The sequence below is a fragment of the Maricaulis sp. genome, assembly GCF_034670125.1.
In the GTDB taxonomy this organism is placed as follows: Bacteria; Pseudomonadota; Alphaproteobacteria; order Caulobacterales; family Maricaulaceae; genus Maricaulis.
Genome location: NZ_JAXMOC010000003.1, coordinates 283,600 through 340,691 on the forward strand (window position 1 = coordinate 283,600; position 57,092 = coordinate 340,691).

Annotated in this window: 49 protein-coding genes, 1 tRNA gene and 1 riboswitch (1 of these 51 running past the window's edge); of the genes, 25 read left to right on the top strand and 25 right to left on the bottom strand. The window is 63.8% G+C overall.

Annotated elements, in window-relative coordinates; all coding sequences use genetic code 11:
- Positions 1-1,303 carry the 5' portion of a glutamine--fructose-6-phosphate transaminase (isomerizing) gene (gene glmS / locus VOI18_RS07580; RefSeq protein WP_323761795.1) on the bottom strand. Its footprint begins 518 nt before the window's first position, so 1,303 of the gene's 1,821 nt are visible here — the first part of the coding sequence; the start codon lies at positions 1,301-1,303; the stop codon falls past the left edge of the window.
- A gap of 165 nt (positions 1,304-1,468) precedes the next feature.
- On the opposite strand from glmS, the gene glmM reads away from it, so the two are divergent.
- The 8 genes from glmM (at position 1,469) to rfbD (ending at position 10,363) form a co-directional block, all read left to right on the top strand.
- Positions 1,469-2,824 carry a phosphoglucosamine mutase gene (gene glmM / locus VOI18_RS07585; RefSeq protein WP_323761796.1) on the top strand — a complete coding sequence of 452 codons (1,356 nt, stop codon included), beginning with the start codon at positions 1,469-1,471 and terminating at the stop codon, positions 2,822-2,824.
- A gap of 86 nt (positions 2,825-2,910) precedes the next feature.
- On the top strand, positions 2,911-3,789 hold the full coding sequence (gene galU, locus VOI18_RS07590; protein ID WP_323761797.1) for a UTP--glucose-1-phosphate uridylyltransferase GalU: 879 nt from the start codon (positions 2,911-2,913) through the stop codon (positions 3,787-3,789).
- A 119-nt stretch (positions 3,790-3,908) separates the two neighbouring features.
- Positions 3,909-5,219, top strand: a complete 1,311-nt coding sequence (locus VOI18_RS07595) for a UDP-glucose/GDP-mannose dehydrogenase family protein (RefSeq protein WP_323761798.1) — start codon at positions 3,909-3,911, stop codon at positions 5,217-5,219.
- Between the two features lie 82 nt (positions 5,220-5,301).
- Complete coding sequence (locus tag VOI18_RS07600; RefSeq protein WP_323761799.1) at positions 5,302-6,822, top strand: phosphomannomutase/phosphoglucomutase; 1,521 nt, start codon at positions 5,302-5,304, stop codon at positions 6,820-6,822.
- A 51-nt stretch (positions 6,823-6,873) separates the two neighbouring features.
- Positions 6,874-7,749: a glucose-1-phosphate thymidylyltransferase RfbA gene (gene rfbA / locus VOI18_RS07605; protein ID WP_323761800.1), complete on the top strand. Its 876-nt coding sequence runs from the start codon at positions 6,874-6,876 to the stop codon at positions 7,747-7,749.
- A gap of 45 nt (positions 7,750-7,794) precedes the next feature.
- The gene (rfbC, locus tag VOI18_RS07610) at positions 7,795-8,400 is read left to right on the top strand and encodes a dTDP-4-dehydrorhamnose 3,5-epimerase (protein WP_323761801.1); all 606 of its coding nucleotides are present in this window, start codon (positions 7,795-7,797) and stop codon (positions 8,398-8,400) included.
- Positions 8,397-9,458 (top strand): dTDP-glucose 4,6-dehydratase, encoded by a 1,062-nt coding sequence (gene rfbB, locus VOI18_RS07615; RefSeq protein ID WP_323761802.1) that lies wholly within the window; start codon positions 8,397-8,399, stop codon positions 9,456-9,458. Before rfbC ends, rfbB begins: the two co-directional genes overlap by 4 nt.
- Positions 9,455-10,363: a dTDP-4-dehydrorhamnose reductase gene (gene rfbD, locus VOI18_RS07620; RefSeq protein WP_323761803.1), complete on the top strand. Its 909-nt coding sequence runs from the start codon at positions 9,455-9,457 to the stop codon at positions 10,361-10,363. The genes rfbB and rfbD overlap by 4 nt, the downstream gene beginning before the upstream one ends.
- On the opposite strand, the gene VOI18_RS07625 is transcribed toward rfbD, so the two are convergent.
- The 6 genes from VOI18_RS07625 to VOI18_RS07650 all read right to left on the bottom strand — a co-directional run bounded on the left by VOI18_RS07625 (position 10,317) and on the right by VOI18_RS07650 (position 22,136).
- Complete coding sequence (locus tag VOI18_RS07625) at positions 10,317-11,309, bottom strand: NAD-dependent epimerase/dehydratase family protein (protein WP_323761804.1); 993 nt, start codon at positions 11,307-11,309, stop codon at positions 10,317-10,319. The two genes, rfbD and VOI18_RS07625, sit on opposite strands and share 47 nt — an antisense overlap.
- Before the next feature lie 203 nt (positions 11,310-11,512).
- Positions 11,513-16,411, bottom strand: a complete 4,899-nt coding sequence (locus VOI18_RS07630; RefSeq protein ID WP_323761805.1) for a cadherin domain-containing protein — start codon at positions 16,409-16,411, stop codon at positions 11,513-11,515.
- 258 nt (positions 16,412-16,669) lie between these two features.
- Entirely contained in the window at positions 16,670-18,016 is a 1,347-nt protein-coding gene (locus VOI18_RS07635) for a TolC family protein (RefSeq protein WP_323761806.1), read from the bottom strand.
- Positions 18,017-18,021: 5 nt separating this feature from the next.
- Positions 18,022-19,332: an HlyD family type I secretion periplasmic adaptor subunit gene (locus VOI18_RS07640; RefSeq protein WP_323761807.1), complete on the bottom strand. Its 1,311-nt coding sequence runs from the start codon at positions 19,330-19,332 to the stop codon at positions 18,022-18,024.
- A complete protein-coding gene (locus tag VOI18_RS07645) occupies positions 19,332-21,026 on the bottom strand; it encodes a type I secretion system permease/ATPase (protein WP_323761808.1) in 1,695 nt (564 codons plus the stop codon). The genes VOI18_RS07640 and VOI18_RS07645 overlap by 1 nt, the downstream gene beginning before the upstream one ends.
- 141 nt (positions 21,027-21,167) lie before the next feature.
- The gene (locus tag VOI18_RS07650; RefSeq protein WP_323761809.1) at positions 21,168-22,136 is read right to left on the bottom strand and encodes a KpsF/GutQ family sugar-phosphate isomerase; all 969 of its coding nucleotides are present in this window, start codon (positions 22,134-22,136) and stop codon (positions 21,168-21,170) included.
- Positions 22,137-22,498: 362 nt separating this feature from the next.
- On the opposite strand from VOI18_RS07650, the gene gpmA reads away from it, so the two are divergent.
- From gpmA to VOI18_RS07665, 3 genes are all read left to right on the top strand, one after another.
- Positions 22,499-23,230, top strand: a complete 732-nt coding sequence (gpmA, locus tag VOI18_RS07655; RefSeq protein ID WP_323761810.1) for a 2,3-diphosphoglycerate-dependent phosphoglycerate mutase — start codon at positions 22,499-22,501, stop codon at positions 23,228-23,230.
- Positions 23,227-23,850, top strand: coding sequence for a bifunctional diaminohydroxyphosphoribosylaminopyrimidine deaminase/5-amino-6-(5-phosphoribosylamino)uracil reductase RibD (gene ribD, locus VOI18_RS07660; RefSeq protein WP_323761811.1), 624 nt, complete (start codon positions 23,227-23,229; stop codon positions 23,848-23,850). The genes gpmA and ribD overlap by 4 nt, the downstream gene beginning before the upstream one ends.
- A 71-nt stretch (positions 23,851-23,921) precedes the next feature.
- The gene (locus VOI18_RS07665) at positions 23,922-25,223 is read left to right on the top strand and encodes a pentapeptide repeat-containing protein (RefSeq protein ID WP_323761812.1); all 1,302 of its coding nucleotides are present in this window, start codon (positions 23,922-23,924) and stop codon (positions 25,221-25,223) included.
- Between the two features lie 81 nt (positions 25,224-25,304).
- On the opposite strand, the gene VOI18_RS07670 is transcribed toward VOI18_RS07665, so the two are convergent.
- The gene (locus tag VOI18_RS07670; protein WP_323761813.1) at positions 25,305-25,781 is read right to left on the bottom strand and encodes an Hsp20 family protein; all 477 of its coding nucleotides are present in this window, start codon (positions 25,779-25,781) and stop codon (positions 25,305-25,307) included.
- A gap of 221 nt (positions 25,782-26,002) precedes the next feature.
- Between VOI18_RS07670 and VOI18_RS07675 the strand changes: the two genes are divergently transcribed.
- On the top strand, positions 26,003-26,935 hold the full coding sequence (locus VOI18_RS07675; RefSeq protein ID WP_323761814.1) for a class I SAM-dependent methyltransferase: 933 nt from the start codon (positions 26,003-26,005) through the stop codon (positions 26,933-26,935).
- Positions 26,932-27,600 carry a hypothetical protein gene (locus VOI18_RS07680; protein ID WP_323761815.1) on the top strand — a complete coding sequence of 223 codons (669 nt, stop codon included), beginning with the start codon at positions 26,932-26,934 and terminating at the stop codon, positions 27,598-27,600. Before VOI18_RS07675 ends, VOI18_RS07680 begins: the two co-directional genes overlap by 4 nt.
- Here the strand turns inward: VOI18_RS07680 and hisN are convergent.
- The 3 genes from hisN to VOI18_RS07695 form a co-directional block, all read right to left on the bottom strand.
- Positions 27,597-28,400, bottom strand: a complete 804-nt coding sequence (gene hisN / locus VOI18_RS07685) for a histidinol-phosphatase (protein WP_323761816.1) — start codon at positions 28,398-28,400, stop codon at positions 27,597-27,599. The two genes, VOI18_RS07680 and hisN, sit on opposite strands and share 4 nt — an antisense overlap.
- 64 nt (positions 28,401-28,464) lie before the next feature.
- Entirely contained in the window at positions 28,465-28,851 is a 387-nt protein-coding gene (locus VOI18_RS07690; RefSeq protein WP_011644435.1) for a helix-turn-helix domain-containing protein, read from the bottom strand.
- Positions 28,852-28,978: 127 nt separating this feature from the next.
- A complete protein-coding gene (locus VOI18_RS07695; RefSeq protein WP_323761817.1) occupies positions 28,979-29,827 on the bottom strand; it encodes an N-formylglutamate amidohydrolase in 849 nt (282 codons plus the stop codon).
- A 174-nt stretch (positions 29,828-30,001) separates the two neighbouring features.
- Between VOI18_RS07695 and cpdR the strand changes: the two genes are divergently transcribed.
- Complete coding sequence (cpdR, locus tag VOI18_RS07700; RefSeq protein ID WP_075188630.1) at positions 30,002-30,367, top strand: cell cycle two-component system response regulator CpdR; 366 nt, start codon at positions 30,002-30,004, stop codon at positions 30,365-30,367.
- A 130-nt stretch (positions 30,368-30,497) separates the two neighbouring features.
- Here the strand turns inward: cpdR and VOI18_RS07705 are convergent, their stop codons facing one another.
- The gene (locus tag VOI18_RS07705) at positions 30,498-33,545 is read right to left on the bottom strand and encodes a TonB-dependent receptor plug domain-containing protein (protein WP_323761818.1); all 3,048 of its coding nucleotides are present in this window, start codon (positions 33,543-33,545) and stop codon (positions 30,498-30,500) included.
- A 321-nt stretch (positions 33,546-33,866) separates the two neighbouring features.
- On the opposite strand from VOI18_RS07705, the gene VOI18_RS07710 reads away from it, so the two are divergent.
- From VOI18_RS07710 to VOI18_RS07720, 3 genes are all read left to right on the top strand, one after another.
- A tRNA-Val gene (locus VOI18_RS07710) sits at positions 33,867-33,941 on the top strand.
- A gap of 17 nt (positions 33,942-33,958) precedes the next feature.
- Positions 33,959-34,870, top strand: a complete 912-nt coding sequence (locus VOI18_RS07715; RefSeq protein ID WP_323761819.1) for a Stf0 family sulfotransferase — start codon at positions 33,959-33,961, stop codon at positions 34,868-34,870.
- A gap of 82 nt (positions 34,871-34,952) precedes the next feature.
- Entirely contained in the window at positions 34,953-36,038 is a 1,086-nt protein-coding gene (locus VOI18_RS07720; RefSeq protein ID WP_323761820.1) for an Mrp/NBP35 family ATP-binding protein, read from the top strand.
- Here VOI18_RS07720 and VOI18_RS07725 read toward each other — a convergent pair.
- The 5 genes from VOI18_RS07725 to VOI18_RS07745 form a co-directional block, all read right to left on the bottom strand.
- The gene (locus tag VOI18_RS07725; RefSeq protein WP_323761821.1) at positions 36,031-36,792 is read right to left on the bottom strand and encodes an ABC transporter ATP-binding protein; all 762 of its coding nucleotides are present in this window, start codon (positions 36,790-36,792) and stop codon (positions 36,031-36,033) included. The two genes, VOI18_RS07720 and VOI18_RS07725, sit on opposite strands and share 8 nt — an antisense overlap.
- Positions 36,789-37,769 carry an iron ABC transporter permease gene (locus tag VOI18_RS07730; RefSeq protein ID WP_323761822.1) on the bottom strand — a complete coding sequence of 327 codons (981 nt, stop codon included), beginning with the start codon at positions 37,767-37,769 and terminating at the stop codon, positions 36,789-36,791. Before VOI18_RS07730 ends, VOI18_RS07725 begins: the two co-directional genes overlap by 4 nt.
- Positions 37,766-38,647: an ABC transporter substrate-binding protein gene (locus tag VOI18_RS07735; protein WP_323761823.1), complete on the bottom strand. Its 882-nt coding sequence runs from the start codon at positions 38,645-38,647 to the stop codon at positions 37,766-37,768. Before VOI18_RS07735 ends, VOI18_RS07730 begins: the two co-directional genes overlap by 4 nt.
- Complete coding sequence (locus VOI18_RS07740; RefSeq protein ID WP_323761824.1) at positions 38,583-40,481, bottom strand: TonB-dependent receptor plug domain-containing protein; 1,899 nt, start codon at positions 40,479-40,481, stop codon at positions 38,583-38,585. The genes VOI18_RS07735 and VOI18_RS07740 overlap by 65 nt, the downstream gene beginning before the upstream one ends.
- 112 nt (positions 40,482-40,593) lie before the next feature.
- A riboswitch (cobalamin riboswitch) is annotated at positions 40,594-40,790 on the bottom strand.
- 33 nt (positions 40,791-40,823) lie between these two features.
- Entirely contained in the window at positions 40,824-41,708 is an 885-nt protein-coding gene (locus tag VOI18_RS07745; protein WP_323761825.1) for a WecB/TagA/CpsF family glycosyltransferase, read from the bottom strand.
- 162 nt (positions 41,709-41,870) lie between these two features.
- On the opposite strand from VOI18_RS07745, the gene VOI18_RS07750 reads away from it, so the two are divergent.
- A complete protein-coding gene (locus tag VOI18_RS07750; RefSeq protein WP_323761826.1) occupies positions 41,871-42,110 on the top strand; it encodes a hypothetical protein in 240 nt (79 codons plus the stop codon).
- Here VOI18_RS07750 and mnmD read toward each other — a convergent pair.
- The 3 genes from mnmD to motA all read right to left on the bottom strand — a co-directional run bounded on the left by mnmD (position 42,092) and on the right by motA (position 45,405).
- Positions 42,092-43,849, bottom strand: a complete 1,758-nt coding sequence (gene mnmD, locus VOI18_RS07755) for a tRNA (5-methylaminomethyl-2-thiouridine)(34)-methyltransferase MnmD (RefSeq protein WP_323761827.1) — start codon at positions 43,847-43,849, stop codon at positions 42,092-42,094. The genes VOI18_RS07750 and mnmD overlap by 19 nt on opposite strands.
- Positions 43,846-44,412, bottom strand: a complete 567-nt coding sequence (locus VOI18_RS07760) for an alpha/beta hydrolase (RefSeq protein WP_323761828.1) — start codon at positions 44,410-44,412, stop codon at positions 43,846-43,848. Before VOI18_RS07760 ends, mnmD begins: the two co-directional genes overlap by 4 nt.
- Before the next feature lie 120 nt (positions 44,413-44,532).
- On the bottom strand, positions 44,533-45,405 hold the full coding sequence (motA, locus tag VOI18_RS07765) for a flagellar motor stator protein MotA (protein ID WP_323761829.1): 873 nt from the start codon (positions 45,403-45,405) through the stop codon (positions 44,533-44,535).
- Between the two features lie 188 nt (positions 45,406-45,593).
- Here motA and VOI18_RS07770 point away from each other — a divergent pair, with 188 nt between their 5' ends.
- The gene (locus VOI18_RS07770; protein ID WP_323761830.1) at positions 45,594-46,868 is read left to right on the top strand and encodes an MFS transporter; all 1,275 of its coding nucleotides are present in this window, start codon (positions 45,594-45,596) and stop codon (positions 46,866-46,868) included.
- A 3-nt stretch (positions 46,869-46,871) separates the two neighbouring features.
- Here the strand turns inward: VOI18_RS07770 and VOI18_RS07775 are convergent, their stop codons facing one another.
- From VOI18_RS07775 to yghX, 5 genes are all read right to left on the bottom strand, one after another.
- Positions 46,872-48,080 carry a lytic murein transglycosylase gene (locus tag VOI18_RS07775; RefSeq protein ID WP_323761831.1) on the bottom strand — a complete coding sequence of 403 codons (1,209 nt, stop codon included), beginning with the start codon at positions 48,078-48,080 and terminating at the stop codon, positions 46,872-46,874.
- A complete protein-coding gene (locus tag VOI18_RS07780; RefSeq protein WP_323761832.1) occupies positions 48,077-48,889 on the bottom strand; it encodes a DUF1194 domain-containing protein in 813 nt (270 codons plus the stop codon). The genes VOI18_RS07775 and VOI18_RS07780 overlap by 4 nt, the downstream gene beginning before the upstream one ends.
- Positions 48,886-49,662, bottom strand: coding sequence for a DUF1194 domain-containing protein (locus VOI18_RS07785; protein WP_323761833.1), 777 nt, complete (start codon positions 49,660-49,662; stop codon positions 48,886-48,888). The genes VOI18_RS07780 and VOI18_RS07785 overlap by 4 nt, the downstream gene beginning before the upstream one ends.
- A gap of 74 nt (positions 49,663-49,736) precedes the next feature.
- The gene (locus tag VOI18_RS07790; RefSeq protein WP_323761834.1) at positions 49,737-50,909 is read right to left on the bottom strand and encodes an iron-containing alcohol dehydrogenase; all 1,173 of its coding nucleotides are present in this window, start codon (positions 50,907-50,909) and stop codon (positions 49,737-49,739) included.
- Positions 50,910-50,930: 21 nt separating this feature from the next.
- Complete coding sequence (yghX, locus tag VOI18_RS07795; RefSeq protein ID WP_323761835.1) at positions 50,931-51,815, bottom strand: YghX family hydrolase; 885 nt, start codon at positions 51,813-51,815, stop codon at positions 50,931-50,933.
- Positions 51,816-51,992: 177 nt separating this feature from the next.
- Here yghX and ykgO point away from each other — a divergent pair, with 177 nt between their 5' ends.
- The 6 genes from ykgO (at position 51,993) to VOI18_RS07825 (ending at position 57,045) form a co-directional block, all read left to right on the top strand.
- On the top strand, positions 51,993-52,118 hold the full coding sequence (gene ykgO, locus VOI18_RS07800) for a type B 50S ribosomal protein L36 (RefSeq protein ID WP_011644457.1): 126 nt from the start codon (positions 51,993-51,995) through the stop codon (positions 52,116-52,118).
- A gap of 107 nt (positions 52,119-52,225) precedes the next feature.
- Positions 52,226-52,840 carry an HAD family phosphatase gene (locus VOI18_RS07805; RefSeq protein ID WP_323761836.1) on the top strand — a complete coding sequence of 205 codons (615 nt, stop codon included), beginning with the start codon at positions 52,226-52,228 and terminating at the stop codon, positions 52,838-52,840.
- A gap of 218 nt (positions 52,841-53,058) precedes the next feature.
- Complete coding sequence (locus VOI18_RS07810) at positions 53,059-54,240, top strand: acyl-CoA dehydrogenase family protein (protein WP_323761837.1); 1,182 nt, start codon at positions 53,059-53,061, stop codon at positions 54,238-54,240.
- Positions 54,241-54,242: 2 nt separating this feature from the next.
- The gene (locus tag VOI18_RS07815) at positions 54,243-55,331 is read left to right on the top strand and encodes an acyl-CoA dehydrogenase (protein ID WP_323761838.1); all 1,089 of its coding nucleotides are present in this window, start codon (positions 54,243-54,245) and stop codon (positions 55,329-55,331) included.
- A gap of 139 nt (positions 55,332-55,470) precedes the next feature.
- Entirely contained in the window at positions 55,471-56,049 is a 579-nt protein-coding gene (locus VOI18_RS07820; RefSeq protein ID WP_323761839.1) for a tetratricopeptide repeat protein, read from the top strand.
- 3 nt (positions 56,050-56,052) lie between these two features.
- On the top strand, positions 56,053-57,045 hold the full coding sequence (locus VOI18_RS07825) for an alpha/beta hydrolase (RefSeq protein WP_323761840.1): 993 nt from the start codon (positions 56,053-56,055) through the stop codon (positions 57,043-57,045).
- Positions 57,046-57,092 lie beyond the last annotated feature (47 nt).

The window sequence follows — 57,092 nt, forward strand, 5'->3', positions numbered from 1 at the left end:
GCAACGCCTCCACGAGTTCGGCCTCGGCTTCATCGGTCAGTTGCCCGCGCGCGCGGGCGGCCACGCCGGCGATGCAGGCAAGCGCCGAGAGCTGGGCCGTGAAAGCTTTGGTCGACGCAACCCCGATCTCGGTGCCGGCATGGGTGTAGAGGGGCAGGCCACAGTCACGGGCGATCGAGGACTCCGGGACATTCACAACGGCTGCGGTCTGCACACTTCGCTCGTTGCAATACCGCAGCGCCGCCAGCGTGTCGGCGGTTTCGCCGGATTGGGAGACGAAAATCGCCCGGTCACCCGGTGACATCACCGGAGACCGGTAACGGAACTCCGACGCAATATCGATTTCCACGGGAATTCGGGCATAGCGCTCAAACCAGTATTTGGCGGTCGCAGCCGCATAGTAAGCGGTTCCGCAGGCCGAACCGATCAGGCGGCCGGAGGTATCCCAGAACGCTCCCATCTCACAGGAAAAGCGCCGGTTCACCGCGTCGATATAATTGGACAGGGTCCGGCTGACCGCTTCCGGCTGCTCATGGATTTCCTTGTCCATGAAGTGCCGGAACTCGCCCTTGTCCGCGAATCCCGGCGTGGCGTTCGACACCTGCTCGGGTCGCTCAACCTGCTGACCGTCAAAATCAAAGACCGCAACAGACCGCGGCGTCAGTTCACACCAATCGTCTTCGTCCAGGTAAATGACCCGACGGGTCCAATCGGCCAGGGCGATGGCATCCGAGCCCAGATAGTTTTCACCGTCCGCCAGGCCAACCACAAGCGGGCTGCCTCGGCGTGCGCCATAAAGCCGGTCGGGATCGTCACGGCAGATCGCCGCGACCGCATAGGCGCCCCGCAAGCGCTTGATCGCCGAATGAAAGGCGTCGCGCATCGAATGGCCGGCCTCACGGTAACTGGCGATGACATGGGCAATCACCTCGGAGTCCGTTTCACTGGCGAAGATGTGGCCCTTGGCCTCCAGCTCCTCGCGCAGCTCCCGAAAATTCTCGATAATCCCGTTGTGGACGATCGCGACCGTGCTGCGGACATGCGGGTGGGCATTCCGCTCACCGGGTTTGCCATGCGTTGCCCAGCGCGTATGCGCGATGCCGAGGGGACCATCGCACGGGTCTTCACGCAGCACCGCTTCCAGATTTGCGATCTTGCCGCCCGCCCGGCGGCGCTGCAGGCCGCTCTCTGCGAGGACGGCGACGCCTGCCGAATCATACCCGCGATACTCGAGGCGCCGAAGCCCTTGGACCAAGCGGTCCGACGTCGTCGTCGACCCTGCAATACCCAGAATACCACACATTTTATCAAGCCCCGCGCGCACCTTGTAACACTCAGTTGTAGACGTGGTTGAACCTGCGTTGTAAAGACCCTTTCCACATTGACACAGCAAGTTTCTTGGGCGCGCATCGGCTGCGAATACCGGTCGATCGCCCGTCCCGAATTCGTGTTTTGAAAAGAAAAGCCGATGAAGAAGTATTTTGGTACCGATGGCGTCCGAGGACGCGCGAATTCCTTTCCGATGACACCGGAAGTCGCGCTTCTGCTTGGCAAGGCCGCTGGCGCCTATTTCCGCAACGGTAATCACCGCCACATGGTCGTCGTCGGCAAGGACACCCGCCTCTCCGGCTACATGCTGGAATACGCCCTGATCGCCGGTTTCACGTCAGCCGGCATGGATGTCAGAAGCGTCGGCCCCCTGCCGACCCCCGCGATCGGCATGCTGACCCGGGCCTTGCGCGCGGATCTGGGCGTCATGATCACGGCGTCACACAACGCCTATACCGACAACGGCATCAAACTGTTCGGCCCCGATGGATTCAAGCTGGCGGACGAGGCCGAGCTTGAAATCGAAGATCTGATGGGCAATCCGGAAAACCACCTGTCGGCAGCGCCCGTGGATATCGGCCAGGTCGCCGTCTATCAGGACGCCAAGGGTCGGTATGTCGAGGCTGCGAAAGCGTCATTTCCCCGTGAGCTGACCCTGGCGGGTGTCAAGATCGTCCTCGATTGCGCCAATGGTGCCGGATATCGAGTCGCCCCCCAGGCCTTGTGGGAGCTGGGCGCCGAAGTCGACTCCATCGGCATCACACCGAATGGCGAGAACATCAATCACGATTGCGGCTCTACCCGTCCGGAAGCCATGGCCCGCCGCGTGGTCGAGACCGGTGCCGACATCGGCATTGCCCTTGATGGTGACGCCGATCGCCTGATTGTCTGCGACGAGAACGGCACCGTTGTCGATGGCGACCAGATCATGGCCCGGATCGCCACGGACCGCATGAAGGCGGGAACGCTCATGGGCGGTGGAGCGGTCACGACCGTGATGTCCAATTTCGCGATGGACCGCTATTTCGAAGCCGAGGGCATGAAGCTGCTCCGGACCGGGGTCGGCGACCGCTATGTGGTCGAGCGCATGCGACAGGACGGGTATACGCTCGGTGGCGAACAGTCGGGCCATATTGTCCTGACGGACTACGCCACGACCGGCGACGGGTTGATTGCCGCGCTGCAGATCCTGGCGGCCTGCGTCCAGCAACAACGGCCGGTCAGCGAGTTGTGCCGCCTGTTTGAGCCGGCTCCGCAAATCAAGAAGAACATCGCATTCACCGGTCGCAGCCCGCTCGAGCAAACTGCGGTGCAGGCGGTGATCCGGGACGTGACCGAACGCCTCGGCGCGTCCGGCAGATTGCTGGTCCGGCCATCCGGCACGGAACCCCTCGTCCGGGTCCTGGTCGAGGGCGAATGCCCGGACACGATCGGGAAGGCGGCCGACGAAGTCGTCCACGCCCTGCAGAGCGCCTCGGTCAAGGTGGGTGTCTGACCGGGCGGCATCGCCACCGGCAGCCGCGGAATGGACCCTGACTGTAGATTGGTCTAGTCGTGCTTCTCAGGCAATTTTGAGGTCCCATGCGCAAGATCAGGAAAGCCGTTCTGCCCGTCGCGGGTCTGGGCACCCGTGTCCTTCCCGCAACCAAGGCCATGCCCAAGGAGATGCTGCCGGTTTTTGACCGCCCAGCCATTCAGTACGTGGTCGACGAAGCCTTTGCTGCCGGGATCGAGCATGTTGTGTTCGTCACCGGACGGAACAAGGGGGCCATCGAAGACTATTTCGACACGGCCTATGAGCTTGAAATCACGCTCCGCGAAAAGGGCAAGACCGATATCCTCGAGGCCCTCGAGTCATCGCGCCCGACCCCGGGCTCGATGAGCTTTGTCCGGCAACAGGCCCCACTTGGCCTGGGACATGCGATCTGGTGTGCCCGCGACATTGTCGGCGACGAACCCTTCGCGGTCCTGTTGCCCGATGTTCTTGTCCAGGCAAAGTCCGGATGCCTGTCGCAAATGGTGGACGTCTATGCCGAGACCGGCGGCAATATCATTGCTGTCGAGCAGGTCCCGCCCTCAGAGGTGGACAAGTATGGCGTCATTTCGCCATCCAGCCGCAACGGAAACCGCATTTTGATGAATGGCATGGTCGAAAAACCGGCTGTCGGCGCGGCGCCGTCAAACCTGGCAATCACCGGCCGCTACATCCTGCAAGCGTCGGTATTCGGTTACCTCGCCGACCAGGCTTCGGGGGCGGGGGGCGAAATCCAGCTCACCGACGCCATGGCGCGACAGATGGCCAGCGAAGACTTCCATGCCGTGGAGTATGACGGACAGTCCTATGACTGCGGCAGCAAGCTGGGATATTTGCGGGCGACCATCGCCTATGCCCTCCAACACGAGCAACTGGGCGGTGACGCCGCCCGGATACTGGCTGAATTCACCCGCCCGCCGGAGTGACCCGGCGACACCGGCCCGGGCCAAAGCCATAACGGCCCGCTGATTGCCAGGCACAGAAACATACCTTGCGCCACAGCGCCCGCTCGGCGATACCACACGTCAGCCTTGGAGAGTTTAGCATGCGCGTTGCAATGATCGGCACCGGTTATGTGGGCCTGGTTTCAGGAGCCTGTTTTGCTGACTTCGGACACGAAGTGATCTGTGTCGACAAGGACGCCAGCAAGGTCGAGACCCTCAATTCCGGCGGCATTCCGATCTATGAGCCCGGTCTGGACATGCTGGTCACCCGCAACGCGCGCGAGGGCCGCCTCTCCTTCACCCAGGACCTGGCCGAGGCCGTAAAGTCGGCAGACGCCGTCTTTATTGCGGTCGGCACGCCGTCGCGGCGCGGCGACGGCTTTGCGGATCTCAGCTATGTCTATGCGGCGGCAAAGGAAATTGCTGGCGTCATGGACGGCTACACGGTGGTCGTGACCAAGTCGACCGTTCCGGTCGGAACCGGCGATGAAGTCGAACGCATCATTCGCGAAACGCGGCCGGACGCCGATTTCTCTGTCGTCTCGAACCCGGAATTCCTGCGCGAAGGCGCAGCGATCGACGATTTCAAGCGGCCAGACCGTGTCGTCGTCGGGACCGATGATGACCGGGCCCGCGCGGCGATGAACGAGCTTTACCGCCCGCTCTTCCTCAACGAGACACCAATCGTGTTTACCTCGCGTCGGACGTCCGAGCTGATCAAGTACGCGGCCAACGCCTTCCTGGCGATGAAGATCACCTTCATCAACGAGATCGCCGACCTGTGCGAAAAGGTTGGCGCGAATGTCCAGGAAGTGGCCAAGGGTGTCGGCCTCGACCAGCGTATCGGTGGCAAATTCCTGCATGCCGGTCCCGGCTATGGCGGGTCCTGTTTCCCGAAAGATACGCTGGCCCTGACCCGGACCGCCCAGGAAAACGATGCGCCGCTGCGTCTGATCGAGACCGTGGTCGAGGTCAATGACGCGCGCAAGCGGGCCATGGCAGACAAGGTCATCGCCGCCTGTGACGGCGACGTCAAAGGCAAGACGGTCGCCGTATTGGGTGTCACCTTCAAGCCGAATACCGACGACATGCGCGACGCCCCGAGCCTGGAAATCATCCCGGCGCTCCAGAAAGCCGGGGCCACCGTTCGTGCGTTTGACCCGGCCGGGACGGTGGAAGCGGAAAAACTGCTCGACAATGTCGAATTCGTATCCGGCCCCTATTTCTGTGCCGAGGGCGCCGATGTGCTGGTGATCATCACCGAATGGAACGAATTCCGGGCGCTCGACCTGCAGCGCCTGAAAGCAACAATGAAAGCGCCGGTCCTCGTCGACCTGCGCAATATCTATACGCTGGAAGAAGCCACCAATGCCGGCTTCGCCTATACCAGTGTCGGACGGCCCAACGGCTGACGACCAGCCCGCCGGGTGCCGCCCGACGGGCCATGCGCGTCGCGAGATCCACCCGGCCTGTCAAACGAGAAGCGGTGTTCCCATGACGACCAAGCCCCATGCCAGCCTGAAGCCCAATTCCTGGGAGTTCGAGACCGAGGCCCTGATCAAGCCGACCGGCTTTCGCGAATACGATGCGCGCTGGTGGTTCGGTCACCCCGGTTCCGACAAGGCCCCGGATCTCAATCTTTACGGCGTGCAGGCGCTGGGAGCCGGGTTGGGCACGCTGATCCACGAACTGGGTGTGGCACCAAAGATTGTCGTCGGCCACGACTTCCGCAGTTATTCGCTGAGCGTGAAGCAGGCGCTCGAAGTGGGACTGATGTCCGCTGGCATCGAAGTGCATGACATCGGTCTGGCGCTCTCGCCCACCGCCTACTACGCACAGTTCGATCTCGACATTCCCTGCGTCGCGATGGTCACGGCAAGTCACAACTCGAATGGCTGGACCGGCGTCAAGATGGGCGCCAACCGCCCGTTGACCTTCGGCCCGGACGAAATGAGCCGACTCAAGGAAATCGTTCTGTCCGGCTCGGCGAAAACCCGCTCCGGTGGCGGCTATGTCCGCCAGGCCGGCATTGCCGAACGCTATTTGGATGACGTCGCGGCGGATGTCGCCATCAACCGCCCCCTCAAGGTCGTCGCCGCCTGTGGCAATGGCACGGCCGGAGCTTTTGCCCCGCAGGCACTCAAGGCCATGGGCGTTGAAGTCATCGAGATGGATTGTGAGCTCGACCACAGCTTCCCGCGCTATAATCCCAACCCTGAAGACATGAAGATGCTGCACGCCATGCGCGACGCAGTGCTCGAACATGGCGCGGATGTCGGCCTCGGCTTTGACGGCGATGGTGACCGCTGCGGTGTAATCGACAATGAAGGCGAAGAAATTTTCGCCGACAAGATCGGCCTGATGCTGGCCCGTGATCTGGCGCCGCTTCATCCCGGAGCGAGCTTTGTCGTCGACGTGAAATCCACGGGCCTGTTCGCGATCGACCCGGTTCTGGCCGAACATGGCTGCAAGACCGATTATTACAAGACCGGGCATTCCTACATCAAACGCCGCTCGAAAGAGTTGGGAGCCTTGGCCGGCTTTGAAAAGTCCGGACACTTCTTCCTGCAGCCGCCGATCGGCCGCGGCTATGATGACGGCCTCGTCGCCGCGCGCGCCGTGCTGCAGATGCTCGAACGCAATCCGGACAGGACAATGGCCGACCTGCGCCGGGCCCTGCCGACGAGTTACGGGTCTCCAACCATGTCACCGGCCTGCGCCGATGAGGACAAATACGCGGTTGTCGGGCAGATCGTCGCGAAAGTTGAACAACTCAAGGCCAAGGGCACAACCATCTCGGGTCGCCCCATCATCGACGTCAATACCATCAACGGTGTTCGCTTCACGCTCGAGGGAGGCGCCTGGGGACTTGTGCGGGCGAGCTCCAATACGCCCAACCTGGTTGTGGTCGTCGAGAGCCCCGATTCATCAGACGATGTGAAGGCGATTTTCGGTGAGATCGCCGAAATGCTGAGCGGTTTCCCGGAGATTGGCGAGTTTGACCAAAAGATCTGATCGGGTAAAGCCGGGGTCCACCCTCGTACGGAAACGGAAGGAGCACCCCGCGTGAAAGGCATCATACTCGCCGGCGGAAGCGGTTCACGCCTGGGTCCCCTGACCCGGTCCACGTCGAAGCAGCTCCTCCCCGTATTTGACAAGCCGATGATTTACTATCCGCTTTCCGTCCTCATGCTGGCCGGGATCCGGGAGATTGAAATCATCACCACGCCGCGTGACCGGGAAGCATTCATCGCCTTGCTGGGCGATGGTGCCCGGTTCGGCGTGACCCTCAACTATGTGACCCAGGACCAACCGCGCGGTATTTCCGAGGCTTTCATTCTCTGCGCGGACTTCATCGGAGACCAACCGGTTACCCTCATCCTGGGCGACAATCTCTTTTACGGGCACGGGCTGTCAGGGCTGGTCCGCGAGTCGATTGCCGCGCCCATTTCAGGGGCGACAGTGTTCTCGTGCAGCGTGAACGATCCGAGCCGCTATGGGGTCGCCACGATCGATGCCGACGGTCGCGCCATCAAGATCGAGGAAAAGCCGTCCAACCCGACCTCGAACCTCGCGATCACCGGCCTCTACATCTATGATAATTCGGTTGTCGAGCGGGCCCGCTCCCTGGCTCCGTCCGACCGGGGCGAACTGGAAATCACCGATCTCAACCGGACCTATCTGGATGAGGGCATCCTGAAGGTGACACCACTCGGGCGCGGCGTCGCATGGATGGATACCGGGACGCCGGAAGCCTTGCTTGAATCGTCGGAATTTGTCCGGTCACTCCAGCGTCGCCAGGGTCTCCACATCGCGTGCCTCGAGGAAATCGGCTTCCGCCAGGGCTGGATTTCACGGGACACGCTGGACGAGGCGGTCGCCATGCTCGGCGCCAGCGATTACGGCCGCTATCTGGCCAATATCGCAAACGCCGGCAGGTGACTCAATCGCCTTGAACACAGCCTCCAGAAAGGCGACACACTCTTGATGTCCGTCTCCGCTTTCGACATAACGCCGCTGGATCTTCAGGGCGCTGCCCGCGTTCAACAACCGCGGTTTGCCGACGGTCGCGGCAGCTTTGCCGTCCTCGCCAATCACGACCTGTTTGCGTCGCTCGGCATGCAGACCGCTTTCCTTCAGCAGAACATTTCGGTTTCAAGAGAGGCCGGCACGGTTCGCGGTCTTCATTATCAGGCGCCGCCCGCCGCTCAGGCCAAGCTGGTGAATGTCGTGGCCGGTCGAATTTTCGATGTGCTTGTTGATGCCCGTCCGCACTCGTCCAGCTTTGGTCGTCATTGCGCCGTGACGCTGGAGGCCGGGACATCGGCGGGCGTGTTTGTACCGCGCGGGTTCCTGCATGGTTTCATGACACTGGAGCCGGACACGACGGTCCTATACACCGTCGACAACCCCTACGCGCCCGCGCTCGATTTCAGCATTATGTGGAATGATCCGGACCTGGGAATCAATTGGCCGGTCGCACCCTCGAAGGTGACGCTGTCGGGCAAGGATTCCGCCGCCGCGCCGTGGACTTCGGTCGGAGATACCTTCGCTGCAGACGCCGCCAGCACTGGTCAGGAAACCCGCTCATGAAACTGCTTGTGACAGGAGGGTGCGGCTTTATCGGATCGGCCGTGGTCCGGATGGCGATCTCGCGCGGGCACGAAGTGACCAATCTCGACGCCCTGACCTACGCCGCCAACCCGGCAAACCTGGCCAGCGTCGAGTCCGATCGACGCTACCACTTCATCCGGGCCGATTTGCGCAACCTCGACGCAACCCAGGCCGCCGTCGATGCCGCCAGGCCGGACGCCATCCTGCATCTGGCTGCGGAGACCCATGTGGACCGGTCCATCGACGCGCCATCGGTGTTTGTGGAAACCAATGTCAATGGAACCGCGAACCTGTTGCAGGCAGCGCGTGCATTTCGCGACCGCCTTCCTGCCGACGACCGCGACGAATTTCGGTTCCTCCATGTCTCGACAGATGAGGTCTATGGCTCGCTGGGTGAAACCGGCCTGTTCTCGGAGACATCGCCCTACCAGCCAAACTCGCCCTACGCGGCGTCCAAGGCTGCTGCCGACATGCTGGTGCGGTCCTGGGGCAAGACCTATGGCCTGCCCGTCCTGATCACGAATTGCTCAAACAATTACGGACCCTGCCAATTCCCTGAAAAGCTGGTGCCCATGGTCATCCTGTCGGCGATCCGCGGCCGACCCATCCCGGTGTACGGGTCTGGCACCAATGTCCGGGACTGGCTTTACGTCGATGACCATGCCGACGCCTTGCTGCGGGTTCTCGAGTCCGGTCGTTGTGGCGAGATCTACAATATTGGCGGTGATGCCGAAATGCGGAATATCGATCTGGTCCGTCAGCTCTGCACCCTGCTGGACGAAGCCCGACCGACGACACAGTCCTATTCCGACCTCATCACTTTCGTGGACGACCGACCGGGGCATGATCATCGCTACGCGATCGATGCCGGGAAAATCGACCGCGAACTCGGCTGGCGACCTCGAACCGATCCCCGGACCGGATTGAGAAACACGGTGAAGTGGTATCTCGACCATGAGAGCTGGTGGCAGGGCATACTGGACAATCGCTACGACCAGGAACGGCTCGGCGCCGGCCCGTCGGCCGCGCCGCAGTGACACGCCGGCTTCTGGTCCTGGGCCGCAGCGGGCAGCTGGCGACGTCCCTGGCCAGGCTGGCAGAGCCTGCCGGGTGGCGTGCCGAATGCCTCGACCGAAGCGAGGCGGATTTCACAGCGCCCGACCAGCTTGTCGGGGCCATAGCCGGACGCGAGGGCGTCGACGCCATCATCAACGCGGTCGCCTGCAATGATGTTGATGGGGCAGAGAACGATGACAGGCCGGCACAGGCAATCAACGCCCTTGCCCCGGCGAGGCTTGCCCAGGCCTGCGCCGCGCGCGACATCCCGCTCCTGCACGTGTCCACCGATTATGTGTTTCCGGGTCGGTCCGGCGGTGCCTATCGCGAAACCGACGAGGCACGCCCCCTGAATGCCTATGGCCGAAGCAAGCTGGATGGCGAAACCGCGGTACTGTCGGCCTCACACCGTCACGCCGTGTTCCGAACCGCCTGGGTGTTCAATGGCACACACAACAATTTCGTGACCACGATGCTGCGGCAGATCGGGGTTCGCGAGGAGGTGCGCGTCGTGGCTGACCAGATCGGCAATCCAACTCACGCCGATACACTGGCATCAGGGCTCTTGCAGGCGGCAGGATGCCTGGCAGCGGGGTCGGCGCAGGGCGGCCTGTTCCACCTGTGCAGTCCAGGTCCTGTCAGTCGATCCGACTTCGCGGCGCATATTTACAGGGCCGCCAGCCACCACACGACTGACTGCCCCCGCGTCATACCCATCCCATCCGCGGACTGGCCATCACCCGCGCAACGACCGGCAAATTCGAGCCTTGATTGCAAGCTGTTCGAGACACATTTCCAACACACCCTGCCCCACTGGCGCGCGGGTGTGGAGCAGGCGGTCAGTCAGTGGGCGGAAGGTTGGGCCGGGACGCCGTCCAGTCCCTGAACCAATCCGCGAATGTCGCCAGTCCAGTCGCCAGATCGACAGACGGCCTGTAGCCATAATCTGCTTCCAACCGGCTGGTATCCGCATAGGTGCGCGTGACGTCACCGGGCTGCATCGGCAGCATCTCTTTCCGGGCCGCGACACCCAATTCGGTCTCAAGCGTCTTGATCATGTCCATCAGCCGCACCGGCGATGACCCGCCGATATTGTAGACCGCGTGGCGACCACGTTCGGGGGAATCAACCAGGATGCGGCCCAACGCCTCGACGATATCGTCGATATAGGTGAAGTCGCGCTCCATATCACCGTTGTTGAAGACCTTGATGGGCCGCCCCGACAACATGGCATCAGCGAACAGCCAATAGGCCATGTCGGGTCGACCCCAGGGCCCGTAAACCGTGAAGAAACGCAGTCCCGTGGCCGGAATTCCGTAGAGACTGCAATAGGAGGCCGACATCAGCTCGTCTGATCGTTTGGTCGCGGCATAGAGCGAGGCCGGCGTCTCTGCGGCATCGCTTTCCTTGAACGGAACCGCAGACCGCTCGCCATAAACCGAGCTCGAAGAGGCGTAGACCAGATGATCGAGCCGGTCGCCCAGAGCACGCGCGGCCTCGAGCACCGACAGGTGACCGAGCAAATTGGAGCGGGCATAGGCGAAAGGCGCCTCGAGCGAGTATCTCACCCCTGCCTGGGCGGCCAGATGCAGCAGGCGCTGCGGTCGCACATCGGCCACCAAACGGGCGACACCTTCGTGATCGGCCAGATCCAACGGCTCGAACCGGAATCCCGGGTATCGTGCCAACACGTCGAGCCGCGCCTGCTTCAGCGCCGGGTCGTAGTAGGGATTGAGATTGTCGATACCGACGACGTCTTCGCCGGCTTCAAGCTGCGCTTTCGCCGCATGAAACCCGATGAAGCCGGCCGCTCCTGTAACGAAAATCGTCAAACCCTGGCCTCCCCGACCCGACCGTACAGGCCGCCGATCATTTCGCTCATTGGCGCAACGTTTCGCCGACACGGGCGAGGACGCCGCGTGCCGAAAGGTTTTGCCTCAAGGCCACGAGACGCAACAGCCCCCCGTTGCACATCAAATGCTGGAATTCCCGGACACCAGAAATGGCGGGGAGGGATTACCCCTCCCCGTCACAATCAGGCCCAGCCGTCAGCTGCGTCATCCGACAGCGTCATCATCTGGGCATCACGCGGATCGAACACGTTGGTGAAGGCATCAGCCGGGAAGAAATCCAGGCCATGCGCACCGTCGATCGACGCCTGGCTGACCGGAAGCCCGGCCGCGGACGGAACGGTCAACGGTTCGAAGACCGGGTGTCCCTTGTCGGCCTGGAAGGCCGCCTCGGCCTCGACAGGCCACTCCAGAATCGCTTCGCGGAAGTCGCCGCGCGCGTCTTCGCCATCGCGCCAGAACAGCGGGCCAACATCGCCGCGGAAGTTCCCGATGGTGTCCGACAGGTTCAGCAACAGGGCCAGGTCAGCATCGCTGAGATGCGGGTAGACATGGTCGTGATGACCACCCTTCTCGCCATCTTCCAGGCCGCCCATGACCGGATGGCCGGAGTCGTGGCCGATCGCGTCCGGATCAAAGGGCGCCAGCGTCGGCATGTCATCCGGGTCAAGCCCTTCGCGCCCGGCAAAGTCCGGATCGCCGAAATACTCCGGATTGCTGGTGCCACCATCATAAACGATGGTCTCGACGCTGATCAGCTCGACCACACCGTCCGGTGCACCGACCCGGTTATCCGTGACGACAGTGTTGCCGGACCCGTTGGTTGACAGGCTGTAGTCGGTAGAGGCGCCCGAGAACACCGCCGTGTCGTTGCCGCTGCCACCATTGAAGGTGTCCGTGCCACCGGAGGCGTAGAAACGGTCTGCACCGCCGGCGCCCGTCAGCACATTGTTGGCATCATTGCCGATGAAGATGTCATCGCCAGCGCCGCCGATCGCGTTTTCGATCACCGTTCCGCGGGCGATGCCGACATTGCCATCCCGGCCCATGACGCTCGAATAGGCCTGCTCGCGCAAGTCGAGAGTCTGGTCAGACGCCGAACCGGAATAGTCCATCGTGTCGGTGCCACCCGTGTCAAAGATCGTGAAGCTGACAGAGTTGGTGTGCGCCGTCGCGTCGAAGATCACATTGCCGGCTGTGGAGTTGTAGCCGTATGTCGTGTCGCCACCGCGCGTTGACGTGGAGCCGCCATACATGTCCAGCACCGCGATGATGTCTGCGACCTGCGGTCCGATCACATAGCCGAAATCGGCATCGATGAAGGTGTTCTCGTTCTGCGAGAAGTACGACATCACCGAAGCCTGCCATGAATCGTTCAGATAGATGGCGTCGACGGCGTAATCGGCCGAGCCGTCATAGGGACCACCATGGCCCAGGCCAAGCGCGTGACCGATCTCGTGGATATATGTCTGGAAGGAGTATCCATCGATATTGGTGCCGTATGTAGAGAGCCAGTCGGTGCCCACATTGACACTGGCTGAAGTGATGAACCCGCCCGAAGTCGAGTCAGGACCGGCGAAGGCCCCGTCCTCGTCATCATCGAAGGTGATATCGCCGTTCGTGGCGACTTCGGTGAAATTGATCCCCGTAATGTCTTCCCACAACTGGAGCGCGGCACGTGCGAGCGTCTGCCCGCCCACGGTCAGTGCGGTAATGTTCACGGTGATCGTGTCACCGGCCGACCGGTCCCACTGCAGGCCGCCAAAACCGTTGGAATCGAGATAGTCCGCGATTTCCTGATAATTCCAGGCTGTCAGCGGATCTGTATGCCGGACCTGCAGCGTGTACTGCCCGGAGAGGGTCGGGCCACTGTCCGGTTCCCAGGCCCCGACCGAAACATAATAGGTGCCGGAGGTGGTCGCCGTGAAGCCCAGGCGCGAATCCGTGTTCACACCCAGGGTGATGTCGTCATTCTCGGCAATCAGGGTGCCCGACGCGTCATACAGCCGGATATAGGTGTCATCCAGTTCGACACCGGCCCCGCCGGACCCGAACGCATCGAACTGGTAGCGCTGCCCGGCCTCAAGCGTGATGGCCACCCAGTCGCGGTCTCCCGCCACTTCGAGGGTACCGGTGTAATCGCCACCGGAGACCATCTGGATCTGGGTGGTGTCGCCTTCCGGGACATCGGCCGCTTCACTGCCAACATCACCGACCGTGATCGCCACCGCCTGGTCGTTCGAATTGCTGCCATCGGACGCCGTAACGACAATGTCGTAGACATTGTTGCCACCGCTGTCGCTCGGGCTCTCGAAGTCAGGGGTCGCCAGGAAGCGGACTTCACCGCTCGACGAGTCGATCGTGAACAGAGCCGAGTCGGCACCGGAGATCGAGTAGCTGACCGTGTCGCCGTCGGGATCAACTGCCCGCGCGACATAGGCCGAGGTCTGGTTCTCCGAAACCGTCTGGCTGGCACCGGACGAGAACACCGGCGCGCTGCCACCGCTCTCATCGACATCGGTGACCGTCACCGCAACCGCCTGGGTATCGGTGAGGGTGCCGTCAGACGCCGTTACCGTGAAGTCATAGACATTGTCGCCGCCGGCATCACCCGGGTTCTCGAAGTCCGCCGGGGTGATGAAGGTCACCACACCCGTCGAGCTGCTGATCTGGAACAATGCGGCATCGGTACCGGACAGCGAATAGGTCACGCTGGCACTGTCTGCATCGGTCGCGGTCGCCGTGTACACCGTGCCGGCGCTGTTTTCGGCAATCGTTGCCGTCGAGCCGGACGTGATCACGGGGGCCACATCGTTTTCGTTTTCGACCGTGATGCTCACAGCCTGCGTCGTGGTCAGCACGCCATCGGATGCCCGAACGGTGATTTCATAGACGTTGTCGCCATTCGCGTCGGTGGGCGTTTCGAAATCAGGGGGCGCCACAAAGCTGACCGCGCCGGTGACCGCGTTCACCGTGAACAGGGCCGCGTCCGCGCCGGTGATCGAATAGACCACCGCGTCACCATCACCATCGGTCGCCGCGATGGTATAGGCCACGCTCGCATCATTCTCTGTGAATGTCGCCGAGCCCGCCGATGTGATCACCGGGGCCGAGTTCACATTGTTGACCGTGACGGTGAGCGCCTGGGTGACATTGGTCGAGCCGTCACTGACCTGAAGGACAAGGTCATAGACATTGTCGGTATCCGCATCGGCGGGGTTTTCGAAGTCCGGCGAGGTGATGAAGCTCAACTCACCGGTGGCGCTGTCGATCTGGAACAGGGCTCCGTCACCGCCTGCCGCGATCGAGTAGGTCAGCGTGTCACCATCACCATCCGTAGCGGTGGCGGTGTAGAAGCTGCCGGTCGAATCCTCGTCGACCGCGTCGACGGTTGCCGAGGTGAAGACCGGAGCAAACTCATTTTGGTTGGTGACCGTGATCGACACGGCCTGGGCGTCGACATTGCTGCCGTCGGAGGCCGTGACTGTGACTTCGTAGACATTGTCGCCATTGCCATCGAGCGGCGCTTCAAAGTCAGGCGGCGCGAGGAAACTCACCGCACCTGTTCCGGCATCAATCGTGAACAGGGCCGAGTCGGTCCCCGACAGGGAATAGGTCAGGGCCGCGCCTTCCGGGTCGGTCGCGGTCGCAGTGTAGACAACGCCGGCGTTGTTTTCCGGCGTGCTGGCCGTCGCCGCGGATGTGACGACCGGCGCTTCATTGACGTCATTGACCGTCACCTGGACCGTTTGGGTCGTAACGGTTGTTCCGTCACTGGCCCGGACGGCAACCTCATAGACATTGTTGCCATCGCCGTCGGTCGGTGCCTCGAAGTCCGGCGACGCGATGAATGTCAGCGCCCCGGTTGCGCTGTCGATCGCGAACAGCGCGCTGTCCCCGGTTGTTCCGAGCGAGTAGGTGATCGTCGAATTGTCCGGGTCGGCGGCGACAGCGGTATAAACTGTCCCGGTGCCGTTTTCGTCGAAACTGGCGGTGGTGCCGGATGAGAAAGTCGCGGGTCCCTCATCGACGGGATCGACGGTGATGGATACGGCCTGGTCGACCGAATTGGTCCCGTCCGAAGCCGTCACGGTGATCTCGTAAACATTGTCGCCGTCAGAATCGGCCGGGCTCTCATGATCCGGAGCCGCGATGAAGCTGATGGCGCCCGTCACCGGGTCGATGCTGAACAGTGCGGCATCGGCACCCGACAGCGAGTAGGTCAGCGCTGCCCCTTCCGGATCGGTGGCCGCCGCCGTGTACACGGTCCCCGCAGTGTTCTCGTCCACCGACGCCGTTGAGGCCGATGTGAAGGCGGGAGCCTCGTCCACATCATCAACCGTGATCGTCACGGTCTGATCGGTGGTGTTGACGCCATCTGACGCCCGGATCGTGACCTCGTAGACATTGTTGCCATCCGCATCCACGGGGGCTTCGAAATCCGGCGTGGCGGTGAACGTCAGGGCGCCGGTCGAGCTGTTGATCGAGAACGCGCCGGCATCAGCGCCACCGCTGATCGAGAATGAAATGGCATTGCCGTCAGCGTCTGTCGCGGTCGCGGTATAGACGCTGCCGGTCGTGTTCTCGTCGACACTCGCAGAGGTCGCCGAGCTGAACACCGGAGGATTGGTATTGGGAGTGGGTGTCGGCGTCGGGTTTGAGCCGCCGCCTCCGCCGCCGCCGGCCGCTGCGCCCAGCAGTCCCGCGCCGCCGAGAACACCGAGGATGGCCGCGCCGCCACCGCCACCGGCTGCCGCCGCGGTGGACACGCCCAGCAGGGCATTCGCTTCAATGGCCGCTTCAGAGATGAAGTAGACCCCATCAACGACCGCAACATCATTGGCCGCAATCAGCACCGTACGGCCGTCGGACATGACCAGTTGCATGGAGCCGTCCGCGCCCATTTCGACCCGCGCCACGCCGCTGACATCGGACAGCGGCGAGAACCCGGCCGGCTGACCGGCAGCCTCCCCTTGCGCGTGGGAACCGCCGGCGAGCAACAAGGCTCCGCCGGTCGCCATCGCGGTGGTCAGGAGCGCATTGCGCACAGTTGAAGCATTCTTGGTCTTGCTGGTCACAGGCATGATTGATCTCTCCCGACGATCTACTTGCTTTCACACGGCTTTACATCGGCGTCGAGCGACTTTCGGCCACGTTGGGACGTGGTCGAACCGAATACATGCGATCCTCACTTACTCTTGAAGCCGGCTCCCACAGGGAACCGGCATCACCCCTATTCGACTGCCGCCAAGGCCCACCGCGCACCGACCTGTTTCCCGGTCAGCCTGCACGCCGATCAACTCGGTTGCACGCCAACACCGTTCACTGCGGCTGCGCAAGCGTCAAGGCACTTCGTGAGCAACATCCGTTCCTGATCCGGGCCGTGGCATCCGTGCCGTAAGCCCCATCAACTCCAACTTCTGGCGCAGCAACGTGAATCGCGCGCCAATCACGTCCAGTTCGGCCCGTTCATAGGCGAGCCTCGCATCAATCAGGTCCGGCAAGGTACCCAGCCCGAAGGAAAACTCGCCCGACACCGCGTCGAAATATTCAAACTGCGACCGGGCTACAGCTTCGCGGCGGACCAGTTGCGCCTGCAATGACATGGAACGACGAAAGACGATTTCCGCCTGCTCGCGCAATTGCCGTTGCATGGAGCGCAAACCGCTTTCTTCCTGCTCCAGACGGGCAACGGCGCGGTCGCGGCGGGCCCCCAGCGCGTCGCCGGTATACAGCGGGACCGAAACATCGATACCGACGCGATCGCGGGCATCCCAAGTCTCGCTGAAGTCATCATACACGTAGGACGCAATACCGACCGCCTCGATCACCGGTAGGCGACTGCGACGGGCCCGCTCCCGCTGGGCATCAAGCACCCTGACAGCTTCCGCTTGAGCGGCCAGGTCCGGGTTCTGTGTCATCGTCAGGTCAACCGCATCATGGACCGTCGCCACACCTTCAAGCGCCCGGTCGAGGTCATTGGCGGCTGCGACGGCATCGCACAAGGCTCCCGGCGCATATCCGGTATACTCACGGATCCGGGTTCCCGCCCGCTCGCGCATGAAATTCAGCTCGAGCGCATCGGCTTCCGCCTCGGCCAGCTGGGCAGCGATCTGGGCGCTGTCGGCGCGGGTGGCCCCTCCGGTCTCCAGCAAGGCCTCCACGGCGACCCGCTGGCGATCAAAATAGTCGCGGCGTTCGGCGATCACACCGATCATGGCTTCAGCCTCCAGATGCGTGAGATACGCATCGGCGAGCCGACTGGATGCATCGATCTGCTGCGAGCGCAGCTCGTGCGCCCTTTGATCGATCGACCGGCTTGCGGCGGCCATCGCATAGTGGGAGTCGCCAAAATCGTAGAGACGCTGGGACAAGCGGACCCCGACCTGGTTCTCGATCTGGCTACCCGTCAGCCCACTGTCACCGGACGCCGTGCGGCCAAATGTCGAAACCTGTGGCAGGCGCAAGGACTCGGCTTCGCGATAATCGGCGGCGGCCTCATCCTGGCGGGCCATCGCACCAGCCACTTCAGGCGCGCGTTCCGCTGCCAGCCGCAGGGCGGCCTCGAATGACAGGCAATTGTCTGTCTGGGCAGACGCCGTGCCAACCAGACCTCCCAAGCCTGCCAGCGCGCACATCATGGCACCCAATGTGGTCGATCTGCGACGCGAAACCCGATTGATTTTCATCGCCACTATCCGGTCCGGGCGCCGCGGAAAAGCGACTCGCTGATGGGCTCGAGAAGGTAATCCAGCGTCGTCCGGCTCGATCCCGAGAAGATGAAAACCTCGACCGGCATGCCAGGAATGACATCCAGCTCTCCGAGACGCGCCGCCTGGTCTGCCGGGATGCGAATACGGACCTCGTAGTAGGAAACACCGGTGTTCTGGTCGGTCTTCAGATCCGCACTGACGCTGATCACCTCTCCATCCAGGCGCGGCGTCATCCAGCTCTTGTAAGCGGTCAGGCGTGTGCGGACAGCCTGGCCTTCATAGACAGCGGCCCGATCAGCCGGCTGGATCCGAACGGATGCCGTCATTTCGCCAACAGCCGGGACGATTTCCAGAATGGCTTCGCCGGGCCTGACCACACCCCCGCGCGTTGCAAATCGAAGATTGAGCACTTCACCGGACAGGGGCGCGACCACGACCGAACGATTCAGTACGTCCTGGGCCGCGGCAATGCGCTCGCCAGCCTGTTCCAGCTGACTGCGGACCTCGAGTTGATCAGCCGAGATCTGGCGCAGGAAGGCCGCTTCGGTCTGGGCGATCTGGCCGTCGAGATCCTGTTCCAGCGTGGCGGCCTGCTGGGCATCGGTCCGCAGACGGGAGATATCCGCTTCCAGCGCCGCCACGTCGCGTTCCATCCCACGCAGCTCGTCCAGTCGGGCCATCTGCCGCTCATAGCGGTCGCGCAACAGCGAAAGCTGGTCCTCAGCCGCCGCAATGACACGCTGGGTCACGCGGATCTGCTGGGCGTGCAGGGCGCGCGATGACCGGGCGCCATCCCGTCGCGCGGTCAGGACAGCGATATCAGCCTGAAACGACTGGGTCTGCTGGCGGAACAGGTCGCTCTGCCGGGTCACCACCGCCTGGCGCTGGTCCGCCGTCAGGTCGAGGGCGTCAAGCGGGGAAAAGTCCGGCTCATCCAGTCCGGCGCGCAAGGCCGCAAGCCGCTGCTGGGATCCGGTCAGGGTCGCGATCTCCTGCAACAACTCGTCGCGCACGGCGAGCGAGGCGGTCTCCTGCAGGGTCAACAGGGGCTCGCCGGCATCGACCTGGTCACCATCCCGCACCAGTAGCTCATGAATGATGCCACCCTCGAGATGCTGAACAACCTGCCGGTCATTCTCGACCACGATCTGACCGGCCGCCGGCACGCCCTCGGCAAGCGGTGCCAGCCCGGCCCACGCCAGGAAACCGCCGAGTCCGATCAGGCAGATCAGCGCCGAATTGCGGACAAAACCATCAGCGAGGATGCGGCTCGTCTGGTCGGGCGCATCCATCAGGCAGCCCCCCCGCGACCGGACATCTGTGTGCCCGCTCCCGGTCCGGTCGCCAGTTTGAGGAATTGTTCGGCTGGCGCCGCCATGACGTCTCCATTGCGCACCAGCAACACAGTCTTTGACCGCTCGATCACACGGCGGTCATGGGTCGCCGCCAGGATGATCGCACCCCGCTCGGCGGCCTGGCGCAATGCGTTGACGAGGCCGGGCGCTGCCGCCGCATCCAGATTGGCCGTCGGCTCGTCCAGCAACAACAAGACCGGGTCCCCGAACAAGGCCCGCGCCAGACCGATCATCTGGCGCTGACCGGCCGACAGGTGCGTGCCGCCCGGTCCGACGCGCGTGTCATAGCCGTCGGGAAGGGAAAGAATGGTTTCGTGGGAGCCTGCAGCCCGGGCGGCAGCGATGATCGCCTCGGCATCGGCCTCACCAAGCCGGGCGATGTTTTCCCCGACTGTGGCCGGGAGGAGTTCGACGTCCTGCGGGACATAGCCGACATGGCGTCCGCGATCCGGGCCCGGCCAGTCGTGCAGGTTGCGCCCGCCCAGGCTCATCGCGCCGGAACCCGGCTGCCAGGCGCCCGCAAGCGTCTGCAGGAGCGTGGTCTTGCCGGCGCCATTGCCACCCGTCACGGCAATCAGTTGACCGCCCGATGCAGACCAGCTGAACGGACGTATCTGGGGTGTTTCGGCACCCGGAACGACAACCGACAACCGGTCCAGTTTCAACTCTGCCGCCGGTCGCGGCAAGGGTGTGAAACGCGCCTCCGCGTCCGTCCCGTCGAGGCGTTCAGTCAGGCCTTTCCAGGCCGCCCATGTCTGGATGGTGTTGCGCCATCCGCCGACGATCTGGTCGATCGGCCCCAGTGTACGCGCCAGGATGATCGACGACGCGACGATCGCTCCGGGCGAGATTTCCTGGCTCAACGCCAGTGCCGCGCCACCACCGAGCACACCAATCTGAAGGATCTGCCGCGTCGAGCGGGAAATCGCCGAGAACTTGCCGTCTCCCTTTGCGGCTTCCATCGAGAAACTCTGGCCAGCGCCCTGGCTGGCCCGCCAGCGGCGATAGGCAGCCGGCACCAGACCCATGGCAGCCATGGCTGAGCGCTGACGCTCCAGCCCGGCGGCGAAATCCCCGGCGCTGCGCAGCGCTCCCTGGGAAAACTGGCCGGCCTGGCGGGTGGTCATCTCTGCAGTGACCGCGACCGCAAACACCACAGCCGCGCCAACCAGCCCGATCACTCCCAACACCGGGTGGATGAGGAACAGCACGACCAGGAACAGGGGGGCAAACGGCAGGTCGGCAAAGGGCAGAAGTGAGCCGGATTGCAGAGCGGTCTGCACCCGCTGGATCGCGCCGAGATCGCGCGAGAGATGCGGCGCACCGGACTCGGCTTCAAACCGGGCGAAGACCAAGGGCACAAGCAGGGCGTCGAGCTCCTGTCCGGCCAACGCGCCGACCCGGCGTCGCCCGGCTTCCGCCGCGCCGTAGACACCCAGCAAGAAGACCGCCAGCACCGACAACCAGATCAAGGTGTCGGTCGAAGCCGACGACAGGACTCGGTCATAGACCTGCAGCATGTAGAGCGGCGACACCAGCAGCAGCAGGTTCGAGGCGAGCGAAAACCCGGCCAGCGCCGCCATGTGCGGCCGCAAGCGCTGCCGGACCTGCAATGCCAAGGGTTTTTGCATACTCACTCCCACACAGACCGAAGTCCCTTGACGCCTGAACAATGAATGCCCTGCGATCCTGCCCGGTCCCTTGTGCCAACGATACCGTGGAGATCGAAATTTCGCCAGTGCCTGCACCGGCTTGTATGCACGGCTGGCGCGCTATTTCAGTCCGACACGCAACAGGTCGTGAAGGTGAAGGATACCGACGGGCCGGTCATCGCCATCGACAATGAAGAGCTGGATGATCTTCGGGTCGCCCGCCGTCATCAGCCGCAATGCATCCGCTGCCAGCATGCCGGCATTGCCGGTACGCGGTCCGACCGTCATCACATCACCCGCACGCTTGTCGACCAGGCCCGCCCCCATGTGCCGACGCAAATCGCCATCGGTGATGATGCCCGCCAGCCTTCCGTCCGGGTCGGTGATACCGGCGCAGCCAAAGCTCTTGGTCGTCATTTCGATCAGCACGTCACTCATCGGTGCGTCGGCGCCGATCAATGGCACCGCGTCACCCGCGTGCATGATATCGCCGACACTCGCGAGAGCAGCGCCCAGTGCGCCGCCGGGATGGAAGGTCTTGAAGTCCGTCGCTGTGAAGCCGCGCGCCTCCAGCAAGGCGACCGCCAACGCATCGCCCAAGGCCATCATGAGAGTGGTCGAGGTCGTTGGTGCGCGGGTTTCGCCGCAGGCTTCCGGCGATTGTGGAATGGCCAGCAGGAAGTCCCCGGCTCGTCCGAGCGTGCTGTCAGGCTGGGCTGTCATGGCAATCAACGGGACGCCGAAGCGGCGGCAATAGGCGATCAGATCGCCAAGCTCCTTGGTCTCGCCGGACTTTGACAGGGCCAGCACCGCGTCATCGCTGCCAATCATGCCCAGATCGCCATGACTGGCTTCGGTCGGATGGACGTAATAGGCCGGCGTTCCGGTTGATGCGAGAGTCGCCGCGATTTTTCGCGCGACATGGCCGGACTTCCCCACCCCGGCGCAGATCAGTCGCCCCTGCAGCCCTTCAAGACGCGACACCGTGTCCGCGAATGCCGCAGAAATGGACTTTTCAAGCGCCTCCATGCCGTCGCGCTCGATGGCGATGACGCGCCGGGCAGATTGCACGGAATCGATATCGGACATGCCGTTTCCTCACAGCCAGTCAGGACGGAATGCCCTCTTCAGCACGACCCAATAGCAGAACCGCGCACGTCCGGGGAAGAGACGTGCGCGGTTTGGGCGACCGGTGGCGCTCAGGCCTTGGGGGGACGGTTCAAGGCCGCGCATCCCGACGCCGCTTATCGGGGCGGATAAGTCATGCCTTGGGTGTCGGTTCAATGGGATGAACCAGGCCCGCCCCGGAAACCTGTGGTCCTTTTATACCACAACTTGATCGTGAGCGTTAAGCGAAATCTGGTGACCGACCGCCACCGCCCCACCGCCTTGCCCTGCTGCGATGGGCGGGCTATCGCTGCCCGCGACAGGGCAATTCGGGAGACAACCTCATGCCGCAACTCGCACTCATCCGGCACGGACAGAGCGAATGGAATCTCCAAAACCGGTTTACCGGCTGGGTTGATGTCGACCTGACCGATGAGGGCATTGCCCAGGCCAGGCGTTCCGGCGAATTGCTGGCCAAGGAAGGGTTCGAACCGACGCATGCTTACGTGTCAGTGCTGAAACGAGCGATCAAGACGCTCAACCTCACTCTGGAAGGCCTCGACCGGTTGTGGATTCCGGTCGACAAGGCCTGGCGCCTGAATGAACGGCACTACGGTGCGCTTGCCGGCCTCGACAAGAATGAGACCCGGGCCAAGCACGGTGACGACCAGGTCAAGATCTGGCGCCGGTCCTTTGACACGCCGCCTCCGCCGATCGCGACGGACCATGCCTATCACCCGATCAATGACACGCGTTATTCTGATGTCCCGCGCGAGCTCCTGCCAGCGTCCGAGTCGCTGAAATCGACGCTGGATCGCGTTGAACCCTACTGGACGGCATCCATCCTGCCGCGCCTGAAATCCGGCGAAACGCTGATCGTGGCGGCGCACGGCAACAGCCTTCGGGCCCTCGTCAAACTCCTTTTCAAGGTCTCGGACGCTGACATCATGGAGATCGAGGTCCCGACCGGAAACCCGCTGCTGATCGATCTCGCTGATGACGGCACCACTTTGCGATCCGCACGGTATCTCGATGCCGATCGGGCCAAGCCATTGCCGCCCATTCCTCTCGCATGACGGCAATCGACGACGCCCGATACATGGACCTCGCACTGGCTCTGGCACAGGCGCAACAGGGGCGCACCGCTCCCAATCCGGCGGTAGGATGCGTGCTCGTCAGGGACCGACGGATCATCGCCGTTGGCGCGACAGCGAACGGCGGCAGACCGCACGCGGAAAGGGTTGCCCTCGACGCGGCGGGCGATCAGGCCGCCGGCGCAACCGCCTACGTCACCCTCGAACCCTGCGCCCATCATGGTCAGACGCCGCCCTGCGCCGAGGCCCTGGTGCAGGCGGGCGTGGCAAGGGTCGTGGTCGCTTGCCGGGACGCGTTCCACAAGGTCGCCGGTCGCGGACTGGTCATCCTCAAGGCTGCGGGCATCACGGTCGAGACCGGGCAACGCCAGGCGGACGCAGCCAAGCTCTATGACGGATTCTTCCATCGCCTTTCCACCGGCTGGCCGAAGATCGAAGTCGATCAGCGGGCCCGACTGTATGATGCAGAGCTGACCGCCGACACATCTGAAGCCGCCTTGACCCAGATCCGCGCCTTCGCTGCTGACGGCATCAACCGGCTCCGGATCGCGCCTGGCCACCCTCTCGCGGACCGCGACTGGTCCGCCCTTCTCGATGCCTGATCAGAACACTGGCTGTTAACGGTCGGTCGGTATGATGTCGGATTGAAACACATGCCGACAGGACCGCGCCGATGACCGGTCGCAAGATCGAGTTCAAGAAACTGACCCAGGACGAAGTCGACGCAATCTGCGCCCGGCATGAACGCCTTTGGTCGGGCAGATCGGGCGGCGCGCGAGCGAACTTCTCCTATACAATTCTCGAAAACATGGTGCTCGCCAACCGGGACCTGTCCGATGCCGACTTCAGCGGTGCTGTGCTGCGCGGTGCGGTCCTGTCCGGGGCCACACTGAACAGCGCGACTTTCTTCGCGGCCGATTTGCGGCGCGCCAATCTGGAAGGTGCCTCCCTGCGTCGCGCCGACCTGCGCGGGGCGATCATGCGGGGCGCAAACCTGACCGGGGCGGACCTCACCGAAGCTGACTTGCGCGAAGGTGCCATCGCCCAGATGGACAAGGAAAAAGGCCTGTCCGTCCTGAGCCACCGCACCCAGGAGAACGACGCGGGCACGGCCAATTTCACCGGCGCCAACCTGTCCGGATCGAAAATGGCCGGCATGGCCGCCCAGCAAGCCGACTTTACCGACGCCATGTTGCTGGGGACGCGGATGATCCGTGCCAATCTTCGCGGCTCATCCTTCCAGGGCGCCAACCTGGAGGGCGCGGACCTGTCCGGCGCCGACCTGTCCGACACAGATTTCTCGCATGCGGTCCTGATCGGAACCAAGACGGCGACGGCCAAGACACAAGGCATGAACACTGAAGGTGCGTTGACCAACGATCCCGTCGGCATCGACCCTGACGCCCTGGAGCAATCGCTGGCCGACCAGATCGCCGAGCATGTCCGCTGGTGCGACACCAATGGCAAGGAGGGCAAGCCCTCCTTTTTCGACGGAACGGACCTGCGTGGCCTTACGTCATTGGCCGGGAAAACACTGACGGCCTTCCACGCACGCGGATCGACCCTTTATGGACTGGATCTGGAAGGGGCGCAGTTGCAAGGCGCCCGGCTGGAAAAGGCCGATCTGCGGATGGTCAGTCTGCGCGGTGCCGACCTGCGCGGGGCAGACCTGACCGGTGCCAACCTGTCCAATGCCGATCTGCGGGATTGCCAGCTCGGCCCGCTTTTGCTGGACGGGGACCGCGTCCTGCCGGCCTCTCTCGCCGGCGTGCGGGCCCGCTACACCGATTTGCGCGGTGCCGATCTGAGGCAGACCAAAGCCACAGGCGCGGACTTTTCCTATGCGACCCTCAACGGCGCCAATGTCAAACGGGCGATCTTCAACGGGTCCTGTTTCACAGGCGCCCGCGTTGACGAGGATTTCACCGACCTGGTCGATTCACTCGACGGTGCGGTCGACCTCGACGCGGCCTGATCCGACAAAAAAGGCGGCGAGCTTTCGCTCACCGCCTTCAGGGTCAATCGGAGGGAAATTCAAAAGACCGTCAGCGACGGGTCAGGCAGCTTTCGTCTTGCCGCCCTCGATCAGCCGGGCACGCTTGGTACCGGCGCCGGATTTGATTTCAATCCGCTTCGGTTTGGCCGCCTCGGGAATTTCCCGGACCAGGCGGACCTGCAACAGGCCATTCTTCAGTCCGGCGTCCGCCACTTCGACATGATCGGCCAGGTGGAAACGGCGCTCGAACGACCGCTCCGCAATTCCGCGATGCAGGAAACGGCGATCATCGGTGTCGGTTTTCTCGCCGATGCGACCGGATACGGTCAGGATGCTTTCCTGCACTTCGACGACGAGGTCTTCTTCACCGAAACCAGCCACTGCCAGTTCGATCAGGTATTCGTCATCAGCAACGTGCTGGATGTTGTAGGGCGGGTAGCCTTGGGATTCGATCTTGGTGGCCGAGTCCATCATGTCCGCGAGTCGATCGAAACCGACGATCGAGCGATACAGGGGCGTGAAATCTACAGTTCTCATTTCAGTCCATCCTCCTTCAGAGCGACAAACAGGCCCGGGCATCCGGGCGGGTTGGTGGAAGCCAGATCCGACGGATCCTGGCACGGTAGGCGAGCCCCGAATGGCGACCCGCCCGAACTATTTGGGTAGGCGTTTTGTCCGCTGCAACCCCCCGCAATCAGGATTTGCGCACAACCCCGGCCTTGGGTACCAATTGCGCATCTCATCCAGGAGTTTCCAATATGCGTCATGCTTCCCTTCTCGCGCTTCTCGCCGGTACCGCCGTTCTGGCCGCCTGCAGCAATGAACCCGCCGACACAGCAGAGACCCCTGACACGGAAGCGCTCGTTGAGTCCGGTCCGGACGCGGCCGTCACAGACGTCGCCGAAGGTCCGGTCGCACCGGACCTGACAATCCTCGCAGAGGTCATCAATGCAGACTGGCGCGACGCTGACCGGGAGCGTGACCAATGGCGCAATCCGCAGGAAACGCTTGAGTTTTTCGAAGTCGACCCGAGCGGAACCATTGTTGAAATCTGGCCGGGTGGCGGTTGGTACACCGACATCATTGCCCCCTGGGTGAACGCCAATGGCGGTCAGTATGTCGCCGCTCATTTCGACCCGGAGTCCGACAGCCAGTACCGTCAGCGCTCGCGGGCTTCCTTCGACGCGCACGTGGCCGACACGGCCGTCTTCGGAAATGTGATGACGGTCAGCTTCAACAGTGACACGCAGCTCGCGCTTGAAGCCGGCTCCGTGGACACCGTCCTGACCTTCCGCAACATCCACAACTGGATGTCCCGGGGTTTCACCGAGCGCGCCTTTGCCGATTTCCACACCGTCCTGCGCCCCGGCGGCGTACTGGGTGTCGTCGAACACCGCCTGCCGTCCACGCGGGAACAGGATCCCGGCGCACCGAGCGGATATGTCCAGCAGGCCTATGTCATCGCACTGGCCGAAGAGGCCGGTTTCGAATTCGTTGGCGCATCAGAGATCAATGCCAATCCGGCCGATACAGCGGATCATCCGCTTGGTGTCTGGACCTTGCCGCCGGTGCGTCGCAGCCCGCCGGCCGACAGTGAGCTGGCCGCTGATTTCGACAGGGACGCCTACGACGCGATCGGCGAGAGTGACCGCATGACCTTGTTGTTCCGCAAACCGGCCGCAAGCGAATGATGCGCGCAGTCCTGATCGCGCTCGCACTGGTGGCGGGGCTGGTCTCGGCCGATGCCCTCGCGCAGCCGGTCGAACGCGAGGCCGGTCCCCTGCCCCGCTTTTTCCCGCATCGCACGACCTATCTTGAGCTCGACCCCGACCAGCGATCCCATTTCCGGCTGGCTTACCGGATCTCCTCACAGACCGGGATCGCGGTTGAGGATATCCGGATGTGGTTTGAGCGCGATGGCGAGACCATCCTCTTCGGGATCGATGAGACCGGCCTGATCACCCGCTTGCCGGACCGGTCGGACCTGGAAGCAGAGCCGACGGTCTGGATCAATCAGGAAGGCGGTGGCATGTCCTTGAACTTGCTGTTTGAGGCGACCTTGCCCGGCGGACCGCAATACTCTGCCGACGACCTCGGTCTGGCCCTGGGCCAGGCCAACCACGCCATTCGGCGGGCTGCCGGTGTGGCGGCGCTTTTCGCGCCGAACTTCAAGACCCTGGTGTTCGAGTTCGACGGCCCCGCACCCACCGCCATCGCGGTCCATGAGGACGGAACGACCACGCCGCTCACGGTTCAGGAGAACCGGGTCATGTTGCGTCCGCGGGACCGGTCAATGCGCAATCTGGTTCGGATCGAGCTGGGGGAAATGCCAAGACGGGTCTTGTTGGACAGCTAACCGACAGCCGCAGCATCGGCGAGCAGCCGCAGCGCTTGTTCAAGCAGTTCGGGCGTTGCGGCAGCAACAACCTGCCCACCGGCGGACGCGTCGCCGCCGGACCAGTTCGTAACCACTCCCCCAGCCCCGGTCACAACGGGGATCAGAGCTTGCACGTCATAGATCTGGAGACCACTTTCGATCACCAGATCAACCCCGCCGGTCGCGATCATGGCGTAGGCATAGGCGTCGAACCCGAAACGACACAGCCTGACTTTTTCCCGCACGGTCTCGAATGCGCGCCGCTCGGCGCCTTCAAACAGGTAGGGATCCGTGCTGGCCATGATGGCCTGGTCGAGGCGGTCACAGCGCGATACGGCCAGCGGTCGGACATCGCCGGCCCGATGGCAGGCAGCGCCGCCCGGCCAGCCGACAAAGCGCTCACCGATATGGGGTTGGTCAATCAGGCCGATCCGTGGATGCCCGTCCACCTCAAGGGCAATCAGTACGGTCCAGGTGGGAAGGCCGGCAATAAAGGCGCGGGTGCCGTCGATGGGGTCAAGGACCCAGCGTCGCCGACCGTGCCCGTCTGTTTGGCCGAACTCTTCGCCCAGCACGCCATCGGTTGGAACCCTTGACGCCAATACATCGCGCATGGCCTGTTCGGAGGCCCTGTCCGCCGCCGTCACGGGGTCGAAACCAGCCGTCAGCTTGTTGTCGACATCCAGGACGGTGCGAAAATACGGTGCTATGGCCGCTCGCGCCGCGTCTGCCATGGCGTGGGCGGTTTTCAGATCGGACGGGTCATCATGTTCTGACATGCAAAGGCGCCTAGCACGGGCGGCGAGCCGGTGCCAGTTGCCTTCGCGCCAAGTCCACCCAGGATCAGGCCGCGTCGTTTGCCGCTTCTTCCGGTTCCAGTGACTTGGCCAGTTCAAGAAGGCGTTTGCGCGGACGTTCACCGAGCCGGTAATAGGCCCGGATTAGGTCGACGGTTTCTTTCTGGGAGAGGACATCCGCGGCCAGCGTGTCATCGCCATTGACCTCGTCGCGCTTGGACAGGCCCTCGTAGAAATACTGGACCGGCACATCGAGCGACTCGGCGAGCTCGAACAGGCGGCTCGCGCTGACGCGATTGGCGCCGCACTCATACTTCTGGATCTGCTGAAAACGGATACCGACCGACTCGGCCAGTTGCTGCTGGGTCAGGCCCAGAAGCCGGCGTCGCCGGCGCAAACGTTTTCCTACATGAAGGTCGATATCACTGGTCATAACTACTCGCCGCCTAATCTTCGCGTCTCAAAGTGCGCCGGGATGAGACGCACACCTCACAGGAGAGCAAAGCGCGTGCCGGGCGAAGGCAGCCTCCAGTCTTCGCCTGAAATGGGCATGAATGTGGCTAGAGGCAGGAAGACCAGTCAGTTCCGGTCAACGCGTTGACAAATCGACGTAATTTTTCAGTCAACTTGGCGTGATCTGCGGTCAGCCTGACCCGGTTTTCATCCAGATACAGACCCCGATTGATCTCGATCTGGATCACATGAACGGCTTCATGGGGACGCCCGTAGTGTTCGGTCGTATGCCCTCCCGCATAAGGATTGTTCCGAACTGTAACGAGTTCCAGCTCCCGGAAGATCGATTCGACGCGGTCGGTCACGGCTGCATGGCAAGAGGTGCCGAACCGGTCACCCAGGACGATATCCGCGCCGCGGGCGCTGGACGCGGGCATGGAGTGCATGTCGGCCAGGATAACGTGTCCGAACAGGGCCTTCAGCCCGGCAATTTCTGTGAGAAGTGCCTGGTGGTAAGGGTGATAATAGCGGTCCAGTCGGTCGCGAGCCTCCGCAAACCGCATCCGACCTCGATAGAGGGGCCGGCCCTCCGCACCGATGCGGGGGATGACACCCAGTCCGGACACAGCACGGCGGGAAGGCTGGATATCGGTGATCGGAATGCGGTCGGAGAACATGCCCGGATCCACCTCGCCGGCGCCGCGATTGACGTCGACAAACACCCGGGGAAACTCGGCACAGATCAGGCTGGCACCAAATTCTGGTGCACACTCAACCAGTTGATCGACATACGCGTCCTCCGAACGCCGCAACATCTCGATAGGCAGCCTTGTCGACGCCCGCAATTCGGCGTCATAATCACGCCCGGAATGCGGTGACGCCAGAATGACGGGGCGGGCCTGGCCGGCGTCTGGCCGCCGGATCCGCACGACCCCGTCACCCCGTTGCGGCTGCACTGGTCCGTCGCCAGCATTTGTTTGAGGCGCGCAAATGGTGGGAATCGTGGGTACCATCGGTCGAGATTGGGCAGCTGCTCCCCGCCGGTCAAGGATGGCAGCGCGTTCAGGCCGTTTTTACCAGATGGCTGTAGGATGCCGTCAGTTTGAGAATTCGCAAGGGTGGGAACCAAGATGGCAAAGATTCTTCTCGCGGAAGACGACGACTCGATGCGCGACTTCCTGGCCAAGGCGCTGAAGCGTGCCGGGCATGAGGTTCTGGTGTGTTCCGACGGTGAGGAAGGCCTCGATGCGATCGGCGAACAGCCGGCGCAGTTTGACCTGCTGCTGACCGATATCGTGATGCCCGGGGTCGATGGCATCGAGCTGGCCCGTCGGGCCGCTGAAATCGATCCGGCATTGAAAATCATGTTCATCACCGGCTTCGCAGCTGTTGCGCTCAATCCGGGATCGGGCGCGCCGACCAATGCGAAAGTGCTGTCCAAGCCCTTCCACCTTCGCGAGTTGGTGGATGAGGTGGCCCGGGTGATGGCTGCCTGACCAGGCTGCCCAGCGAGCCTTGAAAGAAAACGCCGCCTGATCGGGCGGCGTTTTTTTGCGACCGGGCGTCGCGCAAAGAAAAGGGGCCGCCCGAAGGCGGCCCCGATCCTTGTCGTCGAAGGTCTGGGACTTACCAGGCCTTGCGGACGTTGACGTAGAGGCGACGACCGAGGAGGTCGTAACCGGAGCCGAGCACTTCACTGCCCGAGCCCTGGGTTGCGCCAGACGCGTTCTGGTCAACAACCGCCGGGTCTTCGTCGAGCAGGTTGTTGATGCCGACGGTGATGCCCCAGGTGTCCATTTCCCAGTTGGTGGAAAGGTCGTGGTAGTAGACCGCATCCCAGCTGTCGACGGCATCGCCACCGAGCTCGGAAGCCGCCTGCAGACGATCACCGTAGTTGACGCCCACGACGTTGGAGATGGAAGCCTGCTCACCCAGGTAGCGGATGCGCCAGTTGATGTTCCAGTCACCAAAATCGAAGCGGTTGTTCACGGTACCGCGCCATTCCGGGTTACCCCAGTCACCAACGAAGTTGTTGGTGTCGGAAGCAGCCGTGGTCTGGCTCAGGATCTCTTCAGACTTCGTGAACGTACCGTTCATGTCGTAGTTGAAGCCACCGAACAGATCGATGTCCATGTTGAAACGACCGTTGAAGTCCCAACCGGTAGCTTCCTGCGTGGCCACGTTGAACGGTGTGTTGTCAACGAGCAGCAGTTGGCCGGTGTTCGTGTCACGCGTACGGCGTGCACAGAACGGGTCGTTCGGGAAGTTGGTCGAGCTGTAGCACTGAGACAGCGAGAACGCCGTGCCCGGGATCGCGATGGAGTCCTGGACTTCAATACCCCAGTAGCTGACCCGCAGCGACGCATCGAATGCATCGGTGAACGGCTGGTCGAAAACGAAACCGATCGAGAATGCATCGGACGTTTCCGGCTCAAGGCCCGGGTTACCTGCACGGAATGCCTCGATCGAGGACACGCCATTCAGGCCGAGGGCCGTCGGATCGACACCTTCAGCGAAACAGTTCGCCAGCACCTGGGCGTCACGACCGTCATTGGCCGGATCATAAACGCCGCTGTTGTTGGCAGCCGTCGGAACCACACACGGATCGGAGAAGCCCGAGGCAAAGCCGGTCTGGCCGCCCAGGAACAGCTCGCGAAGGTTCGGAGCGCGGAAGGACGTACCAAGGGTACCGTTGAAGGTCAGGCTGTCATTGACAACCCAAGCACCACGAACCGAGTAGGTCGAGTTCTGACCATAGTACTCGTGGTCGGTAAGACGACCGGCGAGATCAACCGTGATGTCCTCGGCAAACGCTGCACCGGAAACGAGCGGAACCGAAAGCTCGCCGTAGTACTCGGTCAGGGACGCTTGGCCAACAGAGCGACGGTCGGCGAAGTAGCCAGCCGCACGACCCTGCGAGGTCACGGTGTCCGTACCGGAGTCGAGCGAGTCACGACGCCATTCGATACCAAACACTGCATTCACTTCACCAGCCGGCAGCTCGAAGAGCGGACCCGTGGTGAAACCGCCCATGATGAGCTGGTCAACAGTGGTGGTTGCCGTGCGGTCGATACGCAGGAAGTCATACTCTTCCTGGGTATTGAACTGCGGTCCGGTCACGCCGTCATTGGGATACAGCGACGATGCGAACAGGTTGACCGGCACACAATTGCCCGGGTTCAGGAAGCCGAACAGGGTGACGTTGGAGTTGTCGTAACCACAAACGATCTGGCCGCCTTCGACACGGGTCGTGGCGATGGTTGCGGTCAGACGGTCTTCGTCAACCTGCGGACGACGCGAGTAACCCATCGAGCGGGTGTAACCAGCGAACATCTCGTACGACCAGGACGGAGCAAAGCTCCAATCACCCTGAACGCCCGTCATGAAGCGGGTGTACTGGGTTTCCACGTCGATGTTGGAACGTTCGATCGGCGAAGCGAAGATCGGAACGACATCGAAGCCGAACGGGTTGAACGGGTTGGAAGCGCCCACGGTCGGGAAGATCTGGCCGTGGTAACCGGAACGGTAGGTCGTCTGCGAGTTGGTGTGAAGCAGCTCGGTGAAGACCGTCACGTTTTCCTGACCCAGGATGCGGTCGATCGTGTAATCGCCCGTAAACAGGAAGGAGTAACGCTGGCTGTCCGGAATCACGTCCGTGGCCTGGTCGAGATAGCCCGAACGATACTGCTCATCCCCGGAGTTACCGGTGGACCAGCCCTGGATCGGGTTCACGAAGTTCGACGTACCCGGCGTGGAGTACATGTCGGTCGAGAACAGACCCGGGTTGGCGAAGTAAGACGCCAAGTTCGGAGCGCCATCAACATAGTAGTTGAATGCGCGGATCCGGTTGATGATGGAACCTTCACACTCGGACAGCAGCGAGCCGTCAGCCGCGATTTCGATATCGCGCGAGCAGTACAGGCCGTCGGTCGGATCGTAGTTGTAGTCACGATCCTGAACCTGCAGACGCTGCTGGTGGAAGTATTCCATGGCGAACATGAAACGGCCATTCTCGGAAGAATCGCCCATCGTCATGTTCCAACGGTGCGAACCACCACCGGACTCTTCCGGTGTGGACGTCACGAAACCAACGCGGAAGCCATCGAACGAATCGTTCAGAATGACATTGACCACGCCGGCAACGGCATCAGAACCGTAAACCGAGGACGCGCCATCCAGCAGGATGTCGACGCGCGCGATGGCATCGGTCGGAATGATGTCGAGGTTCGGCAGCGACGGAGCGCCTTCAACGCCCGACGGAGCGACACGACGGCCATTGATCAGCAGCAGCGTCTGGTCCGGATTGAGACCGCGCAGCGTGATGGTGTTCGAACCCGGGCCGGCGTCGGTGACGAAGGCACCGGCGATGGCGTTGTCGAGCTGAACGCCCTGGGCCACAGATGACGTCTGGAGAATTTGCGCGGCGTCGATCAGACCAGCGTCGCGGATTTCCTCAGAGTCGATAACCTGAAGCGGTGCCGGCGAGCTGAAAGCGTCGCGGCGGATACGAGAACCGGTGATGACAATGGTGTCATCGCTGGACTCTTCAGCTTCTTCGTCTTCGTCCTCGTCCTGTGCTTGTGCGTAAGCCGGCGACATGGTCAGACCGACGGCGGCAAAGCCAGCGAGGATGGTTGAGCGCAGAAGACGCTCACGATCCCAAATATTGCTCACGATTGTACCCCTTTGTTACGTGTCACCCGGATCCGCTTTGGCGCAGATCTCGGGATGGTCGGGTATCACCCTACCTGTTGCAACTATGTCGAAGGCAGTAGTGCGATGAAAGCAGGACTCACCGCGCTGCCGCATTTCTGTCGTAATTGTTGCAAAAAAGTCATAGCGCATTCAGACCACCGCAACCTGCCGGCAAGGACCGAACGGCGCTCAATTCGGGCCGGGCAGAGGGTCATGTGCCATGTTCCTGTCATCGGGTGCGACAGACGGCTTGCACTCTGCGAAAGCTGTGTTTAGAAACCCAGCTCTCTTGAGACGGATGGGCGATTAGCTCAGCGGGAGAGCACTTCGTTGACATCGAAGGGGTCACTGGTTCAATCCCAGTATCGCCCACCATCAAGTCTCAGGTCGCCATGACATCGTCCAACTCACCGCCGACTGCCAGCATCAGCAGCAACGCCCGGACGCCACAGATCCCGGCGACCGCTGGCCTTCCTTACAATACGATGTCGGAAATGTTCGACTATCTGGCGAAGGAAGGGTTCAACCTCAGTGGCGACCCGCTGGCGCTTGACCAGATCGAGATCAAGAAGCGGTATGCAATCTGCCTCGTGCCCCGCTCAGGCAGCACATTCCTTGCGCATCTGCTCAAGGAAACCGACAGGTTTGGCTTCCCCAATGAATGGCTGGCGGTTGCGCTGGCAGAAGAACAGGCCCGTGAAACCGGTGCCGGCGATTGGGACACCCTGTTTCGCCGCGTCATGGCGCGCCACGCGTCGCCCAACGGGATCACCGGCATTGAGCTGGCCCTTGCCCATCTCTCCTGGGGTCGCCAGGCGACCGGCAGACAATCGATTCTCGATCCCTCATGGGCCTATTTCTATCTGCGTCGGCGCAATATCGTGCGGCAGGCGATCTCCATGCATGTCGCCCACCAGTCCGGCGTGCTGCACTCCTTCCAGCTTGATGACGATGCCCGCCGGGTGCGCGATGCTGTCCTCTATGACACGCCGGCCATCCGCAGCTGGATCAAGTTCCTGCAGGACGAGGAACTCAAATGGGAGCGCGAGTTCGGGAGCCTCGGAATCGAACCTGTCCGCCTCTATTACGAAGACATCACGACCCGGCCCGAGCGCGCCGTGCGCCTGTTCTCCAACGTGCTCGGCCTGTCCGAGACGCCCGCCGGCAAGACCAGCCCGATTGAGCGGGTCGGCACGTCGCGGACCGATGAATGGGAAGATCGCTATCGCTCGGAGGATGGGGATTTCCTGGCATCATTGGCGTATCACCGGCCGTTCGTGCACACACCGGTCCAGATGACCTGAACGGACCTGGCGCACTGCGTCTGCGCCCTACCGCGACGCGACCCGGATCGCTATGTCTCCCTGACGACTTGGGAGACCCGTCATGGACGACCGACTGCGCGACGCCCTGAAAACCATTGCCGAGCAACAATCCGGCCGCGACCTGATCGACGCCGGGCGGATCGAGGCGGCCGGGGTCGCGGGTGATACCGCCACGATCATCGTCAAGCCACCCGTCGCCGGCGCGCCCGATCTCGATCGCCTCCAGCCCAAAATCGAGGAGGCCGTCTCCGCACTCGACGGCGTCAATCGGGTGCGGGTTGTCATGACCGCGCACCGCGAAGGCCAGGGCAAGCCGGCGCCGGCTTCCAAACAAGCCCGCAAGACCGCTCCCCCTGCCACCAAACCGGCCAAGCGGATCATCGCGGTTGCTTCAGGCAAGGGTGGTGTCGGCAAATCCACCATTGCTGCCAATCTCGCCGTCGCCCTGGCCCGTGAAGGCCTGAAGGTCGGCCTGCTGGACGCCGACATCTACGGACCGTCCGTTCCGCGCCTGTTCGGCCTGACCGACGTGCCCGGCCTGCGCAAGACCGATGCCGGCGTTCAGCCGGTCGAGGCGCATGGCGTGAAGCTGATTTCGATGGGCTTCGTCGTGAAGCCGGGCGCGGCTGTGGTCTGGCGCGGCCCGATGGTGCAGGGCGCGATCCGCCAGTTCATGCTGGAAACCGAGTGGGGCCAGCCGGACGTTCTTGTCATCGACATGCCGCCCGGCACTGGCGACGCGCAGCTGGCAATCGCCCAGGACCTGCCGGTAGACGGGGCCGTCATCGTCTCCACGCCGCAGGACCTGGCCCTCGATGATGCCCGCAAGGCCATGAGCCTGTTCGAACAAACCCATGTGCCGCTGCTGGGCATGATCGAGAACATGAGTGTTTTCCTGTGCCCGCATTGCGGCGAAAGCAGCCACATCTTTGGTGAAGGAGGCGTGCGCGCCGAGGCTGAAAGGGCCGGGCTCGCCTATCTCGGCGACATCCCGCTGCATCCGGAATTGCGGGCGCGGTCCGATGCCGGCCAGCCAGCCGCGCTGGACGATGGGCCGGTCGGCAAGGCTTTCCGCAAGGCGGCGCTGGCCGCGCTGGACGCCGCCGACATGGTCGGCAAGCCGGCCCCGACGATCACCGTCAGCTAGGCAATCGCAGTCCGCCGCTCGTCAACCCGTCCGGCGCCTCGACACCAAAGGTCTCCGCCAGCACGGGCGGCGCGAGCGCCAGCGCCGGCGCGCCATCGGTCACGATCTGGCCGGCATCGAGAACAATCACCCGGTCGGCGTGGCGCGCCGCCAGGTCAAGCGCGTGCAATGACACGACGACCAGCGTCCCGCGGCGGGCTTCGGCCTGCAATATCTCCATAACGGCCAGCTGGTGCCGTACGTCCAGCGCGGCCATGGGTTCATCCAGCAGGATGGTGCCGGCCTGCACCGACAGGGCGCGAGCCAGCAGGACCCGGGCTTTTTCGCCGGACGACAGGGTATCAAAACGCCGGTCGGCGAGGTGCCGGGTTGCGGTACGCTCGAGCGCGGCATCAATCGCCTCCTCATCGTCTGGCCCGACGCGTCGCAGGGGCTTGAGGTGCGGGATTCGGCCAAGGGCCACCAGGCGGCGCACGGACACCGGCCAGCTGGCCCGTCCGTCCGGCGGCAGATAAGCCAGCGTCCGGGCCCGTTCGGCGTCATCCAGGTTGACCAGCGAACGCCCGTCATGCCGGACATCGCCACCCTCCGGTACCGCCAGGCCGGCAAGCACTCTGAGAAGGCTGGACTTGCCCGCACCATTGGGTCCCACCAACGCCACCAGGCCGGCATCCTGCAGGGTCAGGGAAAGCTGCACGAACAGGTCGGTCGGCCCGGGCCGATAGGTGACGCGGTCAAGGGTCATGCCGGTCATGGCGCCATCCTTTGCGTCTGACGGACCAACCACAGGAAGAAGGGCGCACCGATCAAGGCCGTCAACACACCCAGATAGAGTGGTATTCCGGGGCCCGACAACAGGCGGGTTGCGAGGTCCGCCAGCACGATCAGCAATGCGCCGCCAAGCGCCGACGGCAGGATCAGCGCGCCGGGTTGATGTTGCACCAAGGGTCGCAACAGGTGCGGGACGACCAGCCCCACAAACCCGATCGCGCCGGCGACGGCAACGCCGCCACCAACCGCCAGCGCAGTGCCGCCGACGACCGCCAGCCGCACGCGACCCAGGGCGACCCCCAGCGACCGGGCGGTGTCCTCGCCCAAGCCCAGCGCATCCAGACTCCTGGCCAATGGTGCCAGCACAAGCAGGCCAGGAAGAATGACCGGCGCCGCGAAACCGACTTCTGTCCAGCTGGCATCATTGAGCGAACCCATGAGCCAGTAGGCGATCTCGGCCAGCGCCCAGGGGTTGGGCGCAAGGTTCATCAGCAAGGCGGTAAACGCTCCCGCTGTCGCATTGACGGCAATACCGGCGAGGATCAGCGTGGTGGCGCCGGCACCGCGTCCTGCGATCAGAAACAGCGCCGCCACACCCGTGGCCGCGCCCACAACACCCGCCAATGGCAGGGCCAGGGCGAACGCCGCCGACCATCCGAAATACAGCGAAATGACCGCGCCCAACCCGGCGCTGGCCGAAACACCGATCACGCCGGGGTCGGCCAGCGGATTGCGGAAAAAGCCCTGCAGGACAGCTCCGGATGCGCCCAGACCCGCCCCGACCAGGGCGCCCAGCACGACCCGCGGCAGGCGCAACTCCCACAGGACAAGCCCCGCCAGCCCGTCATCTCCGGCCAGAAGGTCCGCCAGACCGGCGGCGCCACTGCCCATGACCACGCTTGCCAGACCGCAGACAAGCAAAGCGGCCACGAGGACAAGGTTGAGTCTCACTGGGGTCATTGTCCGACCTCCCACGCGTCGATGGCGTCGGCGATCATTTCCGCCGCGTCGATGAGTCCAGGCCCGGCGCAGGGCCACAGTCCGGCCGGAATGTCGACCCGGTCGGGGTGGTCCAGCAAACGGCGGTAAACACGGTGCCGGCTGGCCCGGTTGTAGGTGCTCGCATACCCGTCGAGGAAAAAACTGGTCAGCAGGATGTCGACATCCAGCCGCAAGGCGAACTCCGGGTCGGACCGCGTCCATCCGACTGCGCCTTGCCCGGCGACCGCATTGATTCCACCCGCCGCGGAAATCGCGGCGTCGACATAGGTACCGACTCCGGCCGATCCGCCCGATACGCTAAGATAGGCGATTCGGGGTGTGTGCGCGCGCGCCGCTGCGCGTTCGGCAAGGGCCGCCAGGCGCTGATCAAGATCGTCGATCACGGCATCAGCCCGGCCCGCATCACCGGTCGCCTCGGCCAAGGACCGAAGGCTGTCGCGAACGCCGGCGAAGTCATCCGTCCAGGCCAGCTCAAACGCGCGATAATCGGCTCGCTCCAGCAAACGCGCCGTGCGCCCGCCCTCACCGGCCGCGAAAACCGTCAGCGCCGGCGACAGCGCGAGCAGCCTCGCTGCATCCGGCCAGGCCCTGGGAAGCGACCTGGACCAGGCCGGCGCCAAGGATACCGGCTGATCGACCTGCCAGGAGAGCGCCGTTATCCTGTCCGCGTCGACAAGCGCCAGCACATAGGCGTCGGCACACAACGAGGCCGAGGCGACACTGGTTGACGGCGCCGCCTCCTGTGCCTGCGCAAACCCCGCAAGGGCCAGGCTAGCCGTGATCGAAGCGCAGGCCGACATAAAGGCCGCGACCCGGTGTGTGATATCCGAAGACATCCTGATACTCCTCGTCGAGCAGGTTATCCCCACGCGCATAAATCTCGATCCCGGGACGGACATCCCAGCCAAGCTGGCCACCGACCAAGGTGTAGGCATCCAGCGTCACCGGCTGGAACGTGCCGAAATCGGTGTCGGTCTGGTCGCCTGTGTGATCGAGCGTCAACGCGGCGGAGAACGGCCCTTCGGCTGGCACCCAGGCCAGCGTGAGTGAAGCCAGTCGCTCCGGTCGCCGGATCTCGGCAACACCGTTCTCCTCACTTTCAAGGGCGGTCAGTGATCCGAACAGCGACCAGTCCTGATCGATATCCCAGCTGCCAAACACTTCCACACCCCGGCGAGTCGAGCGGGTCGGTGCATTCAGCGCTGTCGCCGGGAAAACCGAGAAGTCGGTGTAGATTTCATCTTCCAGCTCAGACCGGAAATAACTGACCGATACCAGCGCCGATCCGTCCAGCAAGGTCTGGTCCCAAGCCACCTCCCAGCCACGCGAGCGCTCCGGTGTCAGGGCCGGGTTGCCGACGAAGAAAGCGGGAAAGAAGCCGAACAATTCGAACACGCCGGGATTCTTGACTGCCGCGCCGAAATTGCCCCGCAGGCGACCATCAACCGGCTCGACATCCCAGCCGACGCCGGCGCGCCAGGTCGTGGAATCGTCGAACAGGCTGTGGACGTCCCGACGAGCCGACAGGGTCAGATCCCAACGCCCCCGGGAGAGCCCGTAGTCAAGCGCCAGCGCGTCGGTTGACAGCTGACGGGATTGATTGGAACCGGCGCCGGGACCGGCATGCGACTTCAGCCGGTCCTGGTCATGTTCCAACAGGCCGGTCAGTCGGTGTTGCACCGGCCCGGTCTCCCAGTGGCCCGTGATCTCATAGTGCGCCTGCAGCCTTTGCCCGAACGATCGGGCCGTACGGTTGCCGGCCGAAAATGTCTGTGATGTGTCATCCGTCAGTTGCAGTGCCGTCTCATGACTGAGACGAAGGCCGCGCCAGTCGTGCCGGGCGAGCAGCGCTGCCCGGGCAAGGACCGTGTCGCCTTCTGTGCCCAGATCGGCATTGTCCAGCCGTCCGTCAAAGTCGGTATCGCTGTCATGTTCGCTCCGGCTTTCAATCCGCCTCACCGAGGCTTCAAGCCTCAATTCTGGACTGATCGTCAGGCCGCCGGACACAGCCGTCGTGACGTTGTCATAGCCGTCCCGTTCTGCGTTCAGACCCGATACGTCGATGCCGTCACCCTGATAGTCGCTGATGCTGGCTGACAGCCAATGACCCTCGGCCGCAGTGCCGGCGCGCAGCGACATGCGCTGCGTTCCGAAACTGCCCGTCTCGATCCGCGCGCCGGCGCTGAAGCCACCGCCCGGTCTCGCCGAATTCAGACGGATCACGCCGCCGATCGCATCCGCACCCCACAAGGCAGACTGCTCTCCGCGCGCCACCTCGATCGATGCGAGATCGTCAAACACATAGTGCGAAAAATCCGCTTCGCCGGTGAACGGGTTGGAGGCCTCAACCCCGTCGATCAGGACCAGGACATGATTGGCCTCCGAGCCGCGGGCCCGGATCTGGGTCAGGGCACCGGGCGCTCCCGAGCGGGACATCGCCAGGCCGGGAACAGCCCGCAGCGCGTCGGCCGCAAAGCTCGCACCACGGGCTTCCAGCATGTCAGAATCCAGCAGGGTGATGCTCGATGTGGCCTGCTCGGCCGGCAGCGCGATCCGCGCGGCCGTCACGTAGACAACGTCTTCATCGCCTGCGGATTGCGCGATGAGCGGGGAGGTCAACGCCAGACAAGAGGTCGCCAGCCAGAGCTGGTGCCAGGTTTTGGTACGCATGTGCCACGTCTCCATAGCATTGTCGCCCGAGGCCAGGGCGGCCTCCGGCGGGTTGCAGAGGAGTCGTCAGAAACGGGTATCACCGCGCCGGTCTCGTGAGCTCCCGCACGAGCGGACAGACGACAGTGACGGCAGGTCTTCCGGCTTGCGGGTCAGTGCGAATGAAGCGCCTTCCCGGGGTCGCCCCCAGTGGCTTGAGTGCCTCACCGCTCACCGCCTACGGCTGCGGGAACAGCGCTGGACTTGGCCGCAAGGCCTGACCAGCTTCCCTATTATTCCCGTGAGGGAACCATCACGGCGCGGACGCTAGGTCGGGCCGGTTCAAAAGGCAATCTTGCAGGATCAGTCGCGGCCGGCGAGCTCGCGCTCGAGATTGCGGATGCGCAGATGAAGATTGCGCTCCTTGACCCGCTCCGGCGATCCCAGCGCCAGCTCCAGCTTTCGCATGGAGCGGCGGGTCTTGCGCCACCGGCGCCACAACAAAAGGACTTTCGGGCCCTCCACGAGATAACGACGCCACATCCGCGACGGTTCCTGGGCCAGACGGTGCAACCATTCCAACCGCAATCTCTGCATCCAGACCGGTGCCCGGCGGGCCGTCCCGGCCAGAAAGTCCAGCGAGGCGCCGACGCACAGCCCGACCCCCGTACAATCACCCCGGTCCAGGCAAGCCTCGGCGATCATCTCCTGTTGCGGAGAGCCGACGCAAAACAATGTGAAACGCGACGGATTTTCAGCGACAAAACGGGCACAGGCCTCAACGGCTTCCCGGTTGTCACGCAATCCCATGGGCGGCTCATGCCAACGGACATCGGTCAGTTTGTAGCGGGCCGTCACGGCTTCGATGACGGCCTTGGTTCCGCCAATGATGGTCAGCGGCTGATCCGGGTCGATGGCCTCGTCAAACAATCGCTCGGTCAGGTCGGAGCCCGGCGTCACATCGATCGTCTCCCCGGAGATCCGCCCGATCAGCTCCAGCACACGGCTGTCGCACACGGTCAGCCAGGCCTGGGCATACAGCGTTGCCAACACGGTATCGGTCTCGAGACGGACCAGGTGATCAACATTGGGTGTGACGACAAAGGCAAACGGACTGGTGGCGGGACGCTCTGTGATCCGGCGCATGGCAACATCCATGCCGATCTTGTCAAAGGCAGAGTTCAGGAACCACACGTGTCGCGAACCGGAACGCCGGTCGATACCGTCTTCTCCCACAGCCATCACCATTCAGTACCACCTTGTCTCGATACGCGTCAGTTCGCGCGCTTGCCCGCGTCCCGTGCAAATCCCGCGCCGCAAATTGCCGCCCCGGGCTGCATCCAAACGTGGGCATGGCGGCATCCAAGGAGGCGTACCCCTGCGCGGGACGTGTGGAACAGGAGACATGACATGGCGGCCAGACCGGTATTCATCGCGGCGATCCTGGCAATCGCAGTCGCCGTGCCGTTGACCCTGCCTTATGCGTCCGGCGCTGCCATTGCCGTGACAATCGGCCCGGTCGCCCTCGAGGCATCGCGAAGCGAGGGGCTGGCCATCACTATCGACCCGGCTTGCTTGGGGACTGACTGCCCGATCGCATCCCTGCGCATCGCGACGGTCAACCGGCCGACCTACCTGGCCGGGCTCTGACCGGCTCGCCGCAACCGGCGTTCCGCAAACCGTCCGGGCGCAAGAGCGTCGCGCGCCGTTGATGCCAATGCCGCCACACCACCCGTGAGTTCGCTGGCCAGATCTTCGGCCAGCAGCGGCGCATGCGCGAATCCGCGTGATCCAAGCCCGGCGAGGATCGAGGTTTGTCCTGCAAGGTCACCCACGACCGGTAGCCGGTCCGGCGTTGTGCCGCGCACACCCTGCCAACGTTCCCGGACTGCACCCAGAGCCAGACCCGGGAGATGGTCGGCGACCGATGCCCGGAAGCCGGCCTCGGCCTCGTCTTCCGGACCCACCTGGTCACCCCGCTCATGGGTCGCACCGACCAGCACACCGCCCGGCGCGGCGCACGCGTAATGCCCCCATGCTGCAGGTCGCTCCGGTGGCCTTCCGTCGAACACCGCCAATTGTCCGGCGCTGGCCTGAAGCTCGGGATAGAAGTCCTGCGCGCCGCAGCCGGCAGCGACCACAAGGTGGCCAACCTCGAAACGGCACCGACCGTCCGCGTCATACAGGCCGACACCGCCGTCCAGCGGTTCAGACCGGACAATCCGGACGGGATGACACTCGGTCGGTCCGATGAGGTCAGCGACCAGTTTTTGCGGTACGAAGCGACCGGCCGTCAGCATCATCAATGCCTCACCCGTCCAGTCGAGATGATCGGGCATCCAGTCGGCGAGGAGCGCGAAACGTTCGGCTTCCCGCTGGTCCTTGGGCAGCCGACAGACAGGTTCGGCATGAAAACCGGGCCGACCGTCATACAGGCGACGGGCATAGTCGAAGGCCGCCAGGGTTGCCCGGACATGCGGCCTGTCGGCCTTCTCGAGGCGCGGCGTCAGCAACCCGGCCGGCGCGCCGGAAGCCCCGGTGGCCACACCGACGCTGTCAATGAGAACCACCTCGACCCCGCGCCCGCGCAAGGCATGCAGGAGACTGGCTCCGGCGATCCCCGCGCCCAGCACAGCCACGGGCCCGTCCACCCTGCCGGCCGGGATGTCCCCCGCTTGACCCGGCCAGACCGCTTCAAGCCGCTCGCGCTTGCGGCCGAAGCCGGGGCGCTTGGCGACCTGGAAACCGGCCTCCGCCAGGCCGCGCCGGACAAAGCCGGCAACCGTGAATGTCCCGACCCGCGCGCCGGGAGCCGACAGTTCGCCCAACCGGTCGAAAACTACCTGCGACCACATTGCCGCGTTCCGGTCGGGCGCGAACCCGTCGAGGAACCAGGCGTCCACCGGTCGGGTCATTTGCGACAGCGCCGCCTCGACCTCATCCTGGAAGATGGTGATCGCGAACCCGTCCCCGGGAAAGACCAGCCGTTGCGGACCCCGCAAACGGCTCGGCCATTGCGCCAGCAGCCGCGCGGCGAGGTCTGACAGTTCGGGCCAGGCGGCAAAGGCCCGGGCCGCGGCGTCGCGATCAAGCGGGTGTTTTTCGACGGTGACAAAGTCCAGCCAGCCATCCACCGGGCGCGTCTGGCGCCAGAGCTCCCAAAGAGCGAGGGCATTCAGCCCGGTGCCAAACCCCAACTCGCCAACCACAAAGTGCCGGCGTCCAGCCCAGGCTTCTGGCAGACCGCAGCCGCGCAGGAAGACGGCGCGCGTCTCCTCCAGCCCGTCTTCGGCCGAGAAATAGACATCGCCATAGGCACTGGCACGCGGACCGCTGGGTTGCGACCAGTCGAGGTCGGCCGGGTCGCAATAGAGCCCGTCCGGGGTCATGCTGCGGGGGGGTGCAGGGACTGGGTGAATTTGGCGAAGGCCATCAGGCCTTCCGGCCACGGACCATGGCCGCTCTCGGCCTCGAAATGGCCCGCCTCGCCGGCATTGCCGAAGCGGACGTCCCAGTCGCGGGCCCAGCTTTCCGCCTTGTCGATGTCACAGGTCGGGTCATTGGAACTGGCCAGGACCAGCGCCGGGAAGCCCAATGGATCGCGGGGAACCGGGTCGAACCCGTGATCGCCGAACTTGTCCTTGAGTTCCGGTCGCTCCCAATCGGACGCACCGACCAGAAAGGCACCCGCCACCTTGCCGGCAAGTTTCGGCGCGGCATGGGCGACGGTGAGGACGCCGACCGAGTGCGCCACCAGAATGACCGGCTTTTCGGCGCGCTGGACCGCTTCGACCAGGCGCGCGGTCCAGGCGTCACGCTCGGGACGCTCCCAGTCATCCTGCTCGACCCGTCGGGCCGTGGACATCTTGTCCGCCCACCGGCTCTGCCAATGGAAGGGCGAGGCATTGCCCAGCCCCGGAACGATCAGAATTTCGCTGTCCTTGATTTTCATGCCGCTCTTCTAGACCCAAATTCCGGAACTGCCAGCCCCGAGATAATGAGCGATTGCACAAAAACAATGGCGCGAGGTCTTTCGACCCCGCGCCAGGAACCCGGTTGCTGCCTTTTTGGATCAGGCCGCTTCGGCGGGAATTGCGTCCAGTGCGGTCTCCAGCTCCGAGAAGCTGGGCTGCATCTTGGAAGGAACGCCACCGCGGCCGATCTCGACCGAGATCTGGGCGGCATTGCCGTGCAGGTGTGCGACCAGCACATCCTGGATGATCTTGTAGAAGGAATGCTCCTCGTCATAGACGGCCTGCATGTAGGCCGCGAACGGGCCGACAAAGCCGTAGGCGATGAACACGCCGAGGAACGTCCCGACCAGCGCGCCGCCGATATAACCGCCCAGCACGGCGGGCGGGCTTTCGATCGCGCCCATGGTCTTGATGACGCCCAGCACGGCGGCGACGATACCCAGGGCCGGCAGGCCATCTGCCATGGTCTGCATGGCGTGGGCCGGGTCGGCGGCTTCGTGATGGTGCTTTTCCAGCTGTTTTTCCATCGCGTCCTCGACCTGGTGCGGATCTTCCAGGTTCATCGTCATCATGCGCAGCGTGTCGCAGATGAAGTCGACCGCGAAATGGTCCTTCATGATGCGGGGGAAGCGGGTGAAGATGGAGCTCTCTGTGGGGTTTTCGATATGGCTTTCCAGCGCGATCACCCCTTTTGTCTTCATTGTTTTGGTTAGCAAGAACAACAATGACAACAGGTCGGTATAATCCTGCCCCTTCCATTTGGGGCCGGTAAAGACCTTGGAGATGTCCCCCAGCGTCTTGATCACTGTTTTCGGCTTGTTGCCGATCAGGAAAGCACCGACGGCGGCGCCGCCAATCATCATCATCTCGAAGGGCAGGGCCTTCAAAATCACGTCGAAATGACCGCCGGCGAGCGAGAACCCGCCAAACACCATCACGAAAACGACGACTATGCCGATAATCTGAAACATCTACCCGTCCACCACATCTGCCGGGCGGTTGTTCCACCCGATTTGATCGCACTATGGCGGGTTAAGCTTAATGTCCGGTTGAACGGGCGTTAGATGGCTGTTTACCCCGGTGCCACCGCAAATCCGGATGGCCGCCTTTCGGCTTTGGGATTGGACGCTGGGCAGGCACCCGGTCTACATCTGCGGTCATGACACCGTTTTATGATCCGGCCAATCCATCCAGCCAGGCCGAGCGCCGCGGCGCGTTCCGCCTGCTCTTCCTGTGCCTGATGGCGACCGGGATCGGCAACAACATGCTGTTCGCCATTCTGCCGCCCCTGGCGCGCGGGCTGGCGGTGCCGGAATACTGGGTCGGGGCGATCTATACGGTGTCGGCGGTCCTGTTCATGACCATGACCCCGATCTGGGGCGCCCTCTCGGACCGGCGCGGGCGCAAGCCCTTCATCGTGTTCGGCCTGTCGGCTTTCGCCTGCTCGACCCTGATTTTTGCCGGCGCCGCCTGGGCCGGTGAGAGCGGCTGGGTGCCACCGCTGGCGGCGATCTTTGCCATGGCACTGGCCCGCAGCCTGTTCGGCTCGCTTGGGTCGGCGACCAATCCCGCTGCCCAGGCCTATGTCGCCGACCGGACCTCGCCGGCGGAACGCACCGAAGCGCTGGCCGGCCTGACCGCCGCCTTTGGCATGGGGGCCGTCATCGGCCCGACCCTGGCGGCGACCCTGGTCGAGCTGGTCGGCGTACCGGTCTTCATGGTCATCATCTCGGCGACTGTCGCAGCGGGGGCCGTCGCGGTGTGGTTCAAACTGCCCGAACAATCCCCGCCGAAACAGCAAAACCGGCCGATCAACCCGTTCAAGCAATTCGCCTTTGCCGCCGACCCGCGCATCGCCCCCTTTGTCGGTTATGGCTGCGTGACCTGGATCGTCCAGTCGCTGAGCCTGTCGACCCTGGCCTTCTTCATCATGGATTCGCTGGGTCTGGACGAGGCCGAGGGCCTGCAGATGTCGGCCATTGCCCTCGCCGCCGGCGCCGGTGCCCTGATTGTCGCGCAATTGGTGGTGATCCCGGCCATGAAGGCCAGTGCCCGGGTGCTGATGTCGATGGGTGCGGTGATCACGATTGCCGGTTTCGGCCTGATGATCATCGCGCCGAATTATGCCGGCATTGTCACCGCCTACATCCTGATCAGCTTCGCCTTCGGCCTGTCACGCTCGGGCTTTGTCGGCGGCGCCTCAATTGCCGTGGAGCCGGAAGAACAGGGCCGCGTCGCCGGGCTGACGACCGCGACCGCCGGCCTCGGCTTCATCATCGGCCCGGTCGGCGGCCTGTTCATGTACAACCAGCTCGGTCATCTGGTGCCCTACTACGTGGCGGTGGTTCTGAGCATCCTCGCGGCAATCATCGCCTGGTATCATCCGGGCATCCGTCGCGCGGTCGAGGTGGTTGAGGTCGAACCCGAGGTCTGAGCGCTAGTCCGCAGCCGCAGCGAGCACGGCGTCATACATCGCTCGTCCCAGATAGCCATCCGCGATCAGGTCATTCGCCCGCTGGAAACCCCGCAAGGCTGCCCGCGTGTTCGGACCGGCCAACCCGTCCGGCGTTCCGCTGTCAAATCCAAGCCCGTTGAGCGCCGCCTGTACTTCGCGCGTCTGGCTGCGGGTCAGCGGCGGATTGTCCTCCGGCCATGGCCCGACCAGGGCCGGGTCACCCGCGATGCGGTCAGCCAGGTGGGCGACACCGATCGCGTAGGAGGTGGAGTTGTTATAGCGCTTGATGACCCGGAAATTGGGAAATGTCAGGAAACCCGGCGCCTGGCCACCGGCCGGGAGTTCCAGCCGCGCCGCGCGCATCAGATCATCGGCCTGCCACTCGCCACTCGCCGGCCTCAGGCCGCGCATGGCCCACTCGCTGACCAGGCGCGATTGGTCGGGATCCCAGGCGGCAAAATCGAAATCATCCGGCACGCGGACCTCACGGATCGCCGGCTCACCCTCACGCCATCCGGCGCGGGACAACAGATTGGCCGCCGAGGCGAGCGCGTCGGCGGGATTGGCCCAGATATCGCGACGTCCGTCGCCATCCCAGTCATGCGCCCGCTCCAGATAGGTGGTCGGGATGAATTGCATCTGACCCATCGCGCCAGCCCAGGAACCGGTGAGCTGTTCCCGCGTCGCGTAACCGGACTCCAGCATCTCGGCGACGGCGATCAGTTGCGCCTCGGCCCAGTCGCGGCGACGGCCTTCCCAGGCCAGGGTCGCCAGCGCCTGGACGATGTCATTATTGCCCGGGATCGCGCCGTAGGAGCTCTCGAGCCCCCAGATCGCGATCAGGATTTCCGCACGCACGCCGAAATGGGCTGCGACCGCGTCGACATCATCGCGGTTCTCCGAGAACGCGTCGCGGCCGTTGCGGATGCGCAGGTCGGAGGCGGCGATATCAAGATAGGACCAGAGCGGGCGCACGAATTCCGGCTGGCTGCGATCACGTTCGATGATGCGCATTTCCGGCTGCAGTCCGTCGAGCATCGCGGCGGCGGTTGTTTCTTCGGCGCCTGACGCGATCAACCGGTCGCGAAACCCGCTGCGCCAGTCGGCGAAAGTCTCGCCCTCGGGCTGGGCCGCGGCATCAGCCGCGATCAGGGAAAAACTGGCGGCCAGTACAAGCAGTCGACGGATCATCCATTCCTCACGAGCACAGCCGGCTCGAGGACACGGAGAGGGTCGAGCCCGGCAATTTCGATAATAAGCTTGCGCCGCAGCGCGTCCACGAAATCATCATGCTCATTGCTGGGCGAAATAAAGGCGCCCGGCCCGGCTATGACCTGATTTTCGAAATAAGCGCTGACATCGATCGAGACCGATGGCCGGAACGGGTGCTGACGGCCCCCGGCGATCGGCAGGCCATTGACCGTGACCTGGGCCGCCTCCGCCCGATCACGAGCCACGTTGAGGCTCGGCCCGGCGTTCTGGGGACCGTCTCCAGAGATATCGATCACCTGGCGCACGCCCTCGAAGGCATTCTCTTCCATCAGGGTCAGCGAGCTGTCGATGGCGGCGCCGATCGCGGTCCGGCGACCGGAGATGAACGGCGCGGTGGCGAGCGTCGCGGCAAAGATCTGGGCGTCTTCCTCGGTCTCGATCACCGTCCAGGGAGCGACGACCCGCTGGAAGTCGGCGTCCGCCCATTCCAGATAGACCACCGCGATGCGACCATAGCCGCCACTCTGGATGGCCGAGATGATATCCGGGTCCGCGAGCGCCGCCACATGTCCCTCGCGCTGACGGCGGGCCTCGGCCTCGTCGATGGAAGACGAGACATCGACCGCCAGGACCAGTTCAAGGTCGACACGTTCGCGCCCGTCTTCGGTGTATTCATGCGGCCGCGGCTCGGGTGCCCAAGCGCTCGGGTCAGCGCGACCCGGCACAGTCGCAGCGCCCAGAAGAAGCGCCAGAACGGCGACACCCACCCCTGTCCGAGCCGGATTCACGGTGCCCGTCCGGTCTGCAGGTCGTATGCCGGATCAATCTCGCCCGGCGACGGCAGGGCTCCGGCAATCTCGATGATCAGCTTGCGCAGGATGGCCTCCCGGAACTCCGCCTCGGTGCGGGCCGGCAGCACGAAGGCGCCGGGCCCGGTGATCACATTGTCCCGGAAATAGGCATCCAGATTCACCTCTACCGGCCTGACCCATCGGCCCTGACCGGCGGAAATCACAGGCAGTCCATTGACCACCACCTGGGCGGTGTCGGCCAGGACGCGCGCCTGCGCCAGCGGCAGACCCTGGTTTTGCGGGCCGTCTCCGGAGATATCGACGATCAGGCGCGGGGCCGTGTATTCATTGGTCTCGATGCGATTGACGGCGTCCGCCAGCGCGGCGCCGATCGCCGTATAATGTCCCCGCTCCAGTGGCGCGGCAGCGACCCGGGACGCGAAAGCCAGCGCGTCTTCTTCCGACGCGATCACGGTCCAGTCGGCCGCCGCGCGCTGGAAGCCGCTGTCAGCCCACTCGACATAGGTCACGGCGATACGGCCCAGCGGCCCGCCCTGGATCGACCGGATCACGTCTTCCGAGGCCAGGGCAGCAACATAGCCTTCGCGCTGTCGCTGTGCCTCTTCCTCGTCAACGGAATAGGAAATGTCGACCGCCAGCACCAACTCGACATCGACCTCGATCGAACCGGCCTGATACGCCATTGCGGCGGACGCCGTCACGAAAAAGGCCGCCAAAGTGGCGGCGCATGTCTTACCCAAGCCTGTCATGGCGCGCACACTATGGAGCGGGCCAGCCATGGGCAACTTTCGATGTTGTAACGCGTGAGGTTGCCTGTCGGGTGTTACCGCCAAACCTCATCATACAGGTCGATGATCTCGTCCACGGTCGGAATGCGGGGATTGTTGGCGGGCGAACCGGACGCCAGCGCCTGCTCGGCCATCAATGGTCGCAACTGCCGCCAGCGCGCCGGGTCGATGCCGAATCCGGAGGGTGTCGGCACGCCCAGCTCCGAGTTGAGCCGCCGCAACTCGTCCAGCAAGGCCTCATTGGCCGGATCATCACCGGCGCGATCGTCGACCAGCCCCATCGCCCGGGCGCAATCCGCATAACGCCGCGGCGCCGCCGGAATTGACCAGGCCGTCACCGCGGGCAGGAGCATGGCGTTCGACAGGCCGTGGGGCACATGGAAAAAGGCCCCGATCGGACGGCTCATCCCATGCACAAGCGCGACCGAGGCATTGGAAAAGGCAATGCCTCCAAAGCACGCGCCGACCAGCAAGGCCTCCCGGGCCGCCGCGTCCTGGCCATCGTGGAATGCCCGCCTCAGATTGGGCGCGATCAGGCGCATCGCGGCCAGCGCCTGCTGATCGGAGAAGGGCGAGGCCTTGCGGCTGACATAGGCCTCGATGGCATGGGTCAGCGCGTCAATGCCGGTATCGGCCGTCACGCGCGGCGGCAGCGACACCGTCAGATCCGGATCCAGGATCGCCGCGACCGGCATGAAGGCGAGACCCATGCACAGCATCTTTTCGTCATTGTCGGGATCGGTGATGACCGTGACCCGGGTGGCCTCGGAACCGGTGCCGGCAGTGGTCGGGATGGCGATGACCGGCAGGCCCGGCTCGTCGACAATCCGAGGCACCTTGTAGTCGCGCATGCGACCACCGTGCGGACCAAGGACGGCCAGCGCCTTGGCAGTATCGATCGCACTGCCACCGCCCAGGGCGACCAGCCCGTCAAAAGGCGCACCGTCGACGCCGGCGTTCAGGATGGCTTCGGCGGCGATGACGGATGTCTCTGTGGGTTCCGGTTCGGTGTCGGCAAACAGGCCAAAAGGGCTGTCCGCGGCGACCAATGCCGCTTCGAGGCGCGTCACATAGCCCAGCGAGACCATGGTCGGGTCGGTCACGATCAGCGGTCGCGTCACGCCGCAAAGGGCCAGCAACTGGCCAATCTCGCCCAACGCTCCGGAGCCGGTGCGGATCAGGCGGGGCAGGACGAGGGAATGCGGCATGACAGCTCCGGTGGATCGCTATCAGCCGATATGGCGGCTGAACCAGTCGAGGGTGCGCGACCACGCCAGGGTCGCCGCTGCGTCATCGTATCGGGGCGTGGTGTCGTTGTGAAAGCCGTGATTCACCGCCGGGTAGACATGCGCCTCGAACGTCTTGCCGGCCGCCTCGAGCGCCGCCTCGTAAGCCGGCCAGCCCGCATTGATACGGTCATCATTGCCGGCATAGTGGAGTTGCAAGGGCGCTTCGATGGCCGGGACATCCTCGACCGACGCCTGTCGACCGTAATAGGGGACCGAACAGGCCATTTCCGGATAGGCCACGGCCAGCGCGTTGCAGACGCTTCCGCCGTAGCAGAAACCGACGGCACCGACCCGGCCGGTCGAAAGCGGATGGGAGACTAGGTGCTCGTATCCGGCGAAGAAGTCGGCCAGCAGACGCTGTTGATCGAGTTGGCGCTGCAGCACGCGACCGTCATCATCATTGCCGGGATAGCCGCCCAGCGATGTCAGACCGTCCGGCCCCAGCGCCAGATAGCCGGCCTTGGCGCAGCGCCGGACGACATCCTCGATATACGGATTGAGACCGCGATTCTCATGCACAACGAGAACAGCGCCATAAGGGCCTGCGCCGCGCGGACTGGCCACAAGCCCCTCGACCTCGCCATGGCCGTCGGGGGAGGCATAGCGAATGCGGGCGGTGACGATCTCCGGATCGTCGGGCGCGACCTGTTGGGCGAGCGCATAGTCAGGTTGCAACGCTTCGAACGCGGCCGCGGCGCTGACGCCAACGATCGTGAAACGAGCGGCCCGGCTGAGGAATTCGCGCTTGCTCATCTGTCCATGTACATAGCCATCGAACAGGTCGAGAAGACGTGGATCGAAGTCGGCGGCGGTCTTGCGGGCCATATCGCGCCCTCCATTGTCTGGCCGATAAGACTAGGGCATCCCTGTTCAACGGCAATCGCGCGGCTGGCCGGGCTGTACGTGATGCGGAAATCGCGCACCCGCCACGTTGACAGGCCGCCCATGCTCCAGTATTTCCCGCGCTCCGTTGAATTACGCTTGTAACGCGAAGGCCATACGATGAAAGTCCGTAGCTCGATCAAATCGCTGAAAAACCGCCACCGCGATTGCCAGGTCGTGAAGCGCCGTGGCCGCGTTTACGTGATCAACAAGACTGACCCGCGCTTCAAAGCGCGCGCCGGCTAGTCGACGCGTCGGCAGCGCCTGCCAGCAGGCGCGCCCGCTTTTCAGCTTTTACGCCGCTTGCCCCGTGCATCGACCAGGTGCGCGGGTTTTGCGTTGGGGAGATGGCCATGACGACGAAAGCCGTTCTGTGGGATCTCGGCAATGTCCTGTTGGACTGGTCCCCCGCCTATCTCTACTCGAAGCTGTTCGCCACCGACGCCGAGTGCAGCCATTTCCTCGAAAATGTCTGCACCATGGACTGGCATGCCGCCCATGATCGCGGTGTGCCGATGGCAGAGAACCGGATCGCCCTGATCGAGGCCCACCCGCATCTGGAAGATGCGATTCGCGCCTGGGAGACCGGGTTCGAGCAAATGCTGCGCGGCGCTGTGGACGGCACGCCGCAGGTCATGGACGCGCTCGCCGCCCAGGGCGTTCCGCAGTACGCCCTGACCAACCTGCCGGCTGAATGGGTCGAACCGGTCAAACAGCTCTACCCGCAAATGGCCCACATGCGAGACGTCATCGTCTCGGCCCATGAAGGCGTGATCAAGCCCGATCCGGAAATCTTCCGGATCACCCAGGCGCGCCTGCCGTTTGCCCCGGCCGACATTCTGTTCTTCGACGACCGCCAGGCCAATGTGGACGCCGCCCGGGCGCACGGCTTCGACGCCGAGCTGTTCACCGGCAAGGCCGCCCTCCATTCGGCACTGGATCGCCGCGGCCTCCTCGTCTCTGCCTGACCCTGCCCGCTGGACGGACCCGGACGCCCGGCCTTCCCCATAGGTCAACCGATCCTGCGCCGCAGCGCCGCACCAAATGTTGCAGGTGCGCACTATTCATGTCGGCAGGTTTTGACTTACATACATACCCAGTCATCGAAAGCGGACAGCTCCGGCACAAGACCGGGCCCCGCCTTCGGCACGAAGACGGTTGATACAAGGGCGCGAGGAGAGACGAGATGGATCTGAATTTCACCCCCGAGGAAGAGGCCTTCCGGCAGGAAGTCCGGGCATTCCTCAAGGACAAGCTGTCCGAGGCGCTGGCCACCAAGGTGCGCAATGGTCGCGATCTGGACAAGGCTGACCTGGAGCACTGGCACGCCACGCTGAACAGCCAAGGCTGGCTGGCGCCGGGCTGGCCCGTCGAGCATGGCGGCACGACCTGGGATTCGGTGCACATGCATATCTTCGAAGAGGAATGCGCCCGCGCCAACGCACCGCGCACGGTGCCCTTCGGCCTGGGCATGCTGGGCCCGGTCCTGATCAAGTTCGGCACCGAGGAGCAAAAGGCGACGATCCTGCCGCGCATCCTGTCCGGCGAAGACTGGTGGTGCCAGGGCTATTCCGAGCCGGGCGCCGGCTCCGACCTCGCCAGCCTGAAGACCCGCGCCATCCGCGATGGCGACGACTACATCATCAATGGCCAGAAGACCTGGACCACGCTCGGCCAGTTCGCCAACAAGATCTTCTGCCTGGTGCGCACCTCGACCGAAGGCAAGCGCCAGGAGGGGATCTCCTTCATCCTCGTCGATCTCGACACGCCGGGCATCGAAATGCGCCCGATCAAGCTGATCGAGGGCGGTTTCGAGGTGAATGAGGTCTTCTTCACCGATGTCCGCGTCCCGGCCTCCAACCTGGTCGGTGAAGAGAATATGGGCTGGACCATCGCCAAGTATCTGCTCGGCCATGAGCGCACCAATATCGCTGGTGTCGGCGCGTCCAGCGAGGCGCTGAGCCAGCTCAAGGCGCTGGCCCGAAAGGTGAAGCGCAAGGGCAAGCCGCTCGCCCAGGATCCGATATTTGCGGCCAAGGTGGCCGAGGTCGAGATCGACCTGGAAGCCATGCGGATGACCAATCTGCGCATGCTGTCAGGCGTCGCTGATGCCCAGGGCTCTGTGTCCTCGATGCTGAAGATCAAGGGCACGGTGATCCGCCAGGCGATCAATGACCTGTCGCGCCGCGCGCTGGGCGCCCTGGCGGCCCCCTTCCCGTCTGAAGACGTGATCGGCAATTACGCCATCGCCCCGACGGAGGCGGCGTCCAACGCGGCCAATTATTTCAACAATCGCAAACTTTCGATCTTTGGCGGGTCGAACGAGATCCAGCGCAACATCATCGCCAAAGAAACCTTCGGAGCCTGATCATGGATTTCACGCCGACTGAAGATCGCCGCATGATCGGTGAGAGCCTGCGTCGCTATCTGGCCGAGCAGTATCCGATCGAGCATCGCAACAAGGTCGCCTATGACGGCGACTTCCACGATCCTGCCAAATGGTCCGAGCTGGCCGAGCTGGGCATTCTGGGCGCGCTTGTCACCGAAGCGGATGGCGGGTTTGGTGGTGCCGGTTTTGACATCACGACCGTGTTCGAGGAAATGGGGCGCGCCATCTGTCCGGAACCGATGCTGGGCAATCTCATGGCGCTGCGCCTCTATGCAGCCCATGGCGAAGCCGGGCGCATCGAAGCCATTGTCGCGGGCACGCAAAAAGCGGCCTTCGCCTTCGACGAGAGTGAGGCCTTTGGCGACCTGGACGAGATCGCTGTCACCGCTGACGGGGAGACGCTGACCGGCCGAAAGACGGTTGTTTATGGTGGCAACAGCGCTGACTTCATCCTCGTTGCCGCCAGGTCGGCCGGCGGATCGCTGGGCCTTTACGAGGTCGCGGCCGGTGACGCCGAAGTCCTGCCCTATGCGATGATTGACGGGGCCGGAGCCGCCGAGGTCATTCTCGACAAGACCAAGGCGCGCTGCCTCGCAGACGATGCCCGAGCGCCCATCGAAGCCGCGCTGGACGCCGGTCGTGTCGCCTTGTGCGCCGAAGCGGTCGGCGCCATGGACGTCCTCAAGGCGATGACCAAGGACTACCTCATGCAGCGCCAGCAATTCGGTCGCCCGATTGCCCTCTTCCAGGCCCTGCAGCACCGCCTGGTCGACTTTTCCATCGAGATCGAACAGGCCCGCTCGATCACCATCCATGCCGCCGCCAAGCTCGATTCCGACGATACGAGGGCCCGCGCCCTGGCCACGGCGCAGGCGAAGAACCTGATCGGCCGTGCCGGCAAGCTGGTCGCCGAGGAGGCCGTGCAGATGCATGGCGGCATCGGCATGACCTGGGAATATGCCGGCTCGCATTATGCCAAGCGCCTGATCATGATCGATCACCAGCTGGGCGATACGGAAGACCAGCTGCGGACGGCGATGAGCCTGTCCGATATTTCCGAGCCGGCCTGATCGGCAACCTGACGTCCAGCCTGACGGGTCGGTCCGCAGATCGACCCGTCGGCGACAGGCTCGTCCGGCGGGCTTAAATCTCGTCCATTTTGTGGGCGCGCCATCTGGACGCGGCCGGGTGGCCGTCTATGTTTCCCTGATGACCCTGCTTTTCCTCTCCGGCCTTCTCCTGCTGACGGGCGCGCAAGACGCACCGCCTGCCGATGTGCAACTGGCACCGCAGGTCGAATTCCAGACTCCTGAGGAACGCCTCGCCGAACGGCTGGACGCGCTCGCCAGCGCCGGGCCGCGCGAAGCGCCTCAATTGATTGATGAAATCCACGCATTGTGGGCCCACTCCGGCAGCGACACGGTCTCCTTGCTGATGGATCGTGGTCGCACGGCGGAACAAGCCGACAGCGCCGCGATCGCGGCCCGCATGTATGATCATGTCACCCAGCTCGCCCCGGACTTCGCGGAAGGTTGGCTGGCGGCCGGCCGCATGGCTGCCCAGGCGGAAGACTGGGCCTATGCACTGGAAACACTCAACACTGCGCTGACCCTGGAGCCGCGTCGCTACGACGCCTATCTGACCATCGCCCGTCTTCTCGAGCGCGCCAACGAGCTGGATGCCGCGCTGGAAGCCTACCAGGACGCGCTGGAGATCTTCCCGGCCCACCCCGGTGCCATCGAGGCGCGCGACCGTTTGCTCGCCCTGCAGGCAGGCCGGGCACTCTAGCCGGTGCCGCCATTTCTCCCGATCCTTGGTATCGCCGCCGTCATCTTGCTTGGGCTGGTCGGCCTGGCGGCGTGGCAGGCGCGGCGTGCCGTGACCCGGATCGAGACCCGTTTCCCGCCGAGGGCGGAATTCATCACGGTTGACGGCACCCGCCTTCATGTCCGCCAGACTGGGCCTGCCACCGGCCCCGCCATTCTGGTCCTGCACGGGGCGGCGTCAAACCTGGAAGAGCCCCATCTTGCCCTGTCCGGAGCCCTGGCCGACGAACGTGTCATCTGGCTGGACCGTCCGGGACTCGGGTGGAGCGACCGCCCGGCCGGTGACTGGAACCCGGAGCGCGAGGCGACATTGATCGCCAGGTTGCTCGACACGCTGGCAACCGGACCTGTCACGGTGATCGGGCACTCCTGGGGCGGCGCCATCACCTTGCGCCTGGCAATGGATCACCCCGGGCATGTCGCCGGGATCGTGCTGGTTGCCCCGGCGCTGTCTGCCTGGATCGGGGATGCGGCCTGGTTCAACGCCGCCAGCTTCTGGCCGGTGCTGGGGCCGCTCATCACCCGGCTGATTGTCCCCCTGACCGGCGAAGGACAGGCGGGCAGCGGCGCGGCAAGGGCCTTTCATCCCGAACCCATGCCCGACGGCTATGTCGATGCTTCGGCCCTCCCCCTGCTGCTGCGCCCCGGCAACTGGCAGGCCAATTCAATCGACATGAAACAGGTCAACCTCCACCTCGAAACGCAGGAAGACCGCTACGAAGACATATCCCAGCCAACCGTGATCCTGGCCGGCCGGGCCGACACGGTCCTGTGGTCTCACCGTCATGGTGGCATGGTGGCGCAACGCATGCCGCGTGCCACCATGCGCTGGATCCCGGGAGCCGGACACAATCTGCACCACCATCATCCCGCCACCGTGCTCGAGGCGGTGATCGATGTGCGGAGTCAGGTCGCACAAACCGCACCAAATGCGGCAATGACTGGCCCCGCCGCTTGAGGCTGACCGAGGCTGGAACTAGTCTCCCGCTCCGTCCACCTGAAAGG

Excerpts from the sequence above, each read along its gene's own strand:
- VOI18_RS07650 (WP_323761809.1), bottom strand. The coding sequence starts at position 22,136 with ATGTCCGATATCGATTCCGTGCAATCTGCCCGGCGCGTCATCGCCATC.
- rfbB (WP_323761802.1), top strand. The coding sequence starts at position 8,397 with ATGAAACTGCTTGTGACAGGAGGGTGCGGCTTTATCGGATCGGCCGTG.
- VOI18_RS07770 (WP_323761830.1), top strand. The coding sequence starts at position 45,594 with ATGACACCGTTTTATGATCCGGCCAATCCATCCAGCCAGGCCGAGCGC.
- VOI18_RS07775 (WP_323761831.1), bottom strand. The coding sequence starts at position 48,080 with ATGATCCGTCGACTGCTTGTACTGGCCGCCAGTTTTTCCCTGATCGCG.
- VOI18_RS07640 (WP_323761807.1), bottom strand. The coding sequence starts at position 19,332 with ATGGATGCGCCCGACCAGACGAGCCGCATCCTCGCTGATGGTTTTGTC.
- galU (WP_323761797.1), top strand. The coding sequence starts at position 2,911 with ATGCGCAAGATCAGGAAAGCCGTTCTGCCCGTCGCGGGTCTGGGCACC.
- VOI18_RS07785 (WP_323761833.1), bottom strand. The coding sequence starts at position 49,662 with ATGACAGGCTTGGGTAAGACATGCGCCGCCACTTTGGCGGCCTTTTTC.
- ykgO (WP_011644457.1), top strand. The coding sequence starts at position 51,993 with ATGAAAGTCCGTAGCTCGATCAAATCGCTGAAAAACCGCCACCGCGAT.
- rfbC (WP_323761801.1), top strand. The coding sequence starts at position 7,795 with ATGTCCGTCTCCGCTTTCGACATAACGCCGCTGGATCTTCAGGGCGCT.
- yghX (WP_323761835.1), bottom strand. The coding sequence starts at position 51,815 with ATGGCCCGCAAGACCGCCGCCGACTTCGATCCACGTCTTCTCGACCTG.
- cpdR (WP_075188630.1), top strand. The coding sequence starts at position 30,002 with ATGGCAAAGATTCTTCTCGCGGAAGACGACGACTCGATGCGCGACTTC.
- VOI18_RS07730 (WP_323761822.1), bottom strand. The coding sequence starts at position 37,769 with ATGACCCCAGTGAGACTCAACCTTGTCCTCGTGGCCGCTTTGCTTGTC.
- VOI18_RS07675 (WP_323761814.1), top strand. The coding sequence starts at position 26,003 with ATGCGTCATGCTTCCCTTCTCGCGCTTCTCGCCGGTACCGCCGTTCTG.
- mnmD (WP_323761827.1), bottom strand. The coding sequence starts at position 43,849 with ATGACCCCGGACGGGCTCTATTGCGACCCGGCCGACCTCGACTGGTCG.
- VOI18_RS07805 (WP_323761836.1), top strand. The coding sequence starts at position 52,226 with ATGACGACGAAAGCCGTTCTGTGGGATCTCGGCAATGTCCTGTTGGAC.
- VOI18_RS07670 (WP_323761813.1), bottom strand. The coding sequence starts at position 25,781 with ATGAGAACTGTAGATTTCACGCCCCTGTATCGCTCGATCGTCGGTTTC.
- VOI18_RS07725 (WP_323761821.1), bottom strand. The coding sequence starts at position 36,792 with ATGACCGGCATGACCCTTGACCGCGTCACCTATCGGCCCGGGCCGACC.
- VOI18_RS07680 (WP_323761815.1), top strand. The coding sequence starts at position 26,932 with ATGATGCGCGCAGTCCTGATCGCGCTCGCACTGGTGGCGGGGCTGGTC.
- VOI18_RS07815 (WP_323761838.1), top strand. The coding sequence starts at position 54,243 with ATGGATTTCACGCCGACTGAAGATCGCCGCATGATCGGTGAGAGCCTG.
- VOI18_RS07745 (WP_323761825.1), bottom strand. The coding sequence starts at position 41,708 with ATGGTGATGGCTGTGGGAGAAGACGGTATCGACCGGCGTTCCGGTTCG.
- VOI18_RS07690 (WP_011644435.1), bottom strand. The coding sequence starts at position 28,851 with ATGACCAGTGATATCGACCTTCATGTAGGAAAACGTTTGCGCCGGCGA.
- VOI18_RS07645 (WP_323761808.1), bottom strand. The coding sequence starts at position 21,026 with ATGCAAAAACCCTTGGCATTGCAGGTCCGGCAGCGCTTGCGGCCGCAC.
- ribD (WP_323761811.1), top strand. The coding sequence starts at position 23,227 with ATGACGGCAATCGACGACGCCCGATACATGGACCTCGCACTGGCTCTG.
- motA (WP_323761829.1), bottom strand. The coding sequence starts at position 45,405 with ATGTTTCAGATTATCGGCATAGTCGTCGTTTTCGTGATGGTGTTTGGC.
- VOI18_RS07630 (WP_323761805.1), bottom strand. The coding sequence starts at position 16,411 with ATGCCTGTGACCAGCAAGACCAAGAATGCTTCAACTGTGCGCAATGCG.
- gpmA (WP_323761810.1), top strand. The coding sequence starts at position 22,499 with ATGCCGCAACTCGCACTCATCCGGCACGGACAGAGCGAATGGAATCTC.
- VOI18_RS07760 (WP_323761828.1), bottom strand. The coding sequence starts at position 44,412 with ATGAAAATCAAGGACAGCGAAATTCTGATCGTTCCGGGGCTGGGCAAT.
- VOI18_RS07635 (WP_323761806.1), bottom strand. The coding sequence starts at position 18,016 with ATGAAAATCAATCGGGTTTCGCGTCGCAGATCGACCACATTGGGTGCC.
- VOI18_RS07790 (WP_323761834.1), bottom strand. The coding sequence starts at position 50,909 with ATGCCGCATTCCCTCGTCCTGCCCCGCCTGATCCGCACCGGCTCCGGA.
- VOI18_RS07750 (WP_323761826.1), top strand. The coding sequence starts at position 41,871 with ATGGCGGCCAGACCGGTATTCATCGCGGCGATCCTGGCAATCGCAGTC.
- VOI18_RS07820 (WP_323761839.1), top strand. The coding sequence starts at position 55,471 with ATGACCCTGCTTTTCCTCTCCGGCCTTCTCCTGCTGACGGGCGCGCAA.
- VOI18_RS07720 (WP_323761820.1), top strand. The coding sequence starts at position 34,953 with ATGGACGACCGACTGCGCGACGCCCTGAAAACCATTGCCGAGCAACAA.
- VOI18_RS07665 (WP_323761812.1), top strand. The coding sequence starts at position 23,922 with ATGACCGGTCGCAAGATCGAGTTCAAGAAACTGACCCAGGACGAAGTC.
- VOI18_RS07810 (WP_323761837.1), top strand. The coding sequence starts at position 53,059 with ATGGATCTGAATTTCACCCCCGAGGAAGAGGCCTTCCGGCAGGAAGTC.
- hisN (WP_323761816.1), bottom strand. The coding sequence starts at position 28,400 with ATGTCAGAACATGATGACCCGTCCGATCTGAAAACCGCCCACGCCATG.
- VOI18_RS07715 (WP_323761819.1), top strand. The coding sequence starts at position 33,959 with ATGACATCGTCCAACTCACCGCCGACTGCCAGCATCAGCAGCAACGCC.
- VOI18_RS07600 (WP_323761799.1), top strand. The coding sequence starts at position 5,302 with ATGACGACCAAGCCCCATGCCAGCCTGAAGCCCAATTCCTGGGAGTTC.
- VOI18_RS07735 (WP_323761823.1), bottom strand. The coding sequence starts at position 38,647 with ATGTCTTCGGATATCACACACCGGGTCGCGGCCTTTATGTCGGCCTGC.
- VOI18_RS07595 (WP_323761798.1), top strand. The coding sequence starts at position 3,909 with ATGCGCGTTGCAATGATCGGCACCGGTTATGTGGGCCTGGTTTCAGGA.
- VOI18_RS07740 (WP_323761824.1), bottom strand. The coding sequence starts at position 40,481 with ATGCGTACCAAAACCTGGCACCAGCTCTGGCTGGCGACCTCTTGTCTG.
- glmM (WP_323761796.1), top strand. The coding sequence starts at position 1,469 with ATGAAGAAGTATTTTGGTACCGATGGCGTCCGAGGACGCGCGAATTCC.